This window comes from Proteus sp. G2675, assembly GCF_963886535.1.
GTDB lineage: Bacteria > Pseudomonadota > Gammaproteobacteria > Enterobacterales > Enterobacteriaceae > Proteus > Proteus mirabilis.
The window spans coordinates 57,672-115,342 of record NZ_CAWPCB010000036.1; the positions used below are offsets into that span (position 1 = coordinate 57,672).

Below are 57,671 nucleotides of genomic sequence, written 5' to 3' on the forward strand. Positions count from 1 at the left end.
TCGTTAAGCTCGTATGAACTGTGCAGTAATACGCCCTGATCGCGGGTGTTCCACCACATCCCTTTTTGGGCAATATTGCGTCGACCATTAGGGGCCTTAGGAACATCGATACCCGCTAAGACAATAAAAGGACGATTAGGTGATTTGACATATTGATATTGATCGAATAAATCAACTGAAACGGTGAATCCATCTTTTCCATAGTCAAGAGCGAGTGCACCTAATGCCGTTTTTTTATGAGTATTATCAAGCGCCAGATCTCCACCACTACCACCACCATTAAATCGGACGCCCCACATTTCACCGTCTGGGGTTACCCACAATTTACCTACATCTATATAGGCACCAAGTTGATTATCAGATCCCCAAGTGGTAGTAATCTGTTTAGTTCCCTGACGAGTAGGTCTTTTCGTCACCGCGTTAACAACACCGCCAACCCCGCCATTGGGGGAGATACCATAAAGCCCCGCCCCAGGCCCTTTTAGTAATTCTATTCGCTCTAAATATTGAGGTAATAACTGATAATTTGGCGCTACACCATAAACACCATTGAGGGCAACTTCACCAATATTGCCTTCCCCGATAGGGAATCCTCGGATCATAAAGGAATCAAGAATACCACCTGACGGAGATGTCACTTGAACGGATGGATCATCTTTTATTACATCGCCAAGTGTTTTAGCCTGTCGTTGCTCAATATATTTCGAGGTATATCCCTTAATACTAAATGGAATATCTTGGATATCTTTATTTCCCAATAAACCTATGTTGGCTTGTTGTGATAACCTACCTTTAGTTTGGGGGTTAACGCGCTCTGCGTTAACAATAATTCTCTCTTCCGCGCTGACGAAATCAGGAATTAAACTTGCTGCAATAGTCAATGCTAAAAAATGTTTGTTTGTGATCATTATTATTCTCTCAGATCTTAGAGTTATCTACTTGTTCACCAGCTAACGGATTGTTAAGTCCATGCTGAAGACGGTAATCAGTATATTGCTGTAAATGCATGCTCATTAATGAGCGGGTATACCAAGGGTGGTGGAGAAAATGTTCACGCTCTTTGTGCCAAAAATCCGCCTCTACTCTGGGTTGAAGTGCTTTAAACACAAGTTCAAGCTCTTCGCCGATCACAGTCCATATGCGGGTATCAGGGATGTCATAAAGTTGAGTTAAACAAAGCGCAATTTCATGTAAATGGCTGACAAGACAAGCATCTACAACGAAGGTTCTGACAGGTTCAATATCATCTTCAAACACCGTGGGTAAAATGCCGGGCCAGATATAAGGTTGAAGCTCATATCCTTGCTGACGCAGTGCTGGAGCCCAACTGCGTCCATCACCAAAATCACGAATAAGCATGGTGACCGCACGACCGGAATCATCAAATAAAACTTGCGTATTTTGTTGGTGTGCCTCAAGGGCAATGCCATAAATTAAATACATCGCTAAAACGGGTTTCAGTATGACTTTGGTATAATTACGAAACCATGTTTCAGGTAAGTCGCCTGATAATGCGATCAGCTCGCTAATAAGGGGTTGGGGTTTATGTGGGAGCTCAGTAAATAATGATGCAACTGTGATAGCGATTAAATTATCGTTTCTTTCCCATGCTTGCGTATCACGAAATACAACCGAGAGAAACTTACCTTCAGCGTCATCCATACGCACGTTATGACGAAAATGCCACGCCACTTCTTCTCGGAAAAAGTCCAGCTTGCCATCAAAATCCTTATCCACCCGCAAAATATCCTCAATAATCGTACTAATACGTGGCCCCATATGAATAGATTTGGCTTGAAGGCTGCGCATTTCGCTAGTCATCCAGATAGCAACAGGTAATTTGATAAAAGGTGATTTAGATGCGGTAGGAAGCATGGTTCTAAACGACATGGATGCCGCGGTCTCAAGTTGAGGGCCTAATGGTAGAAGAATGCCTTCATCTATTTCTTTTGAGAAATGCTCAATGATCCAGTGTTCAAGATGCCAAGGATGCAGAGGAATAGGTAACCATTTTTGTGGGTTTTGATGTTGACTTGTAAGCCACTCACACCATTTATTCCAAACGGTTGGAAAAGCCGATGAAAACCATTGATGGATATCCTGAATATGGGGCATCTTCTCACAATAAACCATATCGGTTTGTATGGCTGCGATGCGCAGATTAACTCGTGCACCAAATTCAGCTGATAGTGCGACAATATCATCATCGCTTAAACCGGGTCTAGACTTCCAAGTTGGGTAATAAGAATGACCTTCAAGAGCGCCCCACTGATCGAGAAAAGTTGCACCATCACGCCGACTGTAATGACGTGTTATCCATTCAATAAAACAAGATGTTCCCTCTTGTGCCATCTCATTAGAAATCGTATCCCGCCACTTTGACCGATGTGCTCTAGCTAATCGATCATTATGGATACTGTTTGCTACATCTTTATTGAATTTTGTCATTCCCTCCGTTGTAGGGGTGAAACTAAGTTCGTTTTTCAGTATCCCCATAAGTTCTTCATGGGATTGCACCATTCGGTGGTGGCCATCCATTGATTTAAGGATAATATCACCGCGATTAATAACGGTATTTGCAGGAAAAACGGTCGTTTGATTAAATTGAAGGATATGTATCCCATCAGAAAGCGGGTACTTAACGTTATTTTCATCATTGAAAACTTGCAGTTTATTATCATCCAATAATTTTTCTGCAAAAAGACAGCGAATGATACGAGCAAGGGCATTACGTGTTGAAAAATCTGTTTGTATAGCAGTTTGTTGCCCTGCAATACTCTTTTTCTCTACCGTCTCCATCATTTTTCTCCCAAAGAATAAGGCTTAAACAATTAATTTAAATTTATCTATCTTGGGGGGTTACTTAACCTTTTTTTACTTTTTCGAGCGTCTTGAAAAAGGTTGATGAGTAAGCTACCATCAGAAAATGATGATGTAAATAATAATCAATCTCATTCTCATAATTATTCGTTTTTATGGAAGATACATTATATTTATTACTAAGGTAGGTAAATATGAACGAAGAGATTAGCTATCTGTTTGTCCCTGCTAATAAAAAAGTTATGATTTCCAAAGCGTTAACTTATGGTGCAAATGCGATCATTCTTGATCTTGAAGATGCAGTTCATCCTGATGAAAAACCGCTCGGACGTGACAATATTCAAAATTGGCTAACGACAATAAATAACACCATCGTTAACACCAGTATATATATCAGAATAAATCATCCTAAAGAGAAAGAATTTAAAAACGATGTTGATCTATTAAATTCATTAAATGAAACGCTAATGACAGGAGTAATGATCCCAAAACTGGAAGATGCGGAAATACTTTCCTATATAAAATCAAAACTTCATCTGGCTATATCAAAGCGACCCTTTATAGGCATTATAGAAACAGCGCGTGGAGTGCACCATTGTGAAGAGATTGCCAATAGTGGTGTAACGAGATTAGCATTCGGCTCATTAGATTACTCACTAGATATTGATTGCCAACAAACAGCAGAAGCGTTGCTATACGCAAGAAGCCGAATCGTTATCGCTTCACGCATTGCCAACCTTATCTCCCCTATTGACTGTGTCACCCCTGAATTTTGCACACCTAATACATTATTAATGGACGCCAACCATGCTCGCGCTCTTGGATTTGGCGCTAAACTCTGTATTCATCCGGATCAAATAGATACTGTTAATAAGGCATTTAAACCTACTGAGGAAAAAATTAAATGGGCGCAAGAAGTGGTTAAGCAATCAACAGCCAGTTATGCTTTTCAGATTAATGGGGAGATGATTGATTTACCTTTAATAAAACAAGCCACCCGTATTATCAATGGTAAATATAAACCAAATTGAATCTATCAAAGACCACCCAAATAAGTATAGTCATCATATCAAATACAATTATTTGAGTGGTTTAAAAATGCTATATATCATTTATCCTCCCATCAATTAATACCTGGGGATGGCCTCTAGAGCATCGTTCAATACGGGCGCTAACGCGATAAACATCGGCGAGTATTTCTGGTGTGATCACCTCAGTTGGTAAACCATTGGCAACTAACTCCCCATTTTTAAGCATTAATACATGCTCTCCATGGCGTAATGCAATATTAATATCGTGAACAACAACCACAGTAATCATATTACGTTTCTTGGTTTCTCTCGCGATTAATTCCATCACATGAAACTGATAATTAAGATCGAGTGCGCTAAGTGGTTCATCTAGCAATAATAAACTTGGTCGTCGAATTAGTGATTGAGCAAGCCCCACCAATTGTTTTTGCCCACCGGATAATTCGTCAAGATATCGCATAGCTAAATGTGAAATTCCCAGTTGTTCTAATAGATCTATAACTTCACCATTCGCTGAATGAGAACGATGTTCACCTAAAGCTCGTCTTGCAACCAGAATTGACTCCAAGACACTCAAATGAACACCCGCAGGTAGAGTTTGTGGCAAATAAACTACCTGCTCTGCTCGTTTAGAAAAAGAGAGGGAGAGTAATTCATCATCACCAAGAAAAAGCTTTCCTTGTGCGCTATTAAGGCCAGCAAGCGCCCTTAACAACGTCGATTTACCACTGCCATTAGGCCCCAAAAGAACCGTAATTTTCCCTCGTGGAAGCAGTGAGACCGTTAATTCTTTAATTATTTCTCGCTTCGCATATCCCGTAGAAAGCTTTTCAATACGCAACCCAGCATTCAATCCCGTATTCATTATATTCTCCCGCGATGACGCAAAATGATACTAACAAAGAAAGGGATACCCACAAGAGAAGTCACAATTCCCACCGGAATAATCACACCAGATAAAAGGTTTTTGGAGACTAAAGAAGCTATCGATAATACCAATGCACCAATAAGGGCACTTGCGGGCAAATAAAAACGATGATCTTCGCCAACCGTCATCCGAGCAATATGAGGTGCGACTAATCCAATAAAACCTATTGGGCCAACAAATGCCACCGCCAAGGCAGAAATGATGCTAATACGAAGTAATGTTGTTAGGCGTAAGCGTCTGACGTTGATCCCAAAGCTCATCGCACGATCTTCCCCTAGACGAAGTGCCGTCAGTTTCCAAGCATTCATCAATGACAAGGGGAAGATAATCACTAATACAACCAATAAAATGTATAACTTATCCCACGATGCCCGATTAAGGCTACCCATTGTCCAGAACACTAATCCCTGAAGCGTATCTTCGTTAGCGATAAATTGCATAATGGAAACAGCAGCATTAAAAGTAAACACTAACGCTATGCCAAAGAGAATAATTCCAGAGGTAGAAACTCGCATCCAACGTGAGATAAAGTCCAGTAACAACGTTGCCAGTAATGCGAAAATAAACGCATTAACTGAAATAAACCACTGAGCAGGAACCCCCGGAATACCAATCCCTAAAACAATCGCTAAAGCAGCACCAAAAGCAGCGGCAGAAGAGACGCCAAGCGTAAAGGGACTTGCCAGCGGGTTATTGAGTATAGTTTGCATTTCAGCACCCGCTAACCCGAGTGACATTCCAACGACAACCGCCATAAGGGAGTAAGGTAGCCTGATATCCCACACAATAACCCGAGTGCCAGCATCGGCAGTTTCTGGCGATATTAGTGTATTCCACAGTTCAGTCAGCGATAATCCTGAAGGCCCTAAAGTAAAATCAAGGATCAAAACGCTACATAACACGCCCCCTAATATCATTAAGTAAAAGAAACGACGAAGTATCTGTCGCTGATATTCCTTCACTACCCTTGCTTTTGTTGTTTTACTTGAGTGTTGTTTAGACGCTCTATTTTCGCTCATTGAATGTTAGCCTGTTAGTTACCCCACGCTAGGTATAAGCGATATTATAGCAAGCTAATGCGAATTAAAACTATAACGATAATAGTTACTATTCTCAATAGCAAGATGTAATAGGTAAAATAAAGCTACCAGTTGATATGAATTGCTCTTATTTAATAGCAAATAAAACTTAAACATTTCAACAGATACTTTATTCATCACTAAAGCTCAATTACCCATGATGATCCTATAGCTAATGACTAGCCCAAAAAACAACTAAAATGAGTAATGTGTCACATACCATTGCATCATATGAATTAATATTTCAATTATAATATAATAACTAGAGTTATAATTTCTTTGCGTATCTTTATATGCTATAAAAAACTATTTTAAAATCATAAAGTAAAATATTAAAAGGCAAAAAAATATTGATATAAACGATCGATAAAACACACAATGATAGTTAAAAGCTATCAAAAAAGACAAAACAGATCGTTTTAAACTATTTCCACTGCTGGCTAATTTACCCTACCCTTTCCTTCCAACAACCCAGATGCTTACCCTAATAATTTAGGTATACCCTTTATTTTATTTCAAAAAAAACAGGTGAAAGGTGTTAATGAAATATAATACAGTAAACATAAATGTTCGTGTTGGTTCATTTATTCGAAGACATAGGACACTACTAGGTATCTCAGGGAAAAGCCTAGGAAAAAAATTAAATCTTTCCCAACAACATATTTCTCGATTAGAACGAGGACAAACAAATTTTACAATCGAAATTATTTTATATTTATTAAATGAATTGGATAAGACAATATTTGATTTAGTTGCTGAGGTATTTTATGAAGATCCCGGTGAAATTTTAACTGAATACCAGCGTCAACAACAATTCAATACTGAATTAACACTAATAAACTAGACTGCATTTAACATCAATCTATTTTACTGGAATTAATTTAAGTCTTAATATGATTTAAATTTACTATTTATATTATTTTGAATTATTATTTAATTACATAAAGATTGGATTATATATGCTTAAACGTCTTAACTTTATTTTAATTTATTCTGTATTATCATTAATAAGTATAACAACATCAGTCTATGCTTCACCTTCTATTGGCATTGGTAGTATGTATGATGTTTTTACACCAGAAACCCAAAGCCTCACCAAGCGCGTATATAACACAGGAACATCTACTGCGTTTGTTCGTGTTGAGATATTGGAAATTGATGCTGATCCAAAAATGAATCAGCGTGAATCAGCACAAAAAGAAATTAAAGAAGGTTCATTAACGCAAGAACGGCTGATTGTCTCCCCATTGAGATTAATTATTCCACCATCAAGTTTTCAGTCAGTCCGCATACTATGGCCAGGGGATAGAGAAAAAGAACGTTATTTTAGAATTCGTTTTACTCCCGTTCTTCCTGAAGAAAATGATGGTTTTGGAATGAGCAAAGATGAAATAACACAATACAAAAAAAACGCATTGGATGTGGGAGTTAATGTGTTAACTGGCTACGGCAGTGTGGTTGTGATGCAAGCTAAAAATCCCTTATTTAATACCGTTATTGATGACACAAATAAACAAATTTCAATAAAAAATAAAGGAAACGCCACCATTATATTGGATAATATCCGTTATTGTGAAAATATAAAGTCACACTGTGAGAATAAAGCGCGAGAAATTATCTTACCAGGAAGAGAATTTGTTCTACAAAAAAAAATAAATAATAAAATTGACTTTGTATTAATCGAAGGTGATAAATCTAACACGTTTAATTATTAATATTAATCTAAACAACTAATTTAAATTTCAGTAATCGCAAATAAATAGAGTTTATTTGTTTTAATTTTTATCAATCATAATATATGAGGTATTTCTAAATGTTAAAAAGATCATTATCCATTATATTTCTATCTTGTGGCGCCTTAGGTTCAATGGTAGCTCACGCAGCAGATGAACAACGCTATGCTATCGATTTAACGGCAACTATTCCTACAGAATCTTTTCAGGTTATCCCTGTTGAGAGTGGTTGGATAAACCAAACACAAGAAATGGCTTTCGATTTAGGCACCCGTAAATTACAAGATTTCACCAAGCAATTTCAATATAAAAACACCTCTGGGGGTATTCAAGCAACTTTAACAAATACTGACTCAAAGGGTACCGCAATCTTATCAAATGGTAATGATACCATTCCATTAGCCGTCATTTTTAACGGCGTAACACTCAGTAAAACGCCTAGCACTGTAGTTAATGCTGATGATGCCAAAACAGGCGGTCGTACCAACCTTCGTATTACACAACAAACTGATACCCCTCTAACAGTAACAGGCTCTTTTACAGGCCAAGTAGCCATGGTTTTTGAGCCTGTAGTTGAGACTCCAGTTGAGCCTGAAAGCTAATAAATTATTCAACTAAGGGGGCTCTTTAGAGCCTTCCTTCTTGTTACCTAGGCTAACCACATTTCGTTCTGATAAGAATATTTTTGTGCTTATTAAGCATCGGAACGCTTTTGTTACATAAGTATACAGTGATTTAGTGAGTATATGTGATATGAAAGTATTATTTGCATTAATGTTAATACCAGAAATCGCCTTAGGATCAAGTGTATTCCTGGCAAATAATACAATAAAAATACCGAGTGAATTTAAGCAATATTTTTATAACTCAGAAATTGTTTCTCAAGTGTATCTTAATGATTCTCCCCTTTTTGAAGCTGTCTTTTCACTTCATGAAAATGGACAAATTAATCTCTTGAGAATTTTAGATGAAGAACCTGATATTAAACCGCAAGTTAAAAATGAATGGGCTGAGATTTTACAAAAAGGCATCTCATTAGGTGCTTGTGATGCTTCCTGCCCCGCAGGACTCGTCTCTGCTGAATATCGACTAGATAATTCTTCATTAAAATTATTTACTTCGCACTATGAAACTGAACAAGTAAAAAGTGATTATATCTATTTGCCTAGCGCTTTGCCAAATGGTGTCATTATGCACAATAATTTGTCAGCCGTTTCAGTGCATTCAGCAAAGACCTGGAATTTTAGTTCATCCGTAATTTCATCTCTTTTCGGCTGGACGCAAAATATATCACTACAGTCCTATGGCTCTAGTCAGGCCAACCAATCACAAGAAACCAATATTTATGCGCTATACACCCAAAAAGAATTAGCCGGTAGCTTTATCCGCTTGGGCATTTTTTCTCCAGATACGGATAAAGGAAATGTCGAAACCAACGGATTTAATACAGGCTCTGTCGCCGGAGTGATGTGGGGAACATCAAATGCATTATTGATAAATAACGAAAGTGTCAGTGCCTCCCCTATTTATATCACGGCCGCCAATCAAGGGATCGCAGAAGTATGGCTAGATAATCGGCTCATCTATTCACAACAACTGCAACCTGGCATGCAAGCCATTGACACACGGCGTTTACCTAGTGGTATTTATAACATAACAATTAATACCCTTGAAAATGGTAAAGTTGTGGATACTCAAACGGCTCAAGTATACAAACCGCTAGGGTGGCAAAACCCTAATCAAAAATGGCGTTTGAATTTATGGGGAGGACAAAAAAAGGATTTAGTTCTTAGTAGTAAGAATACAACTGAAAATGATAGCGCATTTATTGGTGGCGGAGCCATAGATTACTTATTCACCCCCCGTGTCATTTTAGGAAGTAGCCTCTTGATATCGGCTGATAACTATCAACTCAGTGCAAGATCAAATATAACATTATCTTCTGATGATAGTTTTTTTGCTCAATACACCCTGACTAATGAAGATACCCGAAAAAATTCAGGCGTGGATTTACGCTATTACCGAACACTTTCACCGGGGAATTCAATGAATGTATTTTGGCGTCGAACTTCCAATCAAAATTATCGTTTAACAGAGTCGTCTCAACAAGTAGGAAATACTTGGGGAGCTTCACTATTCACCCAATTACCTTGGTCTAGCTCACTGACATTGAATGGACAATATATGAAAACCCCATCAAGAGAAGGAGTTGAGATTGATACCGCATTGACAACAAAAGCGATTTTGGCTAATCGAGATGTTAATTTTCGGTTAAGTGCGTATGACCGCCCCGGGTTTAATCAAAAAAATCGGGAACAGGGTGTGGCACTAGGCGTCAGCCTGTCAGTAATGCCGAGTGCAAAACATACTTTATCAGTAGATGCAGGTATTAACGATAGCAATAGTTATTCTAGCCTAAATTACCAATGGCAACCCCAAGATGAAGGGGCTGTTCGTTGGTTAGGTGCAGGAATATCACAAAGTAGTGAAAATACACTCATTAGCGGTAACGGCGCCTTGGAAAGTCGAACACTTAGTGGTGATGCATATGTCCAGCATTACGTGCAAGACAAAAGCACAACAACGGGGATCAACATAAGTCAAACACTGGTGTTGGGTGAAGGAAATTTTGCGGTGAGTAGTGGCGAACGCAGTTTAGGGATGGAATCGGCATTTATCGTTGACTTAGAGTCAGATGATCCCGATATGCAAATTGTCGCCTCAGACAGTATCAAAGAAACAAAATTATTTCAGGGACGAAATATCATTCCTACTGATATCTGGAAAAATGAGCCTATTCATTTTTACAGCATGGGTACAAATAACGGCAAAGTTTTTCCTGAGTATGAATCGATAAATATGAACCGGGGTAGTGTGAAATATTTAAAATTAAAAGCCGTCAAAACAACAGTGCTGGTGGCAATGCTACAAGATAACTTTGGTCAAATATTAAAGCATCGTCAGGTTACTAGTGATATCAGCAGTGGGATTATTAATGCAGAAGGCGTTTTGACATTAGATTCAGGTATTAATAACCAAAAATTAACGGTCTTAGGCAATAGTCAATCACCGGCGTTATCGTGTCAATTACCTGATGTCCTATCACCAGGAAAAGACGTACAGTTTTTCCCAGTTATTCATTGTTCACCAATAGGAGATATGTAATGCGCTATTATCATTACATTCTTGGCACTGTTATGCTCGCAATGAGTGCGGTTGTTAATAGTGCAACGATTAATTTAACCGCAAAATTCACCCCCGCAATAAATAACAGTAATAGTGATGGTATTTTTACAAATACAACCCCCAGAAGCGGATATTGTTCTCGATGGCCAAAATATTGCGATGCTAATGATGTCAGTGTTTATTTGCCGTTAACAACAACAATTTCATATCCTATTGTTGCTAAAAATAAACCTCGTGAAGGTGCTTACTTTAATTTTCCTAAAACCCCTAGAATACTTACAGTAAGAAATCAGAATACTGGTGAAACATTTGACGTTATATTTAGGGTTACTAGTTATTCTTCACAACTTACAACAAATAGCAGTTCATCTAGTTGGGATGAAGGCAAAGATTTTAGCGCACCTCGGGGAGGGGGCTGTACTTTTTATACTCCTTCATGGGGAGGAGGGTCAGGCTCAGGAAGCTGGATCCAATTTATTTGGAAAACATCAAACAACACTTCACCCTGTTATAAAATAAGTACCATAAACAGAACCGAACCTCACCGATTTTATGACATGAGCATGGGTTATTCATTAGTGGCTAAAGATAACTTATTAACCGTAGGATCAGGAACCTATAAAGGGAAATTATCATTTACTGTAGGACCAGGAGGCGACTTTGATTTTGGCGATAATTACCAAGCCAGTGACAGCGTTGTTGATATCAATCTTATTCTTTCTGTTAATCATGATTTAATCGTCACTACAACGCCTGAAAGTCGTGCGTTATCATTGCAACCTTGTAGCGCAGGTAAAATTTGTACCGAAGAGCAAGGAAAGCAAAACTGGGAACGTTGGATGATAACGAAAATTACACCTCAGCTTACTGCTCGAAGTGATTTTTTACTGTCTTCAACAGGTGCATTTACGACTTATATACAATGCCAATATGTTCACGGTGAAAATTGTGCCATAAAAAGTGACAATAATGGTCAACTGGTTCCAGTAAAAGCGTATTTGAGCTTACCAAATAATATTATTAATCAGAAAACCAATAGCACGGTTACACGTGCGCTAATGCCAATCCATAAGGATATAGTAAATAATACGTTTTTAACAAAAGATATTGGAAGTAATCGTAAGGGGAATATTGATTTTCTGGTAGCGCAACATGATGTCGATAAAATGCTTTTAACAAGACCTGATACTTACCGTGGAACGGTTACTATTATTTTTGACCCCCAAATATATTAGGATGACCATAAAAATGGTGAGATTATCAATACGAAATATCCAAATCTAAGTAAGCCAATAATGGTATTCCATCATAACCTAAAAAAAAACGCCATGCTAATCAATAGCATGGCGTCATATTCTGGCGGAACGGACGGGACTCGAACCCGCGACCCCCTGCGTGACAGGCAGGTATTCTAACCAACTGAACTACCGCTCCACGTATCCTTTCGGACGAGATGAATATTACGAATCTCTTACCTTGTCGTCAACTATTTTTCTAACAAAAAGATGCGTTTGGATAGTTTTTAATCTCAACACTCTATTTATATCACTTTACCTTTATGCAGTTTCATCATTCGAAGCAGGAGCTGGACGCCATAAACAGTGGCCTCCTTTTTTCACCACTAAATCTAACCGAGCTTCGTGCGCAACTAACTCTTCTGCAGAGGCTTTTATTACTCTTAATCCACGCACTGGTCGTACAATACGTTGTATATCATCCCCTTTTTGCTCTTCGCTCGGTTCACCTTCCATTGAAAAAGCTAATGCGGTTTGCCCACCGGTCATAGCTAAGTAAACATCAGCGAGGATCTCGGCATCTAATAATGCGCCGTGCAGTGTTCGTTTGGAGTTATCAATTAAATATCTGTCACATAACGCATCTAGATTATTGCGTTTGCCAGGAAATAACTCCCTTGCCATAGCAAGGCTATCGGTTATTTGGCAAAAAGTTTCTGTGAGAGGAATATCACGGTTAAGCTTCTGAAACTCATAATCCATAAAGCCGATATCAAACGAGGCGTTATGGATAATTAATTCTGCACCACGAATATACGCTAAAAACTCATCTGCTATTTCTGCAAATGAAGGACAATCCTCTAAAAATTCGTCACTGATCCCGTGAACTTCAAAAGCTTCAGGATCAACCAATCTTTCTGGTTTTATATAAACATGGAAATTTCGCCCAGTTAAGCGACGATTGATAACCTCAACGGCACCAATTTCAATGATATTATGGCCTTCATAGTGAACGCCCAGTTTGTTCATACCGGTTGTTTCGGTATCTAGTACAATTTGTCGTGTGATTGGAGTGCTCATAATCCGTTTTTATGTCAGACTTAGGGTTAATTTTTCGTATTACTTAAAAAGGATAAGTCGCCTTTATGCACAAGCAGGTAGAAATATTCACCGATGGTTCATGTTTAGGCAACCCAGGTCCTGGTGGTTATGGTGCAATTTTACGCTACCAACAGCATGAAAAAACCCTTAGTGAAGGTTTTTTTATGACCACCAATAACCGCATGGAACTCCTTGCTGCTATCGTAGCATTAGAAGCGTTAAAATTCCCTTGTAAAATTACACTGACTACGGATAGCCAGTATGTCAGACAGGGAATTACCAAGTGGATACATAGTTGGAAAAAACGCCAATGGCGTAAAGCAGATAAAAGCCCTGTGCTGAATGTTGATTTATGGAAGCGTCTTGATAAAGCCATTGAGCGTCATGAAATTGAATGGCATTGGGTTAAAGGTCATGCAGGCCATGACGAAAATGAACGTTGTGATGAACTGGCCAAAGCGGCCGCGCAATCTCCCACAAAAGAAGATACTGGCTATCTAGAAAGTCAACAAGATAAAACCTGAGAGTAATAACGGCAGATAGTGATATTAATCAGGTCGATTACGTGTAGCGCCTAAAACTCTGCCTTTTACACTCATACGCGGTAATGCAAACTTCATCGCGGTGGGTGTTAAAGGAAGCGTTCTTTTACGTGCTAATATTAAATTTAAACATCCCCCGACATGATAGCGCTTACCATCACGTTTTACGGGACGGGAAAATGGCATAATCTGGAAGTTCTGTTGTGTTATCACTTCATAATTAAGCACACTTAGCCAATCAACTTGGCGACGAAGTGAAAACATCCGACAATAATAGGGCTGTTTATGCCGTAAAATAGGCGTACATTTTCCTATACCTAATAGGCTGATAGGATTAAAACTTGATAGGATGATCCAACCGTCATCCACTAATACACGATCGGCTTCTCTTAATAACCAATGAGGATCTGCACTGTAATCTAAAACATGAGCCATAAGACAGACATCAACCGATTTATTTTCAAATGGCAGATAATTGAGAGACGCCATAACATCTGTGTTTGTCGTCGTTGTAGTCACGTTAACTTGATGTGAGACCATACTGGATTTAGTATCGAGTTCAGCACTAAGTTGACCTAATTTAAGCATATGAAAACCGTATATTTTCGGCCACCAATTTTGTAATCGCAATTCAATTGCCATACGGTAATATTCTCCCCAAGGAATATTACGCCAAGAGCTTGGCATACAAATTGGTTTTCCCGAACGCGCTGCTTTCATCGTTTAACCCTTTTATATTTATAAGTAAGGTAACTTTATGGAGCTTATCAGAATTCCCGCTTTATCCGATAACTACATTTGGCTATTAAGTAATGAAAATAGTGAATGTGTGATTGTCGATCCTTCCCAAGCCAAACCGGTTATAGACATCATCTCACAACGTTCATTAACACCTGTCGCTATTTTGTTAACTCATCACCACGAAGATCATGTCGGTGGTGTTGCTGGGTTGGTTAGTAAATATCCTAACATTGAGGTTTTTGGTCCACAAGAAACACAAACTAAAGGCGCTAATAAAATTATTCATGATCAAGAACACATTATTGTTGATTCTTTTTCTTTTTTAGTCATCGGAACACCAGGCCATACATTAGGTCATGTCGCCTACTATAGCGAACCTTATTTATTTTGCGGTGACACGCTATTTTCCGGCGGTTGCGGACGTTTATTTGAAGGTAGTGCACAACAAATGTTTAGCTCATTACAAAAGTTAATGGCATTACCTGATAACACCTTAATTTGTTGTGCCCATGAGTATACATTAGCTAACTTGACCTTTGCGCACCATATTATGCCAAAAAATCCTGATATTACCGATTATTTAAACAAAGTTACTGAAATGCGCCATCATTTGCAACCAACAGTGCCGATAACACTGAAAAATGAAAAGAATATTAATCTTTTTCTAAAATCTGACGATATTGATTTACAAAGAATTTTAGGTATAACTTCTAATACTTATGCTCCAATAAAGACATTTACAAAATTAAGAGAATTAAAAGACAACTTTTAGTTCCTATCGGTTGTTTTATTTGGGAACACTAGTATTATTTAGGGCAAAAAACACACAGGACTAATTTTCGAACATGAAGACAAAAGTGATTTTGTTCTCTATATTGCTATTGGCGGGTTGCCAGCAATCTAAGAGCATAAAACCCGATTTGTCTGCGATAACACCCACATCTTTAGGGACTTCAACTTCTTACCAACCACAATATGATATAAAAACCAATTTGTGGGGTTATGTAGTAAGTGAATTAAAAATGGATATCCCTGACAATGAAAGGATTTCGCAGCAAGAAACTTATTTTTTAAATAATCCAAAACATATACAAACCGTTGCATTACGTGCAGAGCCTTATATGTATTGGATTATTGAGGAAATAGAAAAACGTAATCTACCGATGGAGCTTGCACTGGTTCCGGTGGTGGAAAGTGCGTTTAATCCTCATGTCACCTCTTCAGCTAAAGCGGCGGGCTTATGGCAATTTGTCCCTGTCACAGCTAATTATTATGGTCTAGCACAAAATCAATGGTATGACGGTCGCCGTGATGTTGTCGCTTCTACTAATGCAGCCTTAGATTTGCTTGAGCGCCTTTACATTATGTTTGATAGCAACTGGCCTTTAGCATTAGCCGCTTACAATGCGGGCGAAGGTCGTGTTATGCAAGCGATAAAAGCTAATGAGAGCAAAAACCTACCTACCGATTACTGGTCACTTTCATTACCCAAAGAGACCATGAATTATGTGCCTAAAATTCTCGCCTTAAGTAAAGTTATCCGTGACAATGAAGCCGATATCACCTTCCCGAAAAGTAACTATCGCGATAAATCATTAGCCGCAATTGATATTGGCGAACAGATAACATTAAGCAAAGTCGCTGAACTTAGCCAATTACCTATTACAACCGTAAAAGACTATAACCCTGGCTATAAGCGCGGGATCACCGCACCAAATGGCCCTCATGTTATTTTACTTCCTCGTAATAAACTTGCGCAGTTCCAAAATGCGTTTGCTGACGAAGCGATTTTAAAGACCATCCGTTTAGCGGTCGCTAAAGCCAATCAGTCGATTAAACAAGAAGGCATTTATAAAGTCCGCTCCGGTGATTCTTTTTATGCCATTGCTCGACGTTATAATATGAGTGTAAAAGAGCTACAACGACTCAATGGATTAAGTGCAAAGAGTACCTTATTAGTTGGGCAAACATTAAAAATTCATAATGCAGGTAGTGTGAACAATCGTCCAACAAGCAAACCAACCGGCGCTTCACCAAGTTACTATAAAGTTCGTCAAGGTGACTCTTATTACAGTATTGCTCGTCGTCACAATATTAATCTTAAGCAATTAATGAGCTGGAATGCTGATATCAAGATGTTAAAACCGGGAACGCAATTAACGCTTTACTTAAAAAAATAGTTTTTAGCGCCTTGATAAACAGTTAACGATCATTTTTTCAGTATATCCAGATCCTCAGTGGTTAATGTCTTTGGATAAGGTGTTACTTAGGACTGTGGTGTCTCGGTTGTGAAAAGATGCTTTCATTATCCGAGTGGTTAGGCGGGTGACGAAATAAAGCCCGAAATTTCGGGCTTGGTCAGTTCGGGGAAATGCCCATAGCGAGTTGCAGATCGCTAAGCGTTATCATCAGCATCATCGGGTCGAGCGGCGAAGGCAAGAAGCCAATATGCTCATAGAACCGTTTTGCATCGTCAGTAAGGGCGTGAACCACCACCCCTCTAATGCCCACCAGCCCTGATGCCTGAATAACGCGATGACAGGCATCCTTAACAAGTCCTCTTCCGATCCCAAGACCTTTAGCCCTTGTATCAACCGCCAGCCTGCCAAGTAGAATGACGGGTATGTCGGTGGGCATATTACGGCGGAATCGACCAACGGCTTGATTGGTGCTTATGACCCCTGTGGACAAGGCATAATACCCCATTACCTGGTTATCCGAAGTGGTCACAAAAGTGCGCGACGCACCAGAGTTTTGATTACTCATTGCCCGGTTTTTTAGCCAGAGATCTAAAGCCTCTTCTCCGGAGGAAAAACCCTCCAGCAGATGGACTGATTTGAGTGGTTCAGGTGCTGTTAGCTTCAATGTCATTTCTCCCAAGGGGATTTAGACATCATTGTTTTTCGTAGTGCCTCATTGCTCTCAGGCGCTGAATCAAGCTGGCTAATAAATTCCTGGTAAACTTCGGGACTGACGTTAATGACTCGCAGATCTGCCAGCGTTTCTTCAGCTGCACGTCGAGCAGCTTCCAGAACAAACTCGGTACGGTTTTTCCCCACTGCATTAGCGGCACGGTCGATCAGAATTTTATCTTCCGGCTTTATTCTCAGGTTCAGTGATGAACGTGTTACGCTCACATCATTTTGAGTTGGCATATTAACCTCCCAATTGATTACTTTTATTGCTAAGCATACAGGAGTGTAATGTCATTGTCATTACAATTGGAGTAGGCACTTTTGCTGGTTTACAAAAGCCCCCTGTTACGGTTTTTTTGTGTAGCTGACCCGTCCTAAATTAAGGTGGGCACTTTTTCATGATCTGCTTTAATCAAACAGGACACCTTAATATGGAATATAATCTAATATACTGCCAACGGTGATCTACCGCCCATTGAGTATGAACAAAATTCCTTAAAAAAAGTATCCTGATCTTGTTGCGCAGAACAGTCCATAATGGCATCAACTTTACGAACAAAGTGGTCTTCAGGCACCAATTCATCAAGTGTGACAATTTCGAACTGATATTGTTGGGAGAAGGTTCTTTTAACATATCGGTTAGCTCATTATTTGTACTAACCTTAGTAGTTCAAAGTCCTAACTAAAAAGCTAGGACTTTGTCGGCAATCTGCTTTTATTTATTAATTAGTAATTGTAACTATAACCAGAAGAACCAAGCAAAGAGAGAGATAACTAAGATACACACAAGGTTAAGTACCCCACCTACACGTACCATCTCTGTCTGTTTAATATATCCGGAGCCAAATACAATAGCATTGGGTGGCGTTGCCACTGGTAACATAAAGGCACATGATGCACCGATACCAATAATCATCGTTAACGCCATAACAGGCATACCTAAAGCTTGTGCCACCGTTGCAAAGATAGGAACAAGTAACGCAGCGCTGGCGGTATTACTGGTGAATTCAGTTAAAACAATAATAAAGGTTGTTACAGCAAGAATAATGACAAACCAATGGCTGTTACCAAAAGTATCTTTCATAAAATCAGCCATAACCAAACTTGCACCAGAAGATTGTAAAATTGCGCTCAGTGTTAAACCGCCACCAAACAGCATTAATACGCCCCACTCTGTATTTTCCTGAATTTGGCTCCAACTTGCTACACCCGTCACCCCGATAACAATAGCGGCACTGACTGCAATGACGGTATCTAAATCTTTCACACCACCGAAAGCACTACTGATAAAGGAGCTAAAGATCCAGCAAAATACCGTTACTAAGAAGATAATCATGGTAATAACACGTTTGTTATTCCACTCTAACACTTCTAATTTCAGATCAAACTTATGTTTTAGGTTAGGACGTAGCATCAAATACATCACAATAAACATGATAGGCAATAGCACTAACATGATTGGAATACCGTACTTCATCCAAGTAATAAAATCTAAATTTAGTTGAGCTGCAGCAATTGCATTTGGCGGGCTACCCACCAACGTACCTAAACCACCGATACTGGCACTATAAGCAACACCTAATAGTACGAAGACGAAAGTATTACGTTCTGAACGAATATCTAAGTTAGATAAAATCCCTAACACTAACGGTAACATCATTGCCGCAGTTGCCGTGTTACTGATCCACATTGAGAGTAATGCCGTTACCCCAAAAAGTAACAAGACAGCAATAGAGAGCTTACCCTTAGCAATCATTAGCAAGCGGTTAGCGATTAAGCGATCTAATCCTTGAATATGAAGCGCTGTTGCTAATGCAAATCCTCCGAAGAATAAGAAAATAATCGGATTAGCAAAAGATTTTAGCGATTCATTGGTGTTCATTAACCCGAGCACTACCGCAAGGATTGGAATAAACAACGCTGTAATAGTTACGTGAATAGCTTCTGTCAGCCATAACACACCCACAAACACCATTAACGCTAAACCTGCATTAGCTTTTGGATCGTAGGGTAAAAATTCTAGCAATAACAGCAGTAGTACAACGTCGATTGCTAAAATAATTAACCCTCGTTTGTTTATCGGGCTTGATTTCGCCGATGGGGCTAAATTGGACGCATCCATGATAATACTCCACATTAGCTGACGTGAACATTAAGTTCACTAAGCCATAATTGTTAACGAAATAGGTTATATGTGAAATATAAAAACATTTCACTCCATTGAAAATGTGCAAAAGTTATAATTGGGATCTGATCCACGAGAATTAACCGATTTATTAATAAAAGAGTAAAAATTGAACACTATTTTCTCTTACGCATCACACTTTTTATTCCATTGTTCTAGTGTAAATATCCTACTTTCCCTATCTAGCGCCAAAAAAAATGGGTGAACAACACATTCACCCATTTAAAATTAATAAATCTTTCTAATCGAAATTATGATTATGCTTGGCCTTTAACTTCTTTCAGACCATTGAAAGGTGCTTTGCTACCTAATGCTTCTTCGATACGGATCAGCTGGTTATATTTAGCAACACGGTCAGAACGGCTCATAGAACCTGTTTTGATTTGACCTGCTGCAGTACCTACTGCTAAATCAGCGATAGTTGCATCTTCTGTTTCACCTGAGCGGTGAGAGATGATAGCTGTATAACCTGCATCTTTCGCCATTTTGATAGCAGCTAACGTTTCTGTCAGTGAACCGATTTGGTTGAATTTGATCAGGATAGAGTTAGCAATACCTTTATCGATACCTTCTTTTAGGATCTTAGTATTAGTTACAAACAGGTCGTCACCAACCAGTTGGATTTTGTCACCAAGTACTTTAGTTTGGTATGCGAAACCATCCCAGTCAGATTCGTTTAAGCCATCTTCGATAGAAACGATTGGATACTGTTTAGTCAGCTCTTCTAAGTAATGAGTGAATTCTTGTGAAGTGAAAGTTTTACCTTCGCCTTTCAGTTCGTAGTTACCAGTCTCATTGTTATAGAATTCAGATGCAGCACAGTCCATAGCCAGAGTAACATCTTTACCTAAAACGTAACCCGCAGCTTCTACTGCTTCTTTGATAGCCGCTAATGCAGCCGCATTGGATTCTAAGTTTGGCGCATAACCACCTTCATCACCTACCGCGGTGTTCATGCCTTTTGCTTTCAGCACTTTTGCTAAGTGATGGAAGATTTCAGAACCCATACGAACCGCTTCTTTCAGAGTAGGAGCGCCAACAGGTTGGATCATAAACTCTTGGATATCAACGTTGTTATCAGCATGCTCACCACCATTGATGATATTCATCATTGGTAAAGGCATTGAGTATTGACCGTGAGTACCGTTCAGATCAGAAATATGCTCATACAAAGGCATACCTTTCGCTGCAGCAGCTGCTTTTGCGTTTGCTAAAGAAACAGCTAGGATTGCGTTTGCACCAAAGTTTGATTTGTTTTCAGTACCATCTAAATCGATCATGATTTTATCGATATTAGCTTGGTCTTTAGCATCTTGACCCAAAAGAGCTTTAGCGATTGGTCCATTAACAGCTTCAACCGCTTTCAGAACACCTTTACCTAAGAAACGTGACTTATCGCCATCACGTAATTCTAAAGCTTCACGAGAACCTGTTGATGCGCCTGATGGAGCCGCCGCCATACCAACAAAACCACCTTCTAAGTGAACTTCAGCTTCAACTGTTGGGTTGCCACGAGAATCGATAATTTCACGACCAAGTACTTTAACGATTTTGGACATACGGTTTTCCTCTGTACAAGTTAAATTTCCGAGAAGAGAGATACGCGCTCTCTTCTCACATATCCTATTTTAGCAAGCCTTTTTGGTAGTCAAAGGCTGCTTTCACAAAGCCAGCAAATAACGGATGGCCGTCACGTGGCGTTGAGGTAAACTCAGGGTGGAATTGACAAGCAACAAACCAAGGATGATTTGGATTTTCAATAATTTCCACCAGCTTGTTATCAACTGAACGACCTGCAATACGTAAACCCGCATCTTCGATACGTTTTAACAGTAGATTATTCACTTCATAACGATGACGATGACGCTCTGTAATGGTATTTTTACCATACAGAGTACGCACTAAACTATCGCCACTTAAATGACAAGGTTGTGCACCAAGGCGCATTGTTCCACCTAAGTCACTATTTTCTGTACGCACTTCAAGATTGCCATTCTCATCACGCCATTCAGTAATAAGCGCAATAACTGGGTATTTACAATCAGGTGCAAACTCTGTGGAGTTAGCATCTTCCATATTGGCAACATTGCGTGCAAATTCAATCATAGCCACCTGCATACCTAAACAGATGCCTAAATAAGGGATTTTATTTTCACGTGCATATCGAGCAGCCATAATTTTGCCCTCAACACCACGTTCACCAAAACCACCTGGAACTAAGATTGCGTCTAACCCTTTTAGGATTTCTACACCACGAGTTTCCACATCTTGAGAATCAATTAATTTGATATTTACCGCAACACGGCTTTTGAAACCACCATGTTTTAATGCTTCAATCACTGATTTATAGGCATCTGGTAATTCAACATATTTACCAACCATACCAATGGTAACTTCGCCTTCAGGGTTGGCTTCTTCGTAGATAACCTGTTCCCATTCAGACAGATTTGCCACTGGGCAATCTAAGCTGAATCGTTTACAGATATAATCATCTAATCCTTGCGATTTCAAGAGTGCAGGGATTTTATAAATGGAATCGACATCTTTTAATGAGATAACCGCTTTCTCGGGAACATTACAAAACAGTGCAATTTTGGCGCGTTCATTAGCTGGAATAACGCGATCTGAGCGACAAATTAATGCATCTGGTTGAATACCAATCGAGAGTAACTCTTTTACAGAGTGTTGCGTTGGTTTGGTTTTTACTTCACCCGAAGCCGCTAAATAAGGCACTAATGTTAAGTGCAGATAGAAAGTATGCTCACGCCCTACTTCTGCCGCCATTTGACGGATAGCTTCTAAGAAAGGAAGTGATTCGATATCACCGACAGTACCACCAACTTCAACTAACACGACATCATGACCTTCACCGCCACGGATGATGCGTTCTTTGATTTCATTAGTGATATGAGGAATAACTTGGATAGTAGCACCAAGATAGTCACCACGACGCTCTTTGCGTAGCACTTCTGAGTATACACGGCCGGTCGTAAAGTTATTACGACGCGTCATTTTCGTGCGAATAAAGCGCTCGTAATGGCCTAAGTCAAGATCAGTTTCAGCTCCATCGTCAGTGACGAAGACTTCTCCGTGTTGAATTGGGCTCATCGTACCTGGATCGACGTTAATATACGGATCTAACTTCATCATGGTGACATTGAGTCCACGGGCTTCTAGTATAGCCGCTAAAGAGGCTGCGGCAATGCCTTTACCCAGAGAGGATACGACCCCGCCGGTCACAAAAATATAATTCGTTTTCATGCTGAACCTGAAAGTTTAGGTGTATTTGGATGATGGATATAACTGGACGGGAACACAGTATACCCGAACCTTATTTTCGCTACAAACATTCTTAGTTGTATAAAGTTCTTTTTCATCACATTACTTATCCGTTTAAACACGAAAAAACAGTAAAAATTCAATCAACTAAACCCGTGAAAATATTTCTCAAGCATTTTAGCTTAATCCTTTCAGCTAAGATATCACTTTTAGAGAATAGATGCTTTATTTTTTTCACGATATAAAGTGTAGCAGGTTTCGTGACATATCTTTTGCTTATGATCATGCTTTTAATTTTTTGAGGTTAATCACACTTTTTAGCAAATCAAATGCAACAACGATATTTAAAGCCACCTAAAATAAAAAAAGCGAAATTACCTTTTATAATTTCGCCTTTTATAATTTTTTATAAAAAGTGAGCAAAAACAATGAGATTTCATCTATTATTTTTCGCACTTAATGTCACAAAAACAAATAATGATGAGTCATTCTTCACTCAATTTCTTTTTCCTTCGCTTTTTGCCAACCGATCTCCATCTCTTCTAATGAAGCATTTTCTATGTTTATACCCTGCTCTGTGAGCATTTTTTCAACAAACCTAAACCGTTGCTCAAATTTACGACAAGCTCGATTAAGTGCCTGCTCTGGCTTCTGTTTTAAATGGCGCGATAAATTAACCACAGAAAAAAGCAAATCCCCCAACTCATCCTCAATACGTTGATCATCTCTAGGGGCTTTTTTCACTTCTGCCATCACTTCATCTATTTCTTCATACACTTTATCTAATACAGGAGAAAGCTCGTGCCAATCAAAGCCAACGGAGGCACAGCGCTTTTGCATTTTCTCTGCTTTCATCAGTGCCGGTAAAGTAGCAGGAATATCATCAAGTAATGAATATTGTGCTTTCGCTTCACGCTCTTGAGCCTTGATTTTTTCCCAACGATGTTTTTCAGTCGCTAAATTATTTTCATTTTCTGTAGCAAAAATATGTGGATGACGACGTTCTAATTTATTTCTGATAGCTTCACAGACATCATTAAAATCAAATAATTGCTGCTCTTGCGCCATTCTGGCATAAAAAACGACTTGATAGAGTAAGTCCCCTAACTCCTCTTTAAGTGCGGTAAAATCTTTACGAGCAATGGCATCCAGTACTTCATAGGTTTCTTCTAATGTATAGGGGGCGATGGTGTCAAAGGTTTGTACCCTATCCCACTCACAGCCTGTTTGAGGATCACGTAATTGCGCCATAATGGCTAATAAACGTAAAATTTCACGGTTTTCTGACATTATCTGGCCTTGTATCCTTGTATATAGAAGTGATCGTTATGTCGAGTTAACAAAATTTCGTAAAAAAATGCCAAGACACATTGTGCTTGGCATTTTATCCGTTAAGGCGACCAATGTCTTAATGAGAAAAGCGTTTGGCTTCTATGACATCAGGTAATTGATTGAGTTTCGCTAAAATACGCCCTAATACTTGAAGATTATAAATCTCAATATTCATATCGATGGTCGCTATTTGTTGCTTCACATCACTGCGGCTACTAACTCCCAGCACATTCACTTTTTCATTAGCTAAAATAGTGGTGATATCGCGTAATAAACCACTACGATCATTAGCCACAACCCGCACCACTAATGAATAACCACTTGAGTAATTCTCACCCCACACCGCATCGACAATACGCTCTGGTGCGTGAGAAAGTAACTCAGCTAATTGATCACAATCTGCACGGTGAATTGAAATACCACGTCCTTTGGTAATAAATCCAACGATATTATCGCCTGGAATAGGTTGGCAACAACGTGCGATATGATGCATTAAGTTCCCGACACCCTCGACCACAATACTGCCACCACCTGACGTGGTTGTTTTTGGTGTAGCCGTTTTATTTTCTAATGAGCGTAACGCCTCTTTGTCTTCATCTTCCGCTGTGGCTTTATTCAGCTTACTTTGTAAGAAATTGACTAATTGATTGATACGGATATCACCAACGCCTATGCCTGCCAGCACTTCATCAAGACTATGGACGTTATAACGAGCAATCAGCAGTTTTTCTGCTTCTTTCATATTAATATCAAGCGGCGCTAATTCATTATCTAAGATTTGGCGGCCTGCAATAATATTTTTATCGCGATCTTGTTTACGGAACCAATTGTGGATCTTCGCTCTTCCACGACTGGTTGTCACATAACCAAGATTAGGGTTTAGCCAGTCTCGGCTTGGATTAGGGTGTTTTTGAGTAATAATTTCAATTTGATCGCCCATTTGTAGCTGATAGCTAAATGGAACGATGCGCCCGCCGATTTTAGCACCAATACAGCGATGACCAACATCACTATGAATATGATAAGCAAAATCTAATGGTGTCGAGCCTGCAGGTAAATCAATCACATCCCCTTTTGGCGTAAAGACATAGACGCGATCATCAAATACTTGACTACGTACTTCATCTAGCATTTCACCAGAATCAGCCATCTCTTCTTGCCATGCAATTAATTTACGTAACCACGCAATACGATTTTCATAACTTCCCGTCCCGCCTTTGGTTGTTGCACCAGTAGCACCTTCTTTATATTTCCAATGCGCTGCAACACCTAATTCAGCATCTTCATGCATCTGACGAGTACGTATTTGGATCTCAACGGTTTTACCTTCAGGGCCAAGTACTACCGTATGAATAGATTGGTAACCATTTGGTTTTGGATTGGCAACATAATCATCAAATTCATCGGGTAAATGACGAAAATGAGTATGTACAATACCTAAAGCGGCATAACAATCTTGTAGGCGTTCGACAACAATACGTACCGCACGAACATCAAATAGCTCATCAAAGGCGAGATTTTTTTTCTTCATTTTTCGCCAAATACTATAGATGTGCTTGGGACGTCCGTAGATATCGACTTCAATATTCTCTTGCTGCATATAACCACGCACCGTACTGACGAAATTATCAATATACTGTTCGCGATCAATACGGCGTTCATGCAGTAAATTTGCAATTTGCTTATATTCATCAGGATGAAGATAACGGAAACAGAAATCTTCAAGCTCCCATTTTAATTGTCCAATCCCCAATCGATTGGCTAATGGTGCATAGATATTAAAACACTCTTTTGCCGCTAAGACCCGTTCATCCTCAGTGGCATCTTTCACTTCACGTAAATGGGCAATCCGCTCTGCGAGTTTGATAACTACACAACGAAAATCTTCCACCATAGACAATAACATGCGGCGTACATTATCGACTTGTACTGAGCTAGTTTCGTTGGTATGTGTCGCTTTAAGCTGGCGAATAGCATCCATCTCCATTACGCCACGCACTAAATTCCATATCGCCTCACCAAAATGTTCAGTGATAACTTCCTGGTTAATAAGATCTTCTTCAGCAAGTGGGAAGAGAAGTGCTGCCCTCATGCTATCTTTATCCATACTGAGTGTCGAAAGAAGTTCAACCATCTCAACACCGCGCCATAGCAACAGTTGCGCATCTTCACGGCCCAGAACAGTACGATGACAGTATTCCCAGGTTTGCATGATTTCACTCCCCGCATTCGCATGAGTTAAATTCAAGCTATTAACCCATTTATCAACGGCAAACTCCCCTGCAGGTGTTAAGTGAGCACTTCTAACTGCAACCATATTCTCTCCCTACTCGATATAAATCTTATCTGCGACTTATTGAGTGGCTATCTGTTTATTTGCGAATAAACAATGCCATTGATTCCAGATGCCCTGTTTGTGGAAACATATCCAACATTCTTAACTGGGTTAGCTGATATCCGGAATCTAATAATATCTTACTATCTCTGGCTAACGTGGTCGGATTACAGGAAACATACACAATTTTTTCTGCGGATAACGTCACAATATGTGACATCACTTGTGCAGCTCCCGCTCTTGCGGGATCTAGCAGAACTTTATTAAATCCTTCCTGTGCCCAAGGCATAGCAGAAAAATCGGCGGATAAATCAGCATGCCAAAACTGAACATTATCTAATTGATTAAGTTCAGCATTTTTTTTCGCCATCGCCACCAGTGCAGGAACACCTTCGACCCCAACGACTTTATCAACACGCTTTGCCATAGGTAATGTGAAGTTACCCATGCCACAAAACAAGTCTAGTACGCGATCGTTTGGCGATAAATCGAGCCATGCTATCGCTTGAGCAACCATCTTATGATTTATTTCATCATTAACTTGAATAAAATCCGTTGGTGCAAAGTGTAATTTTAGACCCTCTATCTGATAGAAGGGTTCCTTCTCAATCGTTGTTAATTGTGCGATCTCACCATTATCACCCGCCAGATATATCATCACTTGAGCGTGATGAGAAAAATCATCTAACAATTGCTTATCACCCTCAGATAGCGGTGATAAATGACGCAAAATCACTAATGGCCCATTATCTGCTAACACTAATTCCACATGACCTAAATCACGCACGACAGAGAGTTGCTTTAAACACTGCCACAGTGGCAATAACAGTACATTAAGTTGTGGTTTTAATACTGGGCATTGGGTGACCATCACTAAGTCATTAGAGAGTGCTTGGCGAAATCCCATTACCAAACCCTTTTTAGGGTGATAACGTAACCCTAATCTTGCTCGGCGCCGATAGCCATACTCCGCACCGGCAATAACAGGCTGTGCTGAAATGACCACATTAGTTTCACGTTTAATAAGATGTGATAAAACCTCAGCTTTAGTGGTGCGTTGCCAATCAATAGGCACATGTTGTTGCTGGCACCCACCACAATGTTGATAGTACTGACAGGGTGGTGTCACTCTTTCTGGGTTTGTGGTTAATCGTGTAATCACTTCTCCCTTGGCAAACTGGCGTTTTTCTTCGGTCAAACGAATGCGTGCAGTTTCTTGTGGAAGTAATCCTTTAACAAAAATGGTTTTGCCCTCAGCATGAGCAATACCTTGACCGTTAGCATCCAATGCATTAGCGGTTACCGCCAAGTTTTTTACCTGTTTTTTAGCAGGACGTTTTTTAGGGGAATAAAACTGCACCATAGTATTAAATTTTATAAATCTATTGCGGATTAACTCTAAAACAGCCTAGTTTGACATTTTCACTCCGCAAACAGAATTAAGTGTTTACTAGACCATTTAGAATAAGATATGAGGAGAGTATACCATCGAACAAGTTATTTACTTAACTGATATAAGCAATATTTTTATGAAATCGAAAAATATTTTTATGCTAACAAGTAGAAGTACTCTTTTATATAGATTTAATATTATTCTATAACTAAAAACTATTATATATAACGTTTACATTGAATATATTTACAATTAATAACAAATATTTTCTGTTATTTTAATAACGCGTAACTATCTCTAAGAAAAATCTAAAAATTATCATTAATCAATATGATAGATATTTCAATCGATTACACATTAATCACATACCATTAATTTTCTATATTCTTCATATGCATAATGGTCGGTCATACCACTGATATAATCTTGTATCAATCTTGTACGATAATAAAACTCTAAGGTTTTTCCCTCTTCACTATTAATATCGTAAATTTTTTCTAATGCTTCATTATAAGCAAGCTTATGTTTAATCGAAAGCTTATGATATAAACGCGTCTCAATAACATAATGAGGATGTTCATTATATTTATGTAGTCTTAGAAAATCATCGGTCGATAATAAAAGCAATGGCTTATAAATATCCAATAACCCACTGATCACTCGATAGCCCTTCATTTCAAGCTCTTCAACTTCGGGGTGACTAAATACCCACTTTTGCGCCACTCGTTTTAACGTTGCCAATAAACGATGTTCAGCACTCTTTCCTTCAAGTAAAGCGTGGTTAAAGCTGCCCTCATAAACTTGAGGTAAGTTCTTGATAAAGCGATAGGCGGTGTAAGGCACTAGTTTTCCGGTAATATAGACGCGCAAATACATAAAAAATTGATCTTGCATGCTACGCTTAGCTTCATTTTGATCAACTTTCTTAAAAGCTCGATTAACAGTGATATCAAACAGATCACCTTCTGTTACCGCACCACTTTCACTCCATGCATTTTTTAATAACTGTACTAATCGATTGATATCAAAAATACCTTTTTCTACCGCATCATCTAAATCAGCAATACAATAAGAAATATCATCTGCCGCTTCCATAATATAAGTCAGTGGAAAACGACAAAAATCTTTCATTGCAAGTTTCTCTTGTACTTCCTTAACAAATTCAGCTTCAGACCAGTAATAACCTGGTTTTTTCATTAAATAGCTAAATTCTTTCGGCGTAGCACCTTGCCAATAAGCTGGGCGTGTATATTTTAAAACACAGCCAATTTGCGCATAGGTTAAATTGAGTTTTAACAAGTGATGCGCCATGCGAATTGCCTGAGCATTGCCTTCGAAATGGCATAAGTCTTGACGCAAAGTCTGTTTTAATTCATTTAAGTGTCGGTCTGCTGAATAGCGAATAGGTAAAAAAGGACAATTATCAAATTCTATGGAAGCATCAGGTGCTAACACCTTACGAAACCAATGTTTAATTGCAGCTTCACCAAAATGACCAAAAGGAGGATTGCCAATATCGTGCATTAAACACGCCATTTCAATTAAACTTTCAACGCTATCAATCCGTTCATTTAAGCCATATTCTTCTAATTTATTATGCTTTTTTAGTTCGCCGATTATTTGCTTAGCGATATAACGGCCTATTTGTTGTACTTCCAGCGAATGGGTTAATCGACTTCGTACCGCCGAATTTTGCTCTAATGGAAATACCTGTGTTTTTTGTTGTAACCGACGGATCGCCGCTGAATTAATAATACGCCCACGATCGCTTTCAAATTGGCGCGAGATCTGCATTTCATCATCAATATCGATATCACTGCTGTTATATTTGCGTTGATAATTTAACTTCAGTTTAAAATCGATCATTTCTATCCTCTTTCTGGTATCGATGAAACGAATTCGCTGCGTTATATCGTGTTTTTGCGATAAATGATAAACTCTTGGTTAACGCTATATATTATTAACCTACAAGGGAGTATGACACAATGAGAGTTGGCGTAATAGGTGCAATGGAACAAGAAGTCAAACTTCTGCGTGAACAAATTGAAAACTGCGAAATAGTCTCTCGTGGTGGTTGTGAAATTTATACTGGCAAAATCAATGGTGTAGATGTTGCATTACTAAAATCAGGTATTGGTAAAGTGGCTGCCGCCATCGGTACCACACTATTACTTGAACATTTTCGCCCTGATGTTGTGATCAACACCGGCTCTGCAGGTGGGTTAGATGCAAAATTAAATGTTGGCGATATTGTCGTATCAACAGAAGTACGTTATCACGATGCCGACGTTACTGCTTTCGGTTATGAACCAGGACAAATGGCACAATGCCCACCGGCATTTATTGCCGATCCCAAACTGGTCAATATTGCTCAAGAGTGTATTGGATCACTAAAATTAAATGCCGTGCGTGGATTAATCTGTAGTGGCGATGCTTTTATTAATGGTGCCGAGCCATTAGCACGTATTCGTCGTACTTTTCCAGAAGTCGTCGCTGTTGAGATGGAATCAACCGCTATTGGACATGTTTGCCATCAATTTGATACACCTTTTGTTGTTGTTCGTGCCATTTCAGATGTGGCAGATAAAGAATCGCATTTAAGTTTTGATGAGTTTTTATCTGTTGCCGCACAACAATCAAGCTTAATGGTCACTACTATGCTTGATAAATTAAAAACAGAGACTCAGTTTTAATTTATTTAATCGATAAGCCGCTTAACAAACCCGTCTCTCTTTTAGCTCAACAGGTAAGATAAAAATAGACGGGTATATTTGACTATAAAGACGAGAAAAATGCGTTTCTTAAACACTTTTGCACTGCTGCTAAGCCTGATATTGACACCTTGTTATGTTATCGCAGCCACTCCCGCACAACGTGTTATTACTTTATCCCCGTCTGCCACGGAAATGGCTTATGCCGCAGGTATGGGAGAGAATATGGTTGCGGCGAGCGCTTATTCTGATTATCCACAAGCAGCAAAAGATCTCGTACAAGTTGCCGACTGGCAAGGCATTAATGTAGAACGCATTTTGCTATTAAAACCTGATTTAATTATTGCATGGCCAAGCGGTAATCCTCAACGACCGCTCGATCAGTTAAAATCATTGGGTATCCCTATTATTTACTCTGATCCACACAGTATCGAAGAAATCATTGACGATCTTACCCGACTTTCTTCTTATAGCACTCATCCTGAAGTCGCTTTAGCAAGTGCACAAAAATTACGTCAGCAATATCAAGAATTACAGCAAAAGTACGCCTCAACGACGCCTCATCAAGCGAAGAAAAAAGTCTTTATTCAATTTGGTATGCAACCCCTATTTACGACATCAAAACATTCATTACAAAATGAGATTACCGAACTTTGTGGCGGAGAAAATATTTTTGCGAATAGTGCAGTTCCTTGGCCACAAGTCAGCCGCGAGCAAGTGATCAGTAAAAAACCTGATTTGATTTTATTTAGTGGTAAACCAAACCAAATTGCCGCAATACAACAATTTTGGCAACCTCAACTAGATATTCCTATTATCGCTATTGATGAAGATAGTTTTAGCAGACCAGCACCACGTATTATTTATGCGGCTCAACAGATTTGTGAGGCTATCGCAATCCCCTCATTTTAAAGTCAATTAACTATTTAAATGAAGATTGAAGAGGTTAACAGACAATAGTCGTAGGCAAGCTGCAACACAACCAATAACGTGCAGTGAGCGGAGCATATATAAAGATGTGGGGATTGCTAACGCCGTGGCACGGCAGCATTGCCACGACGTCAAATAATATAAAAATCAGATACTAAACGATGAACCACAACCACAAGTGCTTTTCGCATTAGGATTGGTGACGATAAAACGTGAGCCCTCAAGGCCTTCAGTATAATCAACACAGCCACCCACTAAATACTGCAAGCTCATTGGATCAATAACTAAGGCAACGCCTTGTTTTTCTATGGTCATATCACCTTCATTCATAGCATCATCAAAGGTAAAACCATACTGGAATCCGCTACAGCCACCACCGGTGATATAAACACGTAGACGCAGATTTGGGTTTTCTTCATCCGCAATTAGATCTTTTACTTTATTTGCAGCCGCATCTGTAAATTGTAACGGCAGAGCCATATCATCACTCATTGTTCACTCCAGACTGGATAATCCAGTAAAAAACAGCCAGCAAAAATTGATGCTTCTTGCTGATATAATGTGATGATTATCTAATACCTGCTCTTAACCTTCAAGTTTGTTGTGGACAAAATGCACTTTTTGATACACAACTTTTCTTTATTAATGAGTACCAACTCGAACAATAACAATGATAAATCAAAATGTTGTTGTCGTGTATTTGGCTTCATCTGCACTGTGCTTTAGAATAGGCGTTAATCTTACGCTCACCCATCATTAGGAGTCTGACATGAGCAAGTCTGAAACGCTTTATAATCTCGCACAACAAGTGATACCTGGTGGCGTCAATTCACCGGTTAGAGCATTTAACGGTGTTGGTGGCACACCGCTTTTTATTGAACGTGCTAATGGTGCGTATATTTATGATGCCGATGGACGTGCTTATCTTGACTATGTCGGTTCATGGGGACCGATGGTATTAGGCCACAATCACCCCGCTATTCGCCACGCTGTAACTGATGCGGTGCAAAAAGGCCTAAGCTTTGGTGCTCCTACGGCTGCTGAAGTGGAAATGGCAAATTTAGTCACTGAGTTAGTGCCTTCGATGGATATGGTTCGTATGGTGAACTCAGGTACAGAAGCCACCATGAGTGCCATTCGCCTTGCTCGTGGCTACACGGGTCGTGACAAAATCATTAAATTTGAAGGCTGTTACCATGGACATGCAGACTGCTTATTAGTCAAAGCAGGATCTGGTGCATTGACGATGGGACAACCAAACTCTCCTGGTGTTCCTGCTGATTTTGTTAAACACACTTTAACTTGTACTTACAACGATTTAAATTCAGTACGTCAAGCATTTGAAAATTACCCGGAAGAAATCGCCTGTATTATTGTTGAACCCGTTGCCGGTAATATGAACTGTGTTCCACCTAAAGCCGATTTTCTACCGGGATTACGTGCATTATGTGATGAATTTGGTGCATTACTGATTATTGATGAAGTAATGACAGGTTTTCGTGTCGCATTAGGCGGCGCACAAGCTTATTACGATGTTGATCCTGACTTGACCTGTTTAGGTAAAATTATAGGTGGTGGCATGCCTGTAGGCGCCTTCGGCGGACATAAAGAAGTGATGTCTCAATTAGCCCCTATCGGTCCTGTCTACCAAGCGGGAACATTATCGGGTAACCCCATTGCGATGGCAGCGGGTCTAGCTTGTTTGCAAGAAGTTTCACAACCGGGAGTTCACCAAACACTGGATGAACTTACTACTATGTTAGCGGATGGATTACTTGAGAAAGCACAACAAGCAGGTATTCCTATGGTTGTGAACCATGTAGGCGGTATGTTTGGTTTATTCTTTACCGATGCCAAAGAAGTGACTTGCTATCAAGACGTAATGAACTGCGATGTCGAACGCTTTAAACAGTTCTTCCACTTAATGTTAGAAAAACGTATTTACCTCGCTCCGTCGGCTTTTGAAGCAGGCTTTATGTCTATTGCTCATAGCAAAGAAGATATTCAACGTACTATCGATGCGGCTGAATACGCCTTTAGCAAAATGAAAGCGTAATCTTTCATTACTTAAATAGCATTTATTGCTGGTATTGCTGGCAAAAAAATATCCTCCGCAATTGCAGGAGGATATTTTTTATCTCAATAGTATTGCGAATAATTACTCAGAAAACAGATCGCGTAACCATTTAGGCGCCGCACTATCGTCGCCGTCGCTCTCTTGTGGTAACGGTGTACAGAGGCTATCAGGATCTGCTGTCCACACAGGTAATATACGCACGCCGCCACCATAACAAACAAAGTTACCTTCAGCATTAATCGACATCTGTGCTATATCTTCTGGTACAGGTGGATTTAATGTTAATGGTGTTTGATTTTCTAAATAATGACGATAAAGGATCAATGCCCCTGTCGATCCTGTTAAGTTAGTTGGGCCATTATTATCACGTCCCATCCATGCAATAGTGACTTCTTTACCATCAATACCCGCAAACCAGCTATCACGTAAGTCGTTGGTGGTTCCGGTTTTACCTGCAAGGTTATATTGACCAAATTTAGGTTTTAATGCTCGTGCTGCTGTACCTGAATTAACCACCTGTTGCATACCAAACAGTGTCATATATGCTGCTTGTGGAGAAACCGTTGTTTCTGCTTGCGGGTAACTTTGATAAAGCACCGTACCATCTTGGTTGATAACAGAGCGCAATGCCGATAATTTAGCGCGATTACCTAAACTTCCGATTGTTTGGAAAGTTTGCGCCACTTCCATTGGGGTTAAGTTTAGTGCGCCAAGTAACATCGCTGGTACTTTTTCTAAATTTTCTGCTGGGGCACCTAGTTTGATCCACGTTTTGATCACTTGGTCTAACCCGACTTCTAAACCAAGATTAACCGTTGGTACATTACGTGATGTAGCAAGAGCATCCACCAACATTAATCGCCCTTTATAACCACGATCGTAGTTACGTGGTTGCCATGGTTTTCCTCCCGGAATAGGCACTGAAATAGGTTCATCCGCCAACCAGGTATTTAAACGAAAACGCTCAGGCTCACTTAATGCGGTTAAATAAGTTGCCGGTTTTGCTAATGAGCCAATTGAACGACGAGCGGACATGGCACGATTAAAACCGGCATATTGTGGTTGTGAACCGCCCACTAACGCCCTAACCTCACCACTGAGGCGATCTACAACAACCATTGCGCCTTCGAGATCGTTGATTTTGCGTGTTTTACGTAAATCAGCAACTCCCGCTTCTACCGCTTTTTCCGCTGCATCTTGTGAAACAGGATCAAGCGTTGTAAAAATTTTAGTCCCCGATAAATCTTTAACCTGATCACCTAATTTAGTTTGTAGCTCTTGACGAACTAACTGCATAAATGCCGGTTGTGGCGTTAGCGCTTCGCTACGAGGTTTTACTCCTAAAGGACGTGCGCTTAATACATCATAAAGCTCTTGATCGATAATTTGTTGGGTCTGTAATAATTTTAGTACCACATTACGGCGCTCTAATGCAGCCTTAGGATTGCGCCATGGATTGTATGCAGAAGCCCCTTTCACCATTCCAACCAATAATGCTTGTTGATCAAGACTTAGTTCATCAACAGGTCGACCAAAATAGTAAAGGCTAGCCAATGGAAAACCACGAATTTGCTCATCACCACTTTGCCCTAAGAACACCTCATTAAGATACAGCTCTAAAATACGATCTTTGCTATAGCTCGCATCCATAATAATCGCCATATAGGCTTCATTAAGCTTTCTTTTTAGCGTTCTTTCATTGGTTAGGAATAAGTTCTTTACTAATTGCTGCGTTAAAGTACTTCCCCCTTGTACCGCTCTACCTGCGGTAAAGTTTGCTAACACCGCACGACCAATAGAATAAATACTGATGCCATCATGCTCATAAAAACGGCGATCTTCCGTAGCAATTAATGTATCGACTAATAGTTGAGGAAATTTATCTCTTGCTAAGAATAGACGCTGTTCACCATTAGCCGATTGCATCATAGTGATAAGCTTAGGATCGAGGCGGAAGAAACCAAATTGACGCTGATTATTCATATTGGTGATACTCACCAATGAGTTTTGTTCAAAGGTCAATTTCGCTAAAATTTGCTCTTCGCGACCATCTGGAAAATCAAACGGTCGACGTAACATCTCTATAGTGCCATTTTTAACGACAAATTCCCCAGGACGGGTGATTTTATTGACATGGCGATACTGCATACCTTCCAGTAAACTTACCATCTCTTTTTGGCTATAGTTCATGCCAGGTTCTAAATTGACAGTACGTCCATAAACGGCAGCAGGCAATTCCCATACATTACCGTCAAGGCGCTCTTTAATTTGGGAATATAAATAAACACCATAGATGCCGACTAAAACCGCAACCACAATGGCGATTTTAACAAATAACCAAAACCAAGAACGCCTTCTATTGGTTTTCTTTACTGGTTTTTTCTTTCTACTCATGAACAGTTTCTCTCATTAAAACCTCTTCACCACACCCTTAGGGTAAAGAAGCCTAACATTGTCGCTATTTTTCCAAGCTATCCCACAGGAAAGCTCTCAAATTGTTATTCAGCACGTATATATACGCGCTAACTCCATTTTTTTACACGTCGAGTGGGGGCCGTTGTTGCGGGTGAATCTGGCCACAAATGTTTGGGATATCGCCCCTTCATCTCTTTTTGTACTTGTGTATAGCTTCCGGCCCAAAAAGTAGCGAGATCTTGTGTTTTTTGGATAGGTCGCATAGCCGGAGAAAGTAACTCCATCACTACAGGTAATTGCCCTTTTGCCACAATAGGACTTTGTTTTTCACCATAAACCTCTTGGATCCTGATAGCAATAATCGGCGGATTATCTAAATCATATTTAATCATCACTTTAGTGCCCGTTGGAGCAATATAGTGTGTTGGGAACAGCTCTTGCAATAATTGTTGCTCATGCCAAGTTAACTGATTTTTAATTATCCCATTAATATCCATTTGTAGCAGTGCCTTAAGTGATTGGGTATCGCCTAATTCAGGTTGTAACCACAATTCTAATGAGTCTAATAAAACGGCTTCATTCAATACAGGTAAATTGGCCTCAGGGCACCACTTTTGCGCTAAAGCAAGGCGAATAAACAGTTGCTTGCTCTCTTCACTTAAGGGTAGAGCACTTAATCCTTGTTTACGTAACCAATTTAATAATGCCGTTTGCATTTGCGCTTTATTAGGTTTATCTAATGGCATTTGGCTAACGGTTAACTGACCTAATTGGCGCTGTTGCCACGCAAGAAGTGTACCGCGCTTTTCATCCCATTCAACGGTGGTATTATCTTGTATCAATTCCGGAAAGATAGAGGATACTTCATTAATATCAATAGGTAAGGCTAATAAAATTCGCACATCCGCATAATGTGCATTTTGCAACAACAATGGTGCTAAAATCCACGGCGATTGGCTCATTGGTTGAGTATTATCCATCATTGCGCCTTGTCCATTAGCGAGGCGAAATCGACCTTGATTATCACGGTTTTTGGCTATTCTATCTGCAAATCCGACACTCAATAGTGATGCTAATAATTCTGGGCGACATTGCCCTTTGCATTGCTGTAATAGCTGTTTTTCACGCTGTGACCATTGATGATTTTTCTGTTGGATCAGCCATTCAAGATTAATCTCTCTGTCTCTTGGTGGCTGTTCTAAAATGGCACACAACCTTGCTGCGGTAGCAAGATGATGCTCACTTTTTTCACTAGCATAATCTAATATTGCCGCCAATCGGGGATCGATGCCCCACTGTGCCATACGTACTCCCCGCGAGGTTAATCCCCCTTGATTATCAATGGCACCTAATCGTTGCAATAATGTTTTAGCTGCGTTTATTGCTGCTGGTGTAGGCGTATCTAACCAAGAGAGTTGGTTTATATCACGACATCCCCATTGCAATATTGAAAGCCATAACGAAGAGAGATCACTAGATAAAATTTCAGGTACTTGGTGAGTTGCCCCGCGCTCAGCTTGCTCCTGACTGATTAAGTGCCAACAAATTCCGGCTTCAAGACGTCCTGCCCGCCCCGCTCTTTGCGTTTGTGAAGCTTGACTTATTCGTTGGCGCAATAAGCTTGTTACACCACTTTTTAAGTCAAACTGGGCACGTTTTTCAATGGTACTGTCGAGCACCAAGCGAATACCTTCGATTGTTAAACTGGTTTCTGCAATATTTGTTGCTAATACAACTTTGCGATATCCCTTTTCTACAGGCTCTATGGCCTGTTGCTGTTGTGCTAATGAAAGTGCCCCATAAAGTGGAAAAATTAAGGTGTGTTTATCCACTTTGTCAGCTAATAATTGCGCGACTCTAATAATTTCTGCACTACCGGGCAAAAAAACAAGTAAAGAGCCCGTCTCTTGTGTAAGCAAACGTCGCGCCATCGTGGCAACTTCTTGTTCAAAAGGCAGGTGTGATTGAATAGGATAATAGTGCCGTGAAACAGGATAACTACGCCCTTCAGAGCTAATCATCGGCGCATCCGGCAATAGTGAAGTTAATTTTTGATTATCTAATGTTGCAGACATCACCAAAAGGCGTAAATCATCACGTAATCCTGATTGCACATCTAATAGCAGTGCTAATGCTAAATCTGCTTGCAAACTCCGCTCATGAAATTCATCAAGTATCACTAAACTTACACCTGTCAGTTCAGGATCTTGCTGTAACATACGTGTCAACACCCCTTCGGTGATCACTTCAAGGCGCGTCTGCTGACTCACTTTACTTTCAGCACGCATGCGATACCCCACCGTTTTACCCACCTCTTCATTGAGTTGACTTGCTAAACGATAAGCGATGCTTTTTGCCGCAATACGCCTTGGCTCTAATAAAATAATTTTGCCATCAAATATATTTTGTTGAAACAAATACAGTGGCAGTGCGGTTGATTTTCCCGCCCCTGTGGGGGCGTGAAGTAAGACTTGGGGACATTGTTTTAATGCAGTAACAACAGATCCTGCTACCTCAAAAATTGGCAATAGATGCACACAAGCTCCATAACTGATTAACTTTCTCTGTGGCTCATTGTAGCATTAGCCCTTTATTAAAGGACGTATTTTCACCGGGGTGATTATGAAATTTGAACAACCACTACAATCTGCCACTTTATTAAAACGATACAAACGTTTTTTAGCAGACGTAGTGACGGCAAATGGTGAAGAATTCACGCTCCATTGTGCTAATACAGGTGCGATGACGGGATGCGCAACTCCAGGTGATACGGTTTGGTATTCCACGTCATCGAATGTCAAAAGAAAATATCCTCATAGTTGGGAATTAACCCAAACTCAATCAGGTGATTGGATCTGTATTAATACCTTAAGAGCTAATACGATCATTGCCGATGCGATAGAAGCTGGCGATATTCCAGAATTATCTGACTATGATGAGATAAGACGCGAAGTGAAGTATGGTAGTGAGAATAGCCGTATTGATATTTTACTTAAGTCAAATCATAAAGTTGACTGCTATATTGAAGTGAAATCGGTCACTTTATTAGATGCTGGAATGGGCTATTTTCCTGACGCTAAAACAGAGCGAGGTCAAAAGCACCTTCGAGAGTTGACCGCTATCGCAAAATCGGGCTTAAGGGCTATCTTATTTTACGCTGTCCCCCATACTGGCATTACACAAGTGTCTGTTGCTAAAGAGATTGACCCTAAGTATGACTTATTGCTAAAACAAGCATGTGATGCTGGGGTTGAAATTTTATGTTATCGCATCAATATTAGTGAGTACGATTTAACAATTGGAAAGCAATTACCTTTTATTTCAAAAGGTTAATACATTTTCATGGTGTTGGTTAAGTATTTTTTAACTAAAATGGCCTTTTTACTTGCGTGCCTTCACATCATGAGAAAACTTATTAAAGGAATAATTGCTATCCGCGCGGGCATCTGCTATTTATAGCGCCCTATTTTTTTCCCTTCCTATTTAAGGTGGGGGATTATTCAGAAAATGCGTATGTAGGAGAAGCATTATGCAAGAAGGGCAAAAGCGTAAAACATCGTCCATGAGCATTCTCGCTATTGCTGGCGTTGAGCCATATCAGGAAAAACCGGGCGAAGAGTACATGAACGAAGCCCAATTAGCGCATTTTAAGCTAATACTTGAATCTTGGCGCAATCAGCTCAGGGATGAAGTCAACCGTACCGTCACTCATATGCAAGATGAGGCGGCCAACTTCCCCGATCCTGTTGACCGTGCTGCACAAGAAGAAGAATTCAGTCTTGAGCTGCGTAACCGTGATCGTGAACGTAAACTCATTAAGAAAATTGAGAAAACACTGAAGAAAGTTGAAGATGATGACTTCGGCTTTTGTGAGTCTTGCGGTGTTGAAATCGGCATCCGCCGTTTAGAAGCTCGTCCAACAGCCGATCTCTGTATCGACTGTAAAACATTAGCTGAAATCCGTGAAAAACAGATGGCTGGCTAATTAATGAGTATAGCCTCAGTACTTAGGTGCTGAGGCTTTAATCTAAACGTTAATACCCAAGATGACAATGTGTATTAGGCATTTAGTGCCATTATTAATAAACCAACTTTGTTTTGGTGGTTTGGTTACAGCATTGGCTCGTTATCTTCAAGCTGACACAAATTATGAGCGTTGGCGCTTTCACATCAATAATATCATCCTCCAATTAATACTTCTTGATACAATAACTCAGACTATTCGCACTGTGATGACGATGTTTATTCACATAAAAGAGAAGTTATTTGCGTATAATTCTATCACTATAGCTGATGGCCATAAGCAAGGAACAATATTGATGGAGCACATTTTCTTACCTCGTCAACCGTTGCTGTCAGGCAAGATTATTCGTTAACATTATGATGAAGATGCACAATAACCCACACAAAGCATTCTCAAAAAATGTTCAGTAGGCTATGATTAGCCGCTTAATTTTTTAATTATTAGATTTAATTATTCGAGGTGTCATATTTTTAACCGAGTAGCGCATTTCTGCCGTAATTTGCTAGGACGACAAACAACATCGTCAGATACAGAATCGGTAGCGAGTGAAAGGCCTGTCACTGCATCTGACCGACCTAAAAAAGAAACACAAACGACTGTGCGTCGGCGTCCTGCCCTATCCGCAGACCGTCCCCGTAAGAACAAAAGTAATAACGAAAAGGCGAACGGGAGTGATTTGCCAATGACTGTGATCCCAAGAGATCAACACCCGATTTCGCGTAAAGACATCAGTGATAACGCACTAAAAGTTCTTTATCGTCTGAATAATTCAGGCTTTCAGGCTTATTTAGTGGGTGGTGGTGTACGCGATCTATTATTAGGGAAAAAACCAAAAGACTTTGATATTGCTACCAATGCAACGCCAGAAGAAGTCCGTCGATTATTTCGTAATAGCCGCTTAGTAGGTCGACGCTTTCGTCTAGCGCATATTATGTTTGGCCCCGAAGTGATTGAAGTCGCTACTTTCCGTGGCTCTCATGAAGATCATGAAACATCCGATCGCAATCAGTCACAACAAGCACAAAGCGGTATGTTGCTGCGCGACAATATCTTCGGATCGATTGAAGAAGATGCCATTCGTCGGGATTTTACCTTAAATAGTCTCTATTACGGCGTCGATGATTTTGCTGTACGTGATTATGTGGGGGGCTTGGCTGATCTTAAATCAGGTACTATTCGTTTAATTGGCTCTCCTGAAACTCGCTATCGTGAAGATCCGGTTCGGATGCTAAGAGCTATCCGCTTTGCCAGTAAACTGGATATGCGTATCGCACCGGAAACTGCAGAGCCAATTAGCCAATTAGCACCACTATTACGTAATATTCCTTCAGCACGCCTATTTGAAGAATCGCTGAAATTATTACAAACAGGACATGGTTATAAAACCTATCGGTTAATGCGCCATTTCCAACTCTTAGAGCCTCTTTTTCCATTAGTTGCCTCAAGGATCACTGAGCAACAAGATACCCCAATGGAAAGAATGATCGAACAGGTGCTAAAGAATACCGATTATCGTATTAGTAAAGAAATGCGCGTAAATCCGGCATTCTTATTTGCAGCAATGCTATGGTATCCCTTAGTGGAGCATGCCGAAAAACTGGCTCAAGAAAGTGGACTGTCTTATTACGATGCTTTCTCAATGGCGATGAATGATATTTTAGATGAGCAATGTCGTACTATTGCGATCCCTAAACGTATCACCACCACGATGCGTGATATTTGGCAATTACAGCAGCGTTTACCTAAGCGTCAAGGGCGCCGAGCCAATAAACTGCTTGAGCATCCTAAATTCCGTGCAGCATTTGATCTACTGGAATTACGCGCTAATGTACAAAGAAATCCTGATCTGGAAACATTAGCCGCTTGGTGGGCTGATTTTCAGGTTTCAAACAATACACAACAACGCTCTATGGTCTCTGAATTAGGTCCAGGCCCGGTACGCAAAAGAACACGTCCTCGTAAACGTCCTCGTCACCCTAATGCAAAAAATAATGCACCAAGACAAGAGAACAAACATGAGTAAGCAACAACAGCGTGTGTATATTATTCTGGGCAGTAATTTAAACTCACCAGAACAGCAAGTAAAATCGGCGATAAAAGCGATTAGTGAAATCCCTAATACTACACTGATTGCCCAATCACCTTGGTATCGCACACGCCCTATGGGACCTCAAGATCAACCCGATTATCTCAATATGGCTGTCGCCGTTGATACTACTTTAGCCCCAGAAGAGTTGCTCGACCATACACAAGCAATTGAACTTGCCCATGGTCGTGAAAGAAAAGCAGGTAATCGTTGGGGACCTCGTACCCTTGATTTAGATATCATGTTATTTGGTGATCAAGTTATACAGACCGAACGTTTAACTGTGCCTCATTATGGACTTAAGGTGCGTGAATTTATGCTTTATCCATTGGCGGATTTAGCACCTGAACTTTGTTTCCCTGATGACGGAGAACGATTAGCAGACAGATTAGCGCTCGTACCTAAAAATGGTATGGAAAAGTGGTGATACCACATAATAAGCGTGTTTGATGTTAATGGTTGATGCTGTTGACTGACAGTATCAACCCCGTTCACAACTCTCTTGTACTGTTCCTTTATCGCGTTATCCCTCCCCATAAGTGATAAAATACGCCCTTCCCTCCCGCCTGTTATATCACCATTTCTAATTCTTGGATAAATATCAAAATATTTTTTATTTCTATTTTTTATTATTCAATTCACGACTTTTTCTTCGTTTTTAGTACGTAGATGCTACAATCAGCAGTTAATGTTTTTTATTTATGTCATATTCTCTTTAATAAACAAATAATTAACTGACATAAATAACTCAATTTACACGCAACACACCATGGAGTTTATTATCATGAAGCCGGTTACGCTATCTACGCTCAATCGCTATAAACAAGAAAAGAAAAAGTTTGCCACTATCACGGCTTATGATGCTAGCTTTGCTCGTCTATTTGCCAATGAAGGTATTCCTGCCATGTTAATTGGTGATTCACTCGGTATGACACTACAAGGTCATGACAGCACATTACCTGTCACCGTTGAGCAAATTGCCTATCATACCCGTTGTGTAAGAGCAGGCGCCCCTAACGCTTTCTTAATTGCTGATATGCCTTTTATGTCTTATTCCACTCCAGAGCAAGCCTGTCTTAACGCAGCTATTTTAATGCAAGCGGGAGCGAATATGGTCAAAATTGAAGGAGGAAGCTGGCTTATTCCTACAGTCAAAATGCTCACTGAACGCGCAGTGCCTGTTTGTATTCACCTAGGCTTAACCCCTCAATCTGTTAATGTGTTTGGTGGCTATAAAGTACAAGGTCGAGAAGAAGCTGCTGCAGAGCAACTTAAGCAAGATGCTATGGCGCTTGAAGCCGCAGGAGCACAACTGGCTGTATTAGAATGCGTCCCCGTTTCCGTAGCAAAAACTATTACCGGATCACTCAATATTCCCGTTATCGGCATTGGTGCCGGCAATGTCACTGATGGACAAATTCTTGTGATGCATGATTTATTAGGTCTAACACCTAATGCCCCTAAATTTTCTAAAAATTTCTTACAAGAAGCTGGCTCCTTACCCGAGGCTGTCAGACTGTATGTTCAACAAGTTGAACAAAAACTGTTCCCTCAAGAACAACACTCATTTAACTGATTTATCATTTAAATTCATTAAAATAGTTTAAAGGAGTCACGCTATGCTAATTATTGAAACAACGCTTATCTTACGCCGCGAAATTAAGCGACTAAAACAAGAAGGTAAACGCATTGCATTGGTTCCGACCATGGGCAACCTGCATCAAGGTCACCTAAAACTGATAGAAGAAGCGCGTATTCATGCTGATGTGGTTATCGCCTCTATTTTTGTTAATCCAATGCAATTCGATAGAGAAGCCGATTTAGCAAACTATCCACGAACCCTACAAGAAGATTGTGAGTTACTGCGCGATAAACATGTTGATATTGTCTTTGCCCCATCAGCGAAAGAGATGTACCCAAATGGGATGGAAAACCAAACGATTGTTGAGGTTCCAGTACTTTCTTCTGTGTTAGAAGGCGCTAGTCGCCCAGGACATTTCCGCGGTGTAACAACCGTTGTAAGTAAACTATTCAACCTTGTACAGCCTGATGTCGCGCTATTTGGTGAAAAAGATTATCAACAACTGCAGATCATAAAAAAAATGGTCAGTGATTTATGTTTTGATATCAGTATTATTCCAGTCCCTATTGTGCGTGATAAAACAGGATTGGCATTTAGCTCTCGAAATCGTTTGTTATCAGATAATGAAAAACAACAAGCCCCTGTGCTTTATCAAGCTATGCAACAGATAGCCGAGCAATTAAAATCGGGAAACCTTGATGTTAACCAACTATTACAAACTGCCAAAGCAACCCTTGAACAACAAGGCTTTCGTGCTGATGAATGTTTTATTTGTGATGCACAAACACTAGCACCACTTAGCGAAGAGAGCCGATGTGCCGTTATTTTAATGGCAGCTTGGTTAGGTAACACTCGTTTAATCGATAGCCAACAAGTTAGCTTAGTCTAATGCATAATTAAAAATAGGAAACACAACAATGCTACGCACCATGTTACAAGGCAAACTTCATCGCGTAAAAGTCACCCAAGCTGATCTTCACTATGAAGGCTCTTGCGCGATTGATCAGGATTTTATGGATGCCGCTGGTATTCTTGAAAATGAAGCCATTGATATTTATAACGTTGACAATGGTGAACGTTTCTCTACTTATGCCATTTGCGCAGAAAGAGGGTCTGGTATTATTTCTGTCAATGGCGCAGCCGCTCGCCGTGCTGCTGTAGGTGATCGCTTAATTATTTGCTCTTATGTGCAAATTCCAGATAGCGATGCGCGTAGCCATAAACCCAACATTGCCTATTTTGAAGGCGACAATGAAATGAAACGCATTGCTAAAGCCGTTCCCGTTCAAGTCGCTTAATCTGCCAAACCCCCTTACAAATGGAGGTTCCCTGTTTGTGAGGGGGTAATTCTGCCCTGCTAATTGTCTCGATTCAATACGCTAAAAGCGAGAGACAAAGCGCAAAAGCGTGTTTTTGCTCCCTTTTTTCTCGCATAACTTCCTGTAGCTTGTTATAAAACAGATAAATATTACCTAACAATGCTTAGCCTAATAAAAATATGATAAACGTTGCTCTCATCGATGATCACATTGTTGTGCGTTCTGGGTTTGCACAACTGCTAATGCTAGAGCCGGATATTAATATTGTCGGTGAATACGCAAATGGCCAAGAAGCTTGGCCCTATTTATTAAATGATAATATTGATGTGGCGGTGATGGATCTCTCTATGCCTGGAGAGAGTGGCCTACAATTACAAAGTCGATTAAAACAAAAACGCCCTGATTTTCGGACAATTATTTTAAGTATTTATGATACCCCCGCATTTGTACAAAGCGCTTTAGATTCCGGTGCCCATGGCTATTTAACTAAGCGCTGTGGTCCACAAGAGCTCGTTCAAGCAGTACGTGCTGTGTATCAAGGGGGCTGTTATCTCTGTGCTGATGCCATGAAAGCACTTCGACAGACACCTGAAAAAGAAGATGCTTTACATAGTTTAACCCCTCGCGAAAGAGAGATTTTTAATCTGCTAGTACAAGGTATTAATGTTAAAGCTATCGCCGTACAACTGAATCTCAGTCATAAAACGGTGCATGTTCATCGAGCCAATATACTGGGTAAATTGAACTGTGAAACAACCATTGATTTAGTCCATTTTGCATTAAACAACCAGTTAATCACCGGAACACTCTAACATGCAAAGAGGCGCACGTTTTTTTCTTCAATCTCTCTTTTTATTGTTGACCTACTCTTTACTCTGGTTGTCACTTTGGGTGATCAGTTTTTATCTTAGTCATAATGGTCAACAAGCCGCACTTTTTTTACCTCAAGGCTTACGGCTAGCATTATTTATTTTACTTTGGCGACGTTTTTGGTTGCCGATGTTATTGGCCGAATGGGGGCTTTATTACTGGCTAACTCAACAGCAATTAATTACCCATGTAACTCTTTATCTCTCACCTTTAATCAGCTTATTGGTCGCACTAGAAGTACAACGGATCTGGTGGCGTTACCCACTTTATTGGCAACGGTTAACCTTACTTATCGCCGCGGTCGGATTTAATAGCCTATTACAAGCCTTCCTACTCAGTTTTTTTCTCACGACGTCCACCAGCGCAATATTTTTGACCTCAATAACAGGTGGTATTTTATTAGCTCCCTTTGTTTTTCTACTTTATGAATATTTACGCGAATTACAAAGTCGAGTATTAATCGCCGAAATCACCCCAGAGCCACCATTGCGTACCTCCTTATTAATGTGGGTATTTCTCTTTTGTCTTATTGGATTAAGTGCACAATTCTTTCTTACCCCAGAAATTGAACGCTTATTAGTTATTCTGGTGTTTATTCCTAATGTTTTTATGGCTTATCGTTATGGTTGGCAAGGGGGGGTATTATCCGCGTTGTTAGGTAGTTTAATGATTACCTTTGCTAGACAAGTAAATGGTGCTTTTGCCGATTTGCATGAATTAGAGATGTTTTTAACAACCCAAGCCTTAATTGGTATTGGTTTAGGTATAGCTATTAGTCGCCAGCAACAACTTGCCAATAATTTACGTCATTATCAGCTACGTTTAGAGCAAGAGTTACAAGCACGCCGAGCGTTGATGGAACAACTAGTACATACCGAAGAAGATGTTAAAAAAGCCATTGCTCGTGAATTACATGATGAAATTGGACAAAATATTACAGCTATTCAAATTCAGTCAATGTTAGTAAAAAGAAGTGCAGATAACGATAAAACACGTCAGTCAGGCGAGCAAATTGAGCGATTAGCCCACCAAATACATCAATCTACCCGACAACTGCTACGCCAACTAAGGCCGCCTATTTTAGAAGAGATGTCATTAGAGAAGGCACTACACCATTTAATTGATGAGTTCTCATTTCATGAAAATGGTATTCACTGTCATTTTCATTATGCTCTTGAAACAGAGCCTGAAAGCGACACCATTATTTTTACACTCTACCGACTAGTGCAAGAACTACTCAATAATATCAGCAAACACGCTAATGCCAGTGAGATCCACATTTCGCTTACTCAACATCAAGCACAATTACGACTGGTTGTTCATGATAATGGTATTGGCATTTTGCCTACACAACCTAATAACGGTTTTGGGCTACGAGGTATTGAAGAGCGGATCTGCGCATTGGGGGGAGAATGGGAAGTAATTAGTCAGCTTGGTACTAAAATAATTGTTAACTTACCCACAAATTCAATAGAAAAGCGTGAAAACTAGGAATTAGTCTTAGTCATCTACAACCTTCTCTCATTCTTTTTAACTGCATTTTTCTTACATTGGCAATATCAGAGAGGATGTTATGTTAGGTAAAAATTCGGCATCAATAAATAAGACCTATGATTTTTGGCGTAAAAATTTAATGTTGTCGATGATCATTGGCTATGCCACGTTTTACCTGACTCGTAAAAGCGTCAATTTTGTGATGCCCGTTATGCAAACGGAACTGCATCTAGATAAAAGTGATATTGGCTGGATAGCCAGCCTGTTTTATCTCACTTATGGTCTATCAAAATTTCTCTCTGGTATTTTCCATGACCAATACGGCTACCGTTGGTTTATGGGCGCAGGTCTGGTAATGACAGGGGTGATGAATATTATTTTTGCCTACTGTTTATCCTTTCCTGCCTTGCTTTTAGTCTGGGCACTTAATGGTTTCTTTCAAGGATGGGGTTGGCCCCCTTGTGCAAGGTTACTCACCCATTGGTATTCACGTAATGAACGCGGTTTCTGGTGGGGATTATGGAATATCTCCATCAATCTTGGCGGGATGAGTATTCCCCTTTTAACCGCTTGGTTGGCAACCCATTTTAGTTGGCAAATAGCCTTAGTTATTCCCGGCCTAATAGGTATTGTTATGGGTTTATGGCTTTGTATGCAACTAAAAGGAACACCAGCAGAAGAAGGGTTACCCACAGTAGGTGTATGGCGGCGCGATATTTTTGAATTACGTCAAGAGCAAGTATCGCCTCCAACCCCTATGTTAACCATTTTGAAAGAAGGCATCTTATTTAACCGAATGATCTGGTTACTAGGTTTTTCTTATATTTTAATTTATCTCATCCGTATGGCGATAAATGATTGGGGAAATATTTGGTTATCAGAAACCCATGGCGCTAACTTGTTAAGTGCTAATGCCATTCTTTCTCTTTTTGAGATGGGTGGATTGTTAGGCGCGTTATGTTCAGGCTGGGGCTCGGATTTATTATTCCGTGGCCAACGAGCACCAATGATATTGCTGTTTTCACTCGGGCTTTTTATCGCAGTAACAGCACTTTGGCTAATACCAATTCATCATTATGCATTGCTTGCAGCCTGTTTTTTCAGTATCGGTTTTTTTGTGTTTGGACCACAGATGTTAATCGGACTTGCTGCCACAGAATATTGTCATAAAAACGCAGCAGGTACGGTAACAGGCTACTTGGGATTGTATGCCTATTTAGGGGCTGCAATAGCAGGTTGGCCATTAAGTCAGGTCATGGCGCATTATGGTTGGACTGGGATGTTTGTATTATTAACCAGTGCTGCGGCCTTAATGGGACTACTACTAATGCCATTGCTGATCGCTGATGTCAGTAAACGTGAGCATTTAGTTGGCCCACTTTCATTTTCCGATGACGACACATTTAAAAGGTTCTGAACATGAAACTGAAAACTCTCTCTACACTTGTTGCCGCCGGCTTAGCTCTTTCTACGGTAAGTTTATCCACCAGTGCCGCGGGTCGCTTAGTGGTTTATTGCAGTGCCACAAATGCGATGTGTGAAGCTGAAACTAAAGCTTTTGCTGAAAAATATGATGTTAAAACCACTTTTGTTCGTAATGGCTCCGGCAGTACATTAGCGAAAATAGAAGCAGAAAAACGCAATCCGCAAGCTGATGTTTGGTATGGCGGAACAATGGATCCTCACTCACAAGCGGGTGAAATGGATCTGCTAGAGCCTTATGTATCCGCCAATCTTGATCAGATCATGCCACAATTTCGTGATCCGGCTAAACGCAAAGGAAACTACTCTTCTGCGGTTTATGTCGGTATTCTAGGTTTTGGTGTCAATAAAGATCGTTTAAAAGAGAAAGGTCTACCTATTCCGACCTGTTGGAAAGATTTAGTCAAACCTGAATACAAAGGTGAAATTCAAATCGCTGATCCACAAAGTTCGGGCACTGCATACACTGCATTAGCAACTTTCGATCAATTGTGGGGAACAGAGCAAGCCTTTGATTATCTGAAAAAACTAAATACCAATATCTCTCAATATACTAAATCAGGTATTGCACCAGCGCGTAACGCCGCCCGTGGTGAGGCCGCGATTGGTATCGGCTTCTTACACGACTATTCACTCGAAGTTGAAAACGGGGCACCACTAGAGCTTATCTCACCTTGTGAGGGCACAGGTTACGAAATTGGCGGTGTCAGTATCATCAAAAATGCCCGTAATATGGATAACGCTAAGTTATTTGTAGACTGGACACTCTCTAAAGAAGCACAAGAAATTAGTTGGAAAGAGGGTAAATCTTACCAAATTCTCACCAATACCACGGCTGAGTCTTCCCCGATGGCTTTGAAATTATCAGACTTAAAACTGATTAACTACGACATGGATAAATATGGCGATAGTGATGTTCGTAAGGAGCTGATAAATAAATGGGTTACCGAAGTAAAAATGGGTAAATAGCCTATCAATAGGGCGAGAGATGCTCTCGCTCTTTTTTTTACATAATAATAATGAGCTTTACTGTCGGGGGATTTATGTCTCACACACTCGCTTTGTCTGAAAAAAAGAGGTGGGATCCCATATTTTTATGGATCCTGATTGCATGGATGGCATTTATATTAATGCCTTCATGGAGCCTTGATTATGGTCTATTTGATTCTACCGCAGATGAATTACTTACCTCTTATGGCTGGAGTAACTTAAATATCAGTCTGCTCTGGTTTTTACTTCCCAGCATACTATTAATTCGTCCTTTACATCCTGTAGGGCGAGAAAATCGTATTCGTCACTATTTTGATGCAAGTTTTGCCTTTTTCTGCGCCTTTATCACTATTGTTACCGCAACGATGGAAGGTCGTGGTCTGGGTTATTCGGTTATCGTGCTATTTATTTCATTAGGAATGATAGCCAAGCATGCTTTAACACGCTTAGAGTGGTTAGGGGGTGATAGCTTTGTGATTGGCTCATTAATCACAGTTGTCGCCTTAATCGGTGTTTTTATTATCTTTCCAAGTGTCGCTATCTTTATTCCGATGTTTCAAGATAGTGCTGGCAATTTTGCCCCCTTTGAATTTATTACCATTCTCAGCCAAGCCCATATTGTTCAGGTGATGATCAATTCAATCTTACTGTCTATCGCAGTTGGTATTGGCTGTACTTTTTTTGGTTTGATCCTCGCCATTTATACATCACGTATTGCAGTAAGATCAGCGATTATTGGTCGAGTGTTTTCTATTTTACCTATTGTCACTCCCCCTTTTGTTGTGGGTTTAGGTGTGACCTTGATGATGGGACGTTCAGGTTATATCACTGAATTTTTGGCAACTTATGCAGGTTTAGAAAATACCAACTGGTTATATGGCTTTACGGGAATTTGGCTTGCACAAGTACTTGCCTTTACCCCTATGTCTTTTATGATCTTAGATGGTGCAATTAAAACAATCCATCCGTCATTAGAAGAGGCTTCTTATACCCTTAGAGCTAATCGCTACCAAACATTCTTTCATGTTTTTATGCCGTTACTAAAACCAGCATTAGCCAATGCCTTTTTGATCGTTATAGTGCAATCATTGGCTGATTTTAGTAACCCATTGGTGCTAGGTGGCAACTTTGACGTGATTGCCACTCAAATTTATTTCTATATCACCGGCTCTCAACTTGATTACCAAGCAGCAAGTACCTTAGGTGCTTCACTGTTGGTATTCTCATTATTAGTGTTCTGCATTCAATATATGTGGATTGGCAAACGCTCATATGTCACGGTGTCAGGTAAATCCTATCGTGGTGATGTTCAACCATTACCCACCTCCTTAGTAACCTTTGTCACTAGTGTGCTGGGTATTTGGGTTATCTTTAATATCTTACTCTATGGCAGCATTTTCTACGGCAGTTTTACGGTTAACTGGGGTGTGGATTACACCTTAACCTTTGATAACTTTATTAAATTATTTGGTCAAGGGATGAGCGACGGCGCATGGCCATCATTACTTGATACCTTACTTTATGCGGGTATCGCAGCACCTATTACCGCTATTTTAGGGCTTTTGATCGCCTATATTGTCGTGCGCCAAGATTTTAAAGGTAAAAAGAGTATCGAATTTACGACCATGCTCTGTTTTGCCGTTCCCGGTACTGTTGCGGGTGTCTCTTATATCTTGGCATTTAATGATTCGCCGTTTTATTTAACAGGAACGGCAGCCATTGTGATTATCTCAATGACCATGCGTAACGTGCCCGTGGGAATACGAGCAGGTATTGCAGGATTGGGGCAAATCGATAAATCGCTGGATGAGGCGTCATTAAGTTTAAGAGCAAATTCAATGCGAACTATTTTGTATGTGCTATTGCCTTTATTACGCCCCGCGATTTTATCCGCTTTAATTTATAGTTTTGTCCGCGCAATAACCACCGTCAGTGCGATTGTATTCTTAGTGACTCCTGAAACTCGCGTTGCTACCGCTTATATTTTAAATCGTGTTGAAGATGGTGAATACGGCGTCGCGATTGCCTATGGCTCGATTTTAATCATCGTGATGTTGGCTATTATTTTCTTATTTGACTATTTGATTGGCGAAGCCCGTGTTTCACGCTCTAAAGCCAAAAATGCACAGTAATACGGAGTATAAATCATGACACAATCACATTTCGTTGAACTGAAAAATATTGTTAAGCGTTTTGGTACAAACACGGTAATTGACACTCTCAGTTTATCTATTCCTCAAGGAAAAATGGTTTCGTTATTGGGGCCATCAGGTTGCGGTAAAACGACAGTACTACGCTTAGTAGCTGGATTAGAAAAACCAACAGAAGGTAAAATTTTTATTGATGGTGAAGATGTTACTGATCGCTCAATCCAACAACGTGATATTTGTATGGTGTTTCAGTCTTACGCCCTGTTCCCTCATATGTCCTTAGGTGACAACATTGGTTATGGCTTAAAAATGTTAGGTCGCCCAAAGGCAGAGATCAAACAGCGAGTGGCAGAGGCTCTAGCCTTGGTAGATTTAGCAGGATTTGAAGATCGTTTTGTCGATCAGATTTCAGGCGGTCAGCAACAACGAGTGGCATTAGCTCGTGCTTTGATCTTAAAACCAAAAGTGCTGTTATTTGATGAGCCATTAAGTAATCTGGATGCTAACTTGCGCCGTAGCATGAGGGAGAAAATTCGTGAATTACAACAACAGTTTAATATCACCTCCCTGTATGTTACCCATGACCAAAGTGAAGCTTTTGCCGTTTCCGATATGGTGTTAGTGATGAATAAAGGCAAAATAATGCAATTAGGTTCACCACAAACTTTATATCGCCAACCGGCCTCTGAGTTTATGGCAAGTTTTATGGGAGATGCCAATCTCTTCCCTGCTACTCTAGGGGCTGATTATGTGGATATTTTTAATTATCGCTTACCTCGCCCCGAGAACTTTAACAGCAATAAAACCGAAATTCGAGTGGGTGTCAGACCTGAAGCTATTACCTTATCTCAACAAGGTGAAGCTTGTCAGCAATGTACAATAATCCATGTCGCCTATATGGGACCACAATATGAGGTGACTGTTGCATGGCAAAATCAAACATTGTTATTACAAGTGAATGCAACCCAACTTCAACCTAATGAAGGTGATAGCTATTATCTACAAATCCATCCTTATGGAATGTTTATCTTGGAATAATGGCTTTTATTTTAGTGAGTGAGGCACCCAATGGGTGCCTCTTTTTTTATCGTTATAAACTACAGCATCTTCCCCTGATGTGACATCCTGGTGTAAATACAGAAGTGATATTACAGATAAGCTTATAATCTTATCCTTTTGTTTTATAATGTTATTATTTGTTTTATTGTTATATGGTTGCTATTCCCCTTGCGCAAGATATTTTTGCATTTCATCAGTTGGCACCATACCGCCCCCCGTCGCCCATACTAAATGCGTCGCATTGTGCATTTTTTGACTATCAAGTGATAAACCTTGTAGATAATCTTTAGCTTGAGAAACATGAATAGCCCCTGTCATTCCTGCTAAAGCGGAAGGCTCTAACTGGATCCCTTCTTCTTTGTTTAACAAGCTCAATAAGTTATATAACTCTTGATCATCAATGGTGTAATAGCCATCAATCAAACGCTCCATTGCCCGTCCAACAAAGCCAGAGGCTCTACCTACCGCCAAACCGTCAGCTGCAGTAATATTGTCGATACCCACTTCTTGAACAGAAATACCATCATGTAACTGGGTATACACCCCAAGTAACATACAAGGAGAATGGGTTGGCTCAGCAAATAGACAATGTACTGCATCACCAAATGCCAGTTTTAACCCAAAAGCAACACCACCAGGCCCTCCGCCTACACCACATGGCAGATAGACAAACAGAGGATGTTCACTATCGACCGGAATATTAAGCGTTTCAAATTGATGTTTTAAACGTAATCCAGCGACGGCATAACCCAAGAATAATGTTTTTGAATTTTCATCATCAATAAAGAAACAACGAGGATTTTTTTCTGCCTCTTTACGTCCTTGTTCAACCGCAATACTGTAATCTTGCTCATATTCCACAACATTAACACCATGAGCGCGTAGCTTGTCTTTTTTCCATTGACGAGCATCCGCAGACATATGAACACTAACGCTAAAGCCCAGTTTTGCACTCATAATGCCAATCGACATTCCTAAGTTACCCGTGGAGCCGACGGCAATACTGTATTGGCTAAAAAATTTGCGGAATTCATCAGAAAATAATTTTTCATAATTATCCTCTGTGGTCAGAAGCCCAGCCTCTATGGCTAATTTTTCAGCGTGAGTGAGTACTTCATAAATCCCCCCGCGCGCTTTAATTGAACCAGAAATAGGTAAGTGGCTGTCCTTTTTCAAACGCAATTGTCCCTCAATAAGGGTGTTATAGCGCTTTTCTAGTGCCCCTTTCATTTGAGGGATATCCACAACGGCTGATTCGATGATCCCCTCAGTTGATGCGGTTTCTGGAAAGGCTTTCATTAAATAAGGTGCAAAACGTTGTAATCTTGCCTGTGCATCCATCACATCATTTTGCGTTAAACCTACATAAGGAAGTCCCTGGTCAGTTGAGGTAACATTGGGGTTAAACCAAACCACCTCTTTTAAATCCACTAAATCACGTACTAGTGGATAATCATTTTTTAATTTATTTATATCTATCGTGGTCATCGTCATTCTCTTTTATATGACAAAAGAAAGCATAAAAGTGCCCCCTAATGCCACAAATGAAGCAATAAAGGTCGCGATACTATAAAAACGGAAAGTTTCGCTTAATGTGGCATTACAATACTGTTTTACTAACCAAAATAGGGAGTCTGTGACAATCGTACAGCCAATAGCCCCAGAGCCAATTGCCAATGTAATAATTTCAGGGCTAATATCTGGATACATTGGCATTAATGGTGCAACGATAGCGGTCGCACCCATCATAGCAACCGTTGCTGATCCTACTGCTGCATGCAGAATAATCGCTACTAGCCAAGCTAATAAAATAGGATGCATATCCAAATTAGAGAGGATCACCGCCAATGAATCGCTTAAACCACTCCCTTTTAAAATGCCGTTAAATGCGCCCCCAGCACCAATAATTAACAAAATATTGGCAATAGAGCTAAAACTATCTTCTGTTTTTTTCAATAGGGTACTCATGCCCATATTACGGCGAATACCTAAAATATAGTAAGCAACAAAAGCAGCAATAAACATTGCCGTAATCGGGTTACCAATAAATTGTAATGCAATATAAACCGAAGTGCCTTTTTCCATATTAAGCTCTGCGGCGGTCTTAATCAGCATCAGAACAATAGGTAATAAAACCGTAAATAATGTCGCCCCAAGTGAAGGTAAATCTTTTTCTTGACGAATTTCCATATCAGAAAATGCTTCTGGTACGGTTTTAAAAGGTAAGCGCTCACCCAATACTTTTAAGAAAAGAGGCCCGCCCACTAATGAGGCTAATAATCCAACAGCAAGACCGGCAACGATCACCGTTCCCATATCGGCCCCTAACTCATTAGTGACAAAAAGCGCTGCAGGGTGTGGAGGAACAATACAATGCACGGCCATTAATGCAGTACATAAAGGGATGGCGAGTTTTAATAATGAGGTGTTTGTTTTTTTAGCAATAGAGAATGCTAATGGAATAAGTAGCACTACCCCTACTTCAACAAACAGGGTAATACCACAAATCAGTCCCACCAATACCATAATAACATCCGGTGATAACCAACGGCATTTTTGTAAGGTGATACCGATGCGCTCCGCCGCCCCCGATATTTCCATCATTTTACCGAGAATAGTACCCAAACCAATAATGGCGGCTAAAAATCCCAGCGTTCCCCCAATCCCATTTTCAATTGCACTGACCATTTCTAATGGGTTCATTTTCATTGCCATACCGACAAAAAAACTGGCAAGTAGTAGTGCTAAAAATGGATGAAACTTAAGTTTTATTATAGTAAAAACAATGAGCAAGATACTTATAATCAGAGTACCTAGTACCCATAGTGTCGGTTCCATAGATCAATCCCTAATTTTTATTTATTGTTAAACATATTGAATATTAATCATTCGACACTTACAAATGATGAAAATAGATACTAAGATGAATTCAATTAAGCCAAATAGGTGATCAGATGCACAAATATTTATCATTTAGATTTCATCTTGGCTATCTTTCACCTTAACATTAACTTGATTATTACCTTACGTTACTAATAATAATTAAATGAGAATAAAAAATGTTTGGATCTTCTAACGTGATTTTGAGAAATAAGCGCTTATCCAGTTATCAATTAGCACGACTTCACACTTTTGAAGCAACAGGACGGCATTTATCATTCGCTTTAGCCGCAGAGGAATTGTCCTTGACGCCTAGCGCGATTAGCCATCGTATTAATACACTAGAGAAAGAATTAGGGATAAAGCTATTTAATCGCTTTCATCGGCGTATTGAATTAACCGAAGAAGGTGAACGTATTTATTGGGCATTGAAAAAAACACTTGAAGATATTAATCAAGAGATTTTAGATATCTATAATCAAGAAATATCTGGCGTATTAACGGTGTATTCTCGCCCTTCTATTGCGCAATGTTGGCTTGTACCTCGTATTTCTGATTTTACTCAACGCTATCCTTCTATTGAATTAAACTTACTTACTGGCAATGACGATATTAATTTTCGTGGTTATGGTATCGATCTCGCTATCTATTTCGATGATAAACACCTGAAAAATCTCTATTGTGAAGATTTAATCTCAGAATCAATTATTCCTGTTTGTAGCCCTGAATATGCTGCTCGCCATGAATTAGTAGGTAATATCCATCACCTTGCTAATTGTACTTTGTTACATGATAGACAAGCTTGGAGTAATAACTCTGATTTTGATGAATGGCGCGCTTGGAGTGAATATATGGGATTAGGATTATTTCCAAATAAAAGTAATATTTGTTTTGATCGCTCTGATTTAGCTGTTATTGCTGCCGTTAATCATTCCGGTGTCGCAATGGGGCGTAAACGCTTAATTCAAAAACAACTCGCAAATAATGAATTAATAGTCCCTTTTGATAATTGTGAGTTTTTTTGTGCACAACGCTATTATCTGGTTACCCGCGATGAAAAGAGTAACGCTAAAGTACAGCTTTTTATTCAATGGCTGAAAAAACAGATCTTACATGGGATGTGATCTGACAAAATAACAAAGAGATCGGTTTAATCTAAACCGATCTCTTACTCATTAAAATGATGGTGATGAAATTAATCCGCTAAAAAGTGTTTATCTTCAAGGACAATTAATGGCTCAATATCACTGTCTTTTTTTATCACTAATGTCGGATCAGAGCGTAAGCAACAACCACCATAATGTCCATCTACCGTAAAGGTACAAACCTGAATATATCGGTTAGACACTTTTGGTAAACACCATAACTCTTGATAAATATTTTCTTGATGTTCAAATTGACCACTGGTTTCACCTAATACATTTTCTTGGTGATCAACTAAACCAATATTACTACCACAGCGCCCAGCAATAGGCTTAACTGCATAACCACTCTGCGACAAACGTGGGGTTAAAGTGAACTCAGTATCAAGTAGATAAGGATTATCTGGGAAAAGTTGCCACAAAATAGGTAATATCGCTTTATTACTTGGAATAAGAGTCCAAAGAGGTTCAAAAACCGTGATTTCAGGGCGTAAAAGAACATCAACTAAACGAACTTCTCCCGCCGGATCACCAATACGAATAGGAATAAGTGACTGTTGTTCACTCTCTTCTCTTAGTTGATCTAACGCGGTTTCCCAAGCCCATGTTTTCCATACACATTCAA

General features: G+C 39.8%; 47 protein-coding genes, 1 tRNA gene and 1 pseudogene (2 of these 49 cut by a window edge). 27 read left to right on the plus strand and 22 right to left on the minus strand.

The annotated features are described in order from the left end of the window. Both AACQ49_RS11295 and AACQ49_RS11300 read right to left on the minus strand, forming a co-directional pair. Positions 1 to 908, minus strand: the 5' portion of a protein-coding gene (locus AACQ49_RS11295) for a TonB-dependent receptor (RefSeq protein ID WP_161779049.1). It extends 1,204 nt beyond the left edge of the window; the window shows 908 of its 2,112 coding nt (coding positions 1–908); it begins with the start codon at positions 906 to 908; its stop codon lies off the left edge, out of view. Between the two features lie 10 nt (positions 909 to 918). Next, positions 919 to 2,802: an IucA/IucC family protein gene (locus AACQ49_RS11300; RefSeq protein ID WP_049202930.1), complete on the minus strand. Its 1,884-nt coding sequence runs from the start codon at positions 2,800 to 2,802 to the stop codon at positions 919 to 921. 212 nt (positions 2,803 to 3,014) lie between these two features. On the opposite strand from AACQ49_RS11300, the gene AACQ49_RS11305 reads away from it, so the two are divergent. Beyond that, entirely contained in the window at positions 3,015 to 3,851 is an 837-nt protein-coding gene (locus AACQ49_RS11305; protein ID WP_088206796.1) for an HpcH/HpaI aldolase/citrate lyase family protein, read from the plus strand. A 70-nt stretch (positions 3,852 to 3,921) separates the two neighbouring features. Here AACQ49_RS11305 and AACQ49_RS11310 read toward each other — a convergent pair whose 3' ends face one another. Together AACQ49_RS11310 and AACQ49_RS11315 are read right to left on the minus strand one after the other, a co-directional pair. Then, positions 3,922 to 4,716, minus strand: a complete 795-nt coding sequence (locus tag AACQ49_RS11310) for an ABC transporter ATP-binding protein (RefSeq protein ID WP_129623356.1) — start codon at positions 4,714 to 4,716, stop codon at positions 3,922 to 3,924. Continuing rightward, positions 4,716 to 5,696: a FecCD family ABC transporter permease gene (locus tag AACQ49_RS11315; protein WP_231099027.1), complete on the minus strand. Its 981-nt coding sequence runs from the start codon at positions 5,694 to 5,696 to the stop codon at positions 4,716 to 4,718. The genes AACQ49_RS11310 and AACQ49_RS11315 overlap by 1 nt, the downstream gene beginning before the upstream one ends. Positions 5,697 to 6,399: 703 nt before the next feature. On the opposite strand from AACQ49_RS11315, the gene AACQ49_RS11320 reads away from it, so the two are divergent. The 5 genes from AACQ49_RS11320 to AACQ49_RS11340 all read left to right on the plus strand — a co-directional run bounded on the left by AACQ49_RS11320 (position 6,400) and on the right by AACQ49_RS11340 (position 12,012). Then, positions 6,400 to 6,702: a helix-turn-helix domain-containing protein gene (locus AACQ49_RS11320; protein WP_004244968.1), complete on the plus strand. Its 303-nt coding sequence runs from the start codon at positions 6,400 to 6,402 to the stop codon at positions 6,700 to 6,702. 115 nt (positions 6,703 to 6,817) lie between these two features. Next, the gene (locus AACQ49_RS11325; RefSeq protein WP_004247303.1) at positions 6,818 to 7,573 is read left to right on the plus strand and encodes a hypothetical protein; all 756 of its coding nucleotides are present in this window, start codon (positions 6,818 to 6,820) and stop codon (positions 7,571 to 7,573) included. A 98-nt stretch (positions 7,574 to 7,671) separates the two neighbouring features. Beyond that, positions 7,672 to 8,193: a CS1 type fimbrial major subunit gene (locus AACQ49_RS11330; protein ID WP_004247302.1), complete on the plus strand. Its 522-nt coding sequence runs from the start codon at positions 7,672 to 7,674 to the stop codon at positions 8,191 to 8,193. Between the two features lie 151 nt (positions 8,194 to 8,344). Continuing rightward, on the plus strand, positions 8,345 to 10,756 hold the full coding sequence (locus tag AACQ49_RS11335; protein ID WP_004244972.1) for a TcfC E-set like domain-containing protein: 2,412 nt from the start codon (positions 8,345 to 8,347) through the stop codon (positions 10,754 to 10,756). Next, a complete protein-coding gene (locus AACQ49_RS11340; RefSeq protein WP_004247300.1) occupies positions 10,756 to 12,012 on the plus strand; it encodes a hypothetical protein in 1,257 nt (418 codons plus the stop codon). The genes AACQ49_RS11335 and AACQ49_RS11340 overlap by 1 nt, the downstream gene beginning before the upstream one ends. Before the next feature lie 122 nt (positions 12,013 to 12,134). Here AACQ49_RS11340 and AACQ49_RS11345 read toward each other — a convergent pair. Further along, a tRNA-Asp gene (locus tag AACQ49_RS11345) sits at positions 12,135 to 12,211 on the minus strand. Between the two features lie 122 nt (positions 12,212 to 12,333). Beyond that, complete coding sequence (gene dnaQ, locus AACQ49_RS11350; protein ID WP_004247299.1) at positions 12,334 to 13,092, minus strand: DNA polymerase III subunit epsilon; 759 nt, start codon at positions 13,090 to 13,092, stop codon at positions 12,334 to 12,336. Between the two features lie 65 nt (positions 13,093 to 13,157). Here dnaQ and rnhA point away from each other — a divergent pair, with 65 nt between their 5' ends. Next, positions 13,158 to 13,637, plus strand: a complete 480-nt coding sequence (rnhA, locus tag AACQ49_RS11355) for a ribonuclease HI (RefSeq protein ID WP_004244975.1) — start codon at positions 13,158 to 13,160, stop codon at positions 13,635 to 13,637. A gap of 24 nt (positions 13,638 to 13,661) precedes the next feature. Here the strand turns inward: rnhA and AACQ49_RS11360 are convergent, their stop codons facing one another. After that, a complete protein-coding gene (locus tag AACQ49_RS11360) occupies positions 13,662 to 14,375 on the minus strand; it encodes a class I SAM-dependent methyltransferase (protein WP_004244976.1) in 714 nt (237 codons plus the stop codon). Between the two features lie 37 nt (positions 14,376 to 14,412). Between AACQ49_RS11360 and gloB the strand changes: the two genes are divergently transcribed. Both gloB and mltD read left to right on the plus strand, forming a co-directional pair. Next, entirely contained in the window at positions 14,413 to 15,168 is a 756-nt protein-coding gene (gene gloB / locus AACQ49_RS11365) for a hydroxyacylglutathione hydrolase (protein ID WP_004252479.1), read from the plus strand. Between the two features lie 73 nt (positions 15,169 to 15,241). Continuing rightward, entirely contained in the window at positions 15,242 to 16,576 is a 1,335-nt protein-coding gene (gene mltD / locus AACQ49_RS11370; protein WP_108717101.1) for a murein transglycosylase D, read from the plus strand. 178 nt (positions 16,577 to 16,754) lie between these two features. Here the strand turns inward: mltD and AACQ49_RS11375 are convergent, their stop codons facing one another. The 9 genes from AACQ49_RS11375 to dgt all read right to left on the minus strand — a co-directional run bounded on the left by AACQ49_RS11375 (position 16,755) and on the right by dgt (position 29,701). Next, positions 16,755 to 17,261 carry a GNAT family N-acetyltransferase gene (locus AACQ49_RS11375; RefSeq protein ID WP_376788001.1) on the minus strand — a complete coding sequence of 169 codons (507 nt, stop codon included), beginning with the start codon at positions 17,259 to 17,261 and terminating at the stop codon, positions 16,755 to 16,757. Positions 17,262 to 17,263: 2 nt separating this feature from the next. Continuing rightward, on the minus strand, positions 17,264 to 17,551 hold the full coding sequence (locus AACQ49_RS11380) for a type II toxin-antitoxin system TacA family antitoxin (RefSeq protein ID WP_036894282.1): 288 nt from the start codon (positions 17,549 to 17,551) through the stop codon (positions 17,264 to 17,266). A gap of 499 nt (positions 17,552 to 18,050) precedes the next feature. Continuing rightward, a complete protein-coding gene (locus AACQ49_RS11385; protein ID WP_100159323.1) occupies positions 18,051 to 19,433 on the minus strand; it encodes an SLC13 family permease in 1,383 nt (460 codons plus the stop codon). 320 nt (positions 19,434 to 19,753) lie between these two features. Continuing rightward, positions 19,754 to 21,055 carry a phosphopyruvate hydratase gene (gene eno / locus AACQ49_RS11390; protein WP_004244982.1) on the minus strand — a complete coding sequence of 434 codons (1,302 nt, stop codon included), beginning with the start codon at positions 21,053 to 21,055 and terminating at the stop codon, positions 19,754 to 19,756. A gap of 64 nt (positions 21,056 to 21,119) precedes the next feature. Then, complete coding sequence (gene pyrG, locus AACQ49_RS11395; RefSeq protein ID WP_004244983.1) at positions 21,120 to 22,757, minus strand: glutamine hydrolyzing CTP synthase; 1,638 nt, start codon at positions 22,755 to 22,757, stop codon at positions 21,120 to 21,122. A gap of 510 nt (positions 22,758 to 23,267) precedes the next feature. After that, positions 23,268 to 24,065, minus strand: coding sequence for a nucleoside triphosphate pyrophosphohydrolase (gene mazG / locus AACQ49_RS11400; RefSeq protein WP_074561603.1), 798 nt, complete (start codon positions 24,063 to 24,065; stop codon positions 23,268 to 23,270). 118 nt (positions 24,066 to 24,183) lie between these two features. Beyond that, positions 24,184 to 26,424 (minus strand): GTP diphosphokinase, encoded by a 2,241-nt coding sequence (relA, locus tag AACQ49_RS11405; RefSeq protein WP_004244986.1) that lies wholly within the window; start codon positions 26,422 to 26,424, stop codon positions 24,184 to 24,186. Between the two features lie 55 nt (positions 26,425 to 26,479). Further along, on the minus strand, positions 26,480 to 27,805 hold the full coding sequence (rlmD, locus tag AACQ49_RS11410; protein WP_004244987.1) for a 23S rRNA (uracil(1939)-C(5))-methyltransferase RlmD: 1,326 nt from the start codon (positions 27,803 to 27,805) through the stop codon (positions 26,480 to 26,482). A gap of 387 nt (positions 27,806 to 28,192) precedes the next feature. After that, positions 28,193 to 29,701 (minus strand): dGTPase, encoded by a 1,509-nt coding sequence (gene dgt / locus AACQ49_RS11415; RefSeq protein ID WP_004244988.1) that lies wholly within the window; start codon positions 29,699 to 29,701, stop codon positions 28,193 to 28,195. A 119-nt stretch (positions 29,702 to 29,820) separates the two neighbouring features. Here dgt and mtnN point away from each other — a divergent pair, with 119 nt between their 5' ends. Together mtnN and btuF are read left to right on the plus strand one after the other, a co-directional pair. Next, complete coding sequence (mtnN, locus tag AACQ49_RS11420) at positions 29,821 to 30,528, plus strand: 5'-methylthioadenosine/S-adenosylhomocysteine nucleosidase (RefSeq protein WP_004244989.1); 708 nt, start codon at positions 29,821 to 29,823, stop codon at positions 30,526 to 30,528. 99 nt (positions 30,529 to 30,627) lie between these two features. Continuing rightward, on the plus strand, positions 30,628 to 31,458 hold the full coding sequence (gene btuF / locus AACQ49_RS11425; protein WP_049218629.1) for a vitamin B12 ABC transporter substrate-binding protein BtuF: 831 nt from the start codon (positions 30,628 to 30,630) through the stop codon (positions 31,456 to 31,458). Between the two features lie 165 nt (positions 31,459 to 31,623). Here btuF and erpA read toward each other — a convergent pair whose 3' ends face one another. Then, a complete protein-coding gene (gene erpA / locus AACQ49_RS11430; RefSeq protein ID WP_004244992.1) occupies positions 31,624 to 31,968 on the minus strand; it encodes an iron-sulfur cluster insertion protein ErpA in 345 nt (114 codons plus the stop codon). Between the two features lie 277 nt (positions 31,969 to 32,245). On the opposite strand from erpA, the gene hemL reads away from it, so the two are divergent. Beyond that, on the plus strand, positions 32,246 to 33,532 hold the full coding sequence (gene hemL / locus AACQ49_RS11435; protein WP_012367503.1) for a glutamate-1-semialdehyde 2,1-aminomutase: 1,287 nt from the start codon (positions 32,246 to 32,248) through the stop codon (positions 33,530 to 33,532). A gap of 102 nt (positions 33,533 to 33,634) precedes the next feature. Here the strand turns inward: hemL and mrcB are convergent. Next, positions 33,635 to 35,935 (minus strand): annotated as a pseudogene (gene mrcB, locus AACQ49_RS11440) (bifunctional glycosyl transferase/transpeptidase); the annotation flags it as partial. Positions 35,936 to 36,075: 140 nt separating this feature from the next. Continuing rightward, positions 36,076 to 38,505 carry an ATP-dependent helicase HrpB gene (hrpB, locus tag AACQ49_RS11445; RefSeq protein ID WP_161779050.1) on the minus strand — a complete coding sequence of 810 codons (2,430 nt, stop codon included), beginning with the start codon at positions 38,503 to 38,505 and terminating at the stop codon, positions 36,076 to 36,078. An 85-nt stretch (positions 38,506 to 38,590) separates the two neighbouring features. Here hrpB and sfsA point away from each other — a divergent pair, with 85 nt between their 5' ends. The 14 genes from sfsA to fbpC all read left to right on the plus strand — a co-directional run bounded on the left by sfsA (position 38,591) and on the right by fbpC (position 53,003). Continuing rightward, positions 38,591 to 39,301, plus strand: coding sequence for a DNA/RNA nuclease SfsA (gene sfsA, locus AACQ49_RS11450; protein ID WP_004244997.1), 711 nt, complete (start codon positions 38,591 to 38,593; stop codon positions 39,299 to 39,301). Positions 39,302 to 39,497: 196 nt separating this feature from the next. Continuing rightward, on the plus strand, positions 39,498 to 39,953 hold the full coding sequence (dksA, locus tag AACQ49_RS11455) for an RNA polymerase-binding protein DksA (protein WP_004244998.1): 456 nt from the start codon (positions 39,498 to 39,500) through the stop codon (positions 39,951 to 39,953). A gap of 85 nt (positions 39,954 to 40,038) precedes the next feature. Next, entirely contained in the window at positions 40,039 to 40,344 is a 306-nt protein-coding gene (locus AACQ49_RS11460) for a hypothetical protein (protein ID WP_004252502.1), read from the plus strand. A 114-nt stretch (positions 40,345 to 40,458) separates the two neighbouring features. Continuing rightward, positions 40,459 to 42,015 (plus strand): polynucleotide adenylyltransferase PcnB, encoded by a 1,557-nt coding sequence (gene pcnB / locus AACQ49_RS11465; RefSeq protein WP_370685673.1) that lies wholly within the window; start codon positions 40,459 to 40,461, stop codon positions 42,013 to 42,015. Further along, on the plus strand, positions 42,008 to 42,505 hold the full coding sequence (gene folK, locus AACQ49_RS11470; protein ID WP_004245001.1) for a 2-amino-4-hydroxy-6-hydroxymethyldihydropteridine diphosphokinase: 498 nt from the start codon (positions 42,008 to 42,010) through the stop codon (positions 42,503 to 42,505). Before pcnB ends, folK begins: the two co-directional genes overlap by 8 nt. A 357-nt stretch (positions 42,506 to 42,862) precedes the next feature. Continuing rightward, positions 42,863 to 43,654 carry a 3-methyl-2-oxobutanoate hydroxymethyltransferase gene (panB, locus tag AACQ49_RS11475; RefSeq protein WP_004247283.1) on the plus strand — a complete coding sequence of 264 codons (792 nt, stop codon included), beginning with the start codon at positions 42,863 to 42,865 and terminating at the stop codon, positions 43,652 to 43,654. A gap of 43 nt (positions 43,655 to 43,697) precedes the next feature. After that, entirely contained in the window at positions 43,698 to 44,549 is an 852-nt protein-coding gene (panC, locus tag AACQ49_RS11480) for a pantoate--beta-alanine ligase (RefSeq protein ID WP_004245004.1), read from the plus strand. Between the two features lie 28 nt (positions 44,550 to 44,577). Continuing rightward, positions 44,578 to 44,958: an aspartate 1-decarboxylase gene (panD, locus tag AACQ49_RS11485; RefSeq protein WP_004247282.1), complete on the plus strand. Its 381-nt coding sequence runs from the start codon at positions 44,578 to 44,580 to the stop codon at positions 44,956 to 44,958. Positions 44,959 to 45,158: 200 nt separating this feature from the next. Further along, positions 45,159 to 45,791 carry a response regulator transcription factor gene (locus tag AACQ49_RS11490; protein WP_004245006.1) on the plus strand — a complete coding sequence of 211 codons (633 nt, stop codon included), beginning with the start codon at positions 45,159 to 45,161 and terminating at the stop codon, positions 45,789 to 45,791. Position 45,792: 1 nt separating this feature from the next. Beyond that, entirely contained in the window at positions 45,793 to 47,340 is a 1,548-nt protein-coding gene (locus AACQ49_RS11495) for an MASE1 domain-containing sensor histidine kinase (protein ID WP_074561600.1), read from the plus strand. 82 nt (positions 47,341 to 47,422) lie between these two features. Then, positions 47,423 to 48,760, plus strand: a complete 1,338-nt coding sequence (gene uhpC, locus AACQ49_RS11500) for an MFS transporter family glucose-6-phosphate receptor UhpC (protein WP_074561599.1) — start codon at positions 47,423 to 47,425, stop codon at positions 48,758 to 48,760. Positions 48,761 to 48,762: 2 nt separating this feature from the next. Next, positions 48,763 to 49,794 (plus strand): ABC transporter substrate-binding protein, encoded by a 1,032-nt coding sequence (locus AACQ49_RS11505; RefSeq protein ID WP_004245009.1) that lies wholly within the window; start codon positions 48,763 to 48,765, stop codon positions 49,792 to 49,794. 74 nt (positions 49,795 to 49,868) lie between these two features. After that, positions 49,869 to 51,947 carry an ABC transporter permease gene (locus tag AACQ49_RS11510; RefSeq protein ID WP_049211115.1) on the plus strand — a complete coding sequence of 693 codons (2,079 nt, stop codon included), beginning with the start codon at positions 49,869 to 49,871 and terminating at the stop codon, positions 51,945 to 51,947. Between the two features lie 15 nt (positions 51,948 to 51,962). Beyond that, positions 51,963 to 53,003: a ferric ABC transporter ATP-binding protein gene (fbpC, locus tag AACQ49_RS11515; RefSeq protein WP_004245012.1), complete on the plus strand. Its 1,041-nt coding sequence runs from the start codon at positions 51,963 to 51,965 to the stop codon at positions 53,001 to 53,003. Between the two features lie 180 nt (positions 53,004 to 53,183). On the opposite strand, the gene AACQ49_RS11520 is transcribed toward fbpC, so the two are convergent. Both AACQ49_RS11520 and dsdX read right to left on the minus strand, forming a co-directional pair. Next, positions 53,184 to 54,512: a D-serine ammonia-lyase gene (locus AACQ49_RS11520; RefSeq protein ID WP_036972071.1), complete on the minus strand. Its 1,329-nt coding sequence runs from the start codon at positions 54,510 to 54,512 to the stop codon at positions 53,184 to 53,186. 12 nt (positions 54,513 to 54,524) lie between these two features. Further along, positions 54,525 to 55,862: a D-serine transporter DsdX gene (gene dsdX, locus AACQ49_RS11525; RefSeq protein ID WP_004245014.1), complete on the minus strand. Its 1,338-nt coding sequence runs from the start codon at positions 55,860 to 55,862 to the stop codon at positions 54,525 to 54,527. 221 nt (positions 55,863 to 56,083) lie between these two features. On the opposite strand from dsdX, the gene dsdC reads away from it, so the two are divergent. Then, positions 56,084 to 57,028 (plus strand): DNA-binding transcriptional regulator DsdC, encoded by a 945-nt coding sequence (gene dsdC, locus AACQ49_RS11530; RefSeq protein WP_074561598.1) that lies wholly within the window; start codon positions 56,084 to 56,086, stop codon positions 57,026 to 57,028. A 71-nt stretch (positions 57,029 to 57,099) separates the two neighbouring features. Here the strand turns inward: dsdC and gss are convergent, their stop codons facing one another. After that, a protein-coding gene (gene gss, locus AACQ49_RS11535) for a bifunctional glutathionylspermidine amidase/synthase (protein ID WP_012367498.1) crosses the window boundary here: on the minus strand, positions 57,100 to 57,671 show its 3' end. The gene runs 1,306 nt beyond the window's last position; the window shows 572 of its 1,878 coding nt (coding positions 1,307–1,878); its start codon lies off the right edge, out of view — the gene reads right to left on this strand; its stop codon occupies positions 57,100 to 57,102.

What these genes read in the sequence shown, in the direction of transcription:
- AACQ49_RS11300 (WP_049202930.1), bottom strand. Translation starts at nt 2,802, where the DNA reads ATGATGGAGACGGTAGAGAAAAAGAGTATTGCAGGGCAACAAACTGCT.
- AACQ49_RS11305 (WP_088206796.1), top strand. Translation starts at nt 3,015, where the DNA reads ATGAACGAAGAGATTAGCTATCTGTTTGTCCCTGCTAATAAAAAAGTT.
- AACQ49_RS11310 (WP_129623356.1), bottom strand. Translation starts at nt 4,716, where the DNA reads ATGAATACGGGATTGAATGCTGGGTTGCGTATTGAAAAGCTTTCTACG.
- AACQ49_RS11315 (WP_231099027.1), bottom strand. Translation starts at nt 5,696, where the DNA reads ATGATATTAGGGGGCGTGTTATGTAGCGTTTTGATCCTTGATTTTACT.
- AACQ49_RS11320 (WP_004244968.1), top strand. Translation starts at nt 6,400, where the DNA reads ATGAAATATAATACAGTAAACATAAATGTTCGTGTTGGTTCATTTATT.
- AACQ49_RS11325 (WP_004247303.1), top strand. Translation starts at nt 6,818, where the DNA reads ATGCTTAAACGTCTTAACTTTATTTTAATTTATTCTGTATTATCATTA.
- AACQ49_RS11330 (WP_004247302.1), top strand. Translation starts at nt 7,672, where the DNA reads ATGTTAAAAAGATCATTATCCATTATATTTCTATCTTGTGGCGCCTTA.
- AACQ49_RS11335 (WP_004244972.1), top strand. Translation starts at nt 8,345, where the DNA reads ATGAAAGTATTATTTGCATTAATGTTAATACCAGAAATCGCCTTAGGA.
- AACQ49_RS11340 (WP_004247300.1), top strand. Translation starts at nt 10,756, where the DNA reads ATGCGCTATTATCATTACATTCTTGGCACTGTTATGCTCGCAATGAGT.
- dnaQ (WP_004247299.1), bottom strand. Translation starts at nt 13,092, where the DNA reads ATGAGCACTCCAATCACACGACAAATTGTACTAGATACCGAAACAACC.
- rnhA (WP_004244975.1), top strand. Translation starts at nt 13,158, where the DNA reads ATGCACAAGCAGGTAGAAATATTCACCGATGGTTCATGTTTAGGCAAC.
- AACQ49_RS11360 (WP_004244976.1), bottom strand. Translation starts at nt 14,375, where the DNA reads ATGAAAGCAGCGCGTTCGGGAAAACCAATTTGTATGCCAAGCTCTTGG.
- gloB (WP_004252479.1), top strand. Translation starts at nt 14,413, where the DNA reads ATGGAGCTTATCAGAATTCCCGCTTTATCCGATAACTACATTTGGCTA.
- mltD (WP_108717101.1), top strand. Translation starts at nt 15,242, where the DNA reads ATGAAGACAAAAGTGATTTTGTTCTCTATATTGCTATTGGCGGGTTGC.
- AACQ49_RS11380 (WP_036894282.1), bottom strand. Translation starts at nt 17,551, where the DNA reads ATGCCAACTCAAAATGATGTGAGCGTAACACGTTCATCACTGAACCTG.
- AACQ49_RS11385 (WP_100159323.1), bottom strand. Translation starts at nt 19,433, where the DNA reads ATGGATGCGTCCAATTTAGCCCCATCGGCGAAATCAAGCCCGATAAAC.
- eno (WP_004244982.1), bottom strand. Translation starts at nt 21,055, where the DNA reads ATGTCCAAAATCGTTAAAGTACTTGGTCGTGAAATTATCGATTCTCGT.
- pyrG (WP_004244983.1), bottom strand. Translation starts at nt 22,757, where the DNA reads ATGAAAACGAATTATATTTTTGTGACCGGCGGGGTCGTATCCTCTCTG.
- mazG (WP_074561603.1), bottom strand. Translation starts at nt 24,065, where the DNA reads ATGTCAGAAAACCGTGAAATTTTACGTTTATTAGCCATTATGGCGCAA.
- relA (WP_004244986.1), bottom strand. Translation starts at nt 26,424, where the DNA reads ATGGTTGCAGTTAGAAGTGCTCACTTAACACCTGCAGGGGAGTTTGCC.
- rlmD (WP_004244987.1), bottom strand. Translation starts at nt 27,805, where the DNA reads ATGGTGCAGTTTTATTCCCCTAAAAAACGTCCTGCTAAAAAACAGGTA.
- dgt (WP_004244988.1), bottom strand. Translation starts at nt 29,701, where the DNA reads ATGATCGATTTTAAACTGAAGTTAAATTATCAACGCAAATATAACAGC.
- mtnN (WP_004244989.1), top strand. Translation starts at nt 29,821, where the DNA reads ATGAGAGTTGGCGTAATAGGTGCAATGGAACAAGAAGTCAAACTTCTG.
- btuF (WP_049218629.1), top strand. Translation starts at nt 30,628, where the DNA reads ATGCGTTTCTTAAACACTTTTGCACTGCTGCTAAGCCTGATATTGACA.
- erpA (WP_004244992.1), bottom strand. Translation starts at nt 31,968, where the DNA reads ATGAGTGATGATATGGCTCTGCCGTTACAATTTACAGATGCGGCTGCA.
- hemL (WP_012367503.1), top strand. Translation starts at nt 32,246, where the DNA reads ATGAGCAAGTCTGAAACGCTTTATAATCTCGCACAACAAGTGATACCT.
- sfsA (WP_004244997.1), top strand. Translation starts at nt 38,591, where the DNA reads ATGAAATTTGAACAACCACTACAATCTGCCACTTTATTAAAACGATAC.
- dksA (WP_004244998.1), top strand. Translation starts at nt 39,498, where the DNA reads ATGCAAGAAGGGCAAAAGCGTAAAACATCGTCCATGAGCATTCTCGCT.
- folK (WP_004245001.1), top strand. Translation starts at nt 42,008, where the DNA reads ATGAGTAAGCAACAACAGCGTGTGTATATTATTCTGGGCAGTAATTTA.
- panB (WP_004247283.1), top strand. Translation starts at nt 42,863, where the DNA reads ATGAAGCCGGTTACGCTATCTACGCTCAATCGCTATAAACAAGAAAAG.
- panC (WP_004245004.1), top strand. Translation starts at nt 43,698, where the DNA reads ATGCTAATTATTGAAACAACGCTTATCTTACGCCGCGAAATTAAGCGA.
- panD (WP_004247282.1), top strand. Translation starts at nt 44,578, where the DNA reads ATGCTACGCACCATGTTACAAGGCAAACTTCATCGCGTAAAAGTCACC.
- AACQ49_RS11490 (WP_004245006.1), top strand. Translation starts at nt 45,159, where the DNA reads ATGATAAACGTTGCTCTCATCGATGATCACATTGTTGTGCGTTCTGGG.
- AACQ49_RS11495 (WP_074561600.1), top strand. Translation starts at nt 45,793, where the DNA reads ATGCAAAGAGGCGCACGTTTTTTTCTTCAATCTCTCTTTTTATTGTTG.
- uhpC (WP_074561599.1), top strand. Translation starts at nt 47,423, where the DNA reads ATGTTAGGTAAAAATTCGGCATCAATAAATAAGACCTATGATTTTTGG.
- AACQ49_RS11505 (WP_004245009.1), top strand. Translation starts at nt 48,763, where the DNA reads ATGAAACTGAAAACTCTCTCTACACTTGTTGCCGCCGGCTTAGCTCTT.
- AACQ49_RS11510 (WP_049211115.1), top strand. Translation starts at nt 49,869, where the DNA reads ATGTCTCACACACTCGCTTTGTCTGAAAAAAAGAGGTGGGATCCCATA.
- fbpC (WP_004245012.1), top strand. Translation starts at nt 51,963, where the DNA reads ATGACACAATCACATTTCGTTGAACTGAAAAATATTGTTAAGCGTTTT.
- AACQ49_RS11520 (WP_036972071.1), bottom strand. Translation starts at nt 54,512, where the DNA reads ATGACCACGATAGATATAAATAAATTAAAAAATGATTATCCACTAGTA.
- dsdX (WP_004245014.1), bottom strand. Translation starts at nt 55,862, where the DNA reads ATGGAACCGACACTATGGGTACTAGGTACTCTGATTATAAGTATCTTG.
- dsdC (WP_074561598.1), top strand. Translation starts at nt 56,084, where the DNA reads ATGTTTGGATCTTCTAACGTGATTTTGAGAAATAAGCGCTTATCCAGT.